Here is a 57,671-nt window from a genome sequence, read left to right on the forward strand (position 1 = left end):
CTCTACGTCGAGGAGTGGGTGACGGTGCTGGCCGAGCTGCATCCGGCCTGCCCGGCGGCGCGGCTGCGGGCGGCCACGCACGCGGTCTTCGGCCTGCTGAACTCGACCCCGCACAGCGCGGGCGAGCTGCCCGCCCAGGACATGCGGCCGATGCTGCACGCGATGGCCCGCGCGGCCATCGCCGCGTGCGCCCGTTAAGGACCGTTAACTTCCTGATGTCGCCTTGTCGGCTCAACTATCTAGATATATCGTCATCATATCTCGATAGTTGGAGGCGATCATGCGCGACCATCACGAGTTCTGGGAGCCCCCCCGGCCCGTACCACCGCCCTTCCCCACGCCGGGGCCGATGCCGATGCCCTTCCCGGGGGGCGCGCCGCTGCCGCCCCCGCACTTCGTCCACAGAGAGCAGCCCGCGCCCCGCATCCGCCGCGGCGACGTCAGGGCGGCCCTGCTGGCGCTGCTCCACGAGGGGCCGCAGAACGGCTACCAGATGATCCAGGGCATCGAGGAGCGCAGCCGCGGGGTGTGGCGGCCCAGCCCGGGGTCGGTCTATCCGGCGTTGCAGCAGCTGGAGGACGAGGGCCTGGTCACCGGGGACGAGTCGGGCGGGCGCCGTACGTACCGGCTGACCGAGCAGGGCCGCGCCCAGGCCGCCAGGCACGCCGAGGAGGCGCCGTGGGAGGAGGTGGCCCGTACGGTGCCCGACGACCACCACGAGCTGCGGCTGCTGTGGGCCCAGCTCAACGAGGCGTTCGGCCACCTGGTCCGCACGGGCGGCGACCACCAGCTCGCCGAGGCCAAGAAGCTGATCAAGCAGACCCGCAGATCCGTCTTCCAGATCCTCGCGGAGGACTAGATGGCGGCCGACGCGGCGGTGACCGTACGCGGGTTACGCAAGGCGTACGGGAAGATCGAGGCCGTCAAGGGCGTCGACTTCGAGGTGCGTCCCGGCGAGGTCTTCGGCTTCCTCGGCCCGAACGGCGCCGGCAAGACCACCACCATCAGCATGCTCTGCACCCTCGTGAACCCGACCGGCGGCAGCGCCACGGTGGCCGGGCACGACGTGGTCAAGGAGCGCGACGAGGTGCGCAGGAACATCGGCCTCGTCTTCCAGGACCCCACCCTCGACGGCTACCTCAGCGCCGAGCAGAACCTGCGCTTCCACGCCGAGCTGTACGGCGTGCCCAGGAGCGTGGTCGGCGACCGGATCCACCAGGTGATGGAGATGGTCGCGCTGTGGGACCGCAAGGACGCCAAGGTGATGACGTTCTCCGGCGGCATGAAGCGGCGGCTGGAGATCGCGCGCGGCCTGCTGCACTCGCCGCGCGTGCTCTTCCTCGACGAGCCCACCGTCGGCCTCGACCCGCAGACCCGCTCGGCCATCTGGGGGTACATCAACCAGCTGCGGCTGCGCGAGGACATCACCATCTTCATGACCACCCACTACATGGACGAGGCCGAGTACTGCGACCGGATCGCGATCATCGACCACGGCGAGATCGTCGTCATCGACTCGCCGGAGGCGCTCAAGGCCAGCGTCGGCAAGGACCGCGTGCAGATCCAGACCGCCGACGACACCGCGGCGATCAAGGCCCTGCGCGACCGGTTCGGGCTGGAGGCGGCCGTGCACGAGGGCGCGGTGACGTTCGCGGTGGCCTCCGGCGAGCAGTTCGTGCCCCGGCTGTTCGCCGAGCTCGGCATGCCGATCAAGTCGGTGAGCGTCTCCCGGCCGTCCCTCGACGACGTGTTCATGTCCTATACCGGCTCCACGATCCGCGACGCCGAGGAAGGCGACGGGAACATGGCGTGGATGAGAGCGATGGCGAGGCGATGACCATGGCGACAGAGGCCGTCAGCGTCCGGGTCCCGGCCCGCAGCGCCGGGCACGACCTCCGGGCCGTCAAGATCGTGCTGCACCGCGAGATGCTGCGCTTCGTCAACGACCGCACCCGCATGTTGTCGATGCTCGTCCAGCCCGTGCTCTGGCTGTTCGTCATGGGGACGGGGCTGGGCTCGCTGGTCCGGGGCTCCATCCCCGGGGTCGACTACCGGACCTTCATGTACCCCGGCATGATCTCCATGACCGTGATCATGACGGCCATGTTCTCGGCCGGCTCCATCGTGTGGGACCGCGAGTTCGGCTTCCTGCGCGAGATGCTCGTCGCACCCGTCTCGCGGGGCGCGATCGTGATCGGCAAGTGCCTCGGCGGGGCCGTCGTGGCCGTCGGGCAGGGCGTCATCATCGTGGCGATGGCGCCGCTGGTGGGGGTGCCGTACGCACCGGCGCTGATCGTCACGCTGCTGCTGGAGATGTTCCTGGCGGCGTTCACCATCACGGCCTTCGGGGTGACGCTGGCCGCCCGGATGAAGAACATGCAGACCTTCTTCGGGCTCATGCAGATGGCGATCATGCCGATGATGTTCCTGTCGGGGGCGATGTTCCCGCTGGCCAACCTGCCGTCGTGGCTGCACGTGCTGACCGTGGTCAACCCGATGACGTACGCGGTGGACCCGATGCGGCAGGCCGTGTTCGGGCATCTGGACGTGCCGGCGGCGGCTGAGGCGATGTTGAACCCGGGGGTGCGGTGGTTCGGATATCAGGTGCCGGTGGGGGTGGAGCTGGGGATCGTGGCGGGGTTGGGGGTGGTGTTGCTGGGGGTGGCGGTTCTTCAGTTCAGGAGGGCCGAGTAGGTCTACGTCTTATCCTTGTATCGCCTGCGGTCGATCTTGTACGGACGGTAGCTTTCCGGATGTGCCGCGCGGCTCGTCCTTTCCCTCCGTTCCCGAGGAGCATCATCCGATGTTGGATCTCGAAGAGAAGTACCTTGACCTGGAGGCCCGGGTCGAAGCTCTGGAAGGGGCCGCTGTGAAGGCAGGCGTCACCGCGGTCGACAACCGGCTCGACCAGATCGAGTCCCTGCTCGTCCGCATCGACGCCAAGCTGAGCGACGACCGCTCCACCTGACCCACACACAGAACGAGGCCCAGGGCAGGTGCCGCCCGGGCCTCGTTCCGGTGTTCAGGTGATCAGCGCTTCACGCGGACATAGTCCGTACGGCTGTGATCGCCGTAGGTGTCCCCGTCCCCGCTGAACACGAACTTCCAGTGCCCCGACTTCCAGGCCTTGACCTTCGTGTAGAGCCGCCCGCTGTCACCGGACGTGGTCGTCTTCACGAACTGCCACTTCTTCGAGCCCAGCGCCTTGTAGAACAGCGCCACCTTGCCCGAGTAACCCTCCCAGGAGCCTTCGTCGTCGACCTGCAGCAGCCCCCTGAACTTCAGGTACTTGCCGCGCTTGACCGGCTCAGGATAGGCGTTGAACTTGATCAGGCGGGTGTCCGCCTTCTCCTCCTCGGGCGGCGGGGCGGGCTGGTCGACCTTCACCCAGTCGGGCCGGCTGACCGTGCCGTTGATCCCGCGCGTGCCGCGGTACTCGGCGCGCCACCAGCCTGAGGTGACGGCCGTGGCGGTGGCGTGGAAGCGGCCGTGGCGGCCGGTCACGTCACCGGTGACGTACTCCCAGCGGCGGGAGCCGTCGGCCTTGAAGAAGATCGACACGCGCTGGCCGGGCAGGCCGCCCCGGTCCTCGACGCGCAGGGCGCCGGAGAAGGAGAGCGTGTCGCCCTTGTCCACCGGCTCGGGGCGGGCGTCGAAGCCGGCGATGTGGCTGCCGAGGTTGGCGCGCCGGACGTCCACCCGGTCGGCGTCGCTGACGGAGGCCCTGGCGGTGGCGGTGGCCGCGAACTCGGCACGCCAGTAACCGGTGGCCTTGGCCTCGACGCGGGCGCCGAACCAGCCGCCGCGGCCGGTCGTCACCTTGGTGATCGCGCCGAAGGCGTCGGAGCCGCGCTCACGGAAGGTGATCGCGACGCTCTGGCCGGCGTAGCCCCGGCCGTCGGCGAGCAGGCGTCCGGTGACGCGGATGCTGTCGCCCTTGTCGACCAGGTCCGGGCTGGCGTCGACGTCGTCGAACTTGGTGGTCAGGGCCCTGACGACGTCGAAGGAGCCTGACTGGGTGACCTCCCCGCCCTCGCCGGAGGCGGTGGCGGCGTAGTTCACCTTGCCGACGGCACCGGGGCCGAAGGCCTTGGTGCCGGTCCACTTCAGCCCGCCGGAGACCGCCGCCGAGGTGAGCGTGACGGCTGCTCCGTTGAGCTTGAGCTCGGCCTTCGTCGCGTTCGTGGTGGTGAACGTGAATGTGACGCTGACATCGCTGTCGAAGACCACGATGGGCGCGGCCGGGCTGAGCTCCACCTTGGTGATGGTGGGGGTGGGGGCCGCCGTCGCGGGCGTGGCCAGGGCCAATGCCCCGGAGACGCCCAGTACGAGGGCGAGGGCGGCGACACGGATGCGTTGTAACATGCGGGTTCCTTTCTGGAGACCCCAGTGGTTCAACGCGGCATTGAGGGTGCCACGTGTGCACTACAAGTAGACGTGCACACCGCCGGTGAAGTTGTGATTTCTGACAAACAGTTATCAGTCGGAGTCAAAGGGACCGGTCCACGACATGTCACCGGCGTCCGGCAGACGTCAGGGCCGATCAAAGACATAATCGATGCTGTGGCGCGCGACACAGTTGAGACTCACTTCACCGAGACGGTTTCGGCACTCGAGGCGGGGCCTGCGCGAGATCCGGCGCTGCCGGTGCGCGAGGGCACGTCGCTGACCGGGGAGCGGTGCAGGTCGCTCTTCTGGCGCCAGCTCGACAGCAGGCTGCTCGACATCGCGGCCCGCTGGCTGCGCGAGCGCGACGAGGGCCACTACACGATCGGCTCCGCCGGTCACGAGGGCAACGCGGCCGTGGCCGCCGCCCTGCGGCCCACCGACCCCGCCCTGCTCCACTACCGCTCGGGCGCCTTCTACCTGACCAGGTCCGAGCAGGCGGGCCGGGTGCCCGAGCAGGGCATCCGCGACGTGCTGAAGGGCCTGACCGCCGCCGCCGACGAGCCCATCGCGGGCGGCCGGCACAAGGTCTTCGGCCATCCCGACCTGGCCGTCATCCCGCAGACCTCCACGATCGCCAGCCACCTGCCGAGGGCCGTGGGCGTGGCGTTCGCCATCGAGCGGGCCGGCACGCTCGACGTGCCCGGCGCCTGGCCGCGCGACGCGGTGGCGGTGTGCAGCTTCGGCGACGCCTCCGTCAACCACGCCAGCGCTCTGTCCGGGCTCAACACCGCCGCCTACGCCACCTTCCAGGGGCAGCCGCTGCCGCTGCTGTTCGTGTGCGAGGACAACGGCATCGGCATCAGCGTGCGCACCCCCAGGGGCTGGGTGGAGGCGGCCGCGCGGCGGCCCGGCATCGAGTACATCGCCGCCGACGGCTGCGACCTGCCCGCCGCGTACGACGCCGCCGCCGAAGCCGTCCGGCACGTACGCGAGCGGCGCTCGCCGGTGTTCCTGCACCTGTCGACCGTGCGGCTCATGGGGCACGCGGGCTCCGACGTCGAGTCGGCCTACCGCACGCAGCGCGAGATCAGGGCCGACCTGGCCGACGACCCGCTGGTGCGGACCGCCGCGCTGCTGGTGGGGGCTGGGCTGATCACGCCGGACGAGCTGCTCAAGCGGTACGAGTCGGCGCGCGAGCACGTCCTGAAGATCGCCGAGGAGACGGCGCGCGGCCCGCGGCTGAGCTCCGCCAAGGAGATCATGGAGCCGATCGCCCCGCGCAACCCGGACCTGATCGCCAAGATCAGCCCGATGGCGGCCACGGCGGCGGCCAGGGAGAAGGCGTTCGCCGGGGCGCTGCCCGAGGACGACAAGCCGATGACGCTCTCCCAGGCGATCAACCGCACGCTCGCCGACGGGCTGGCCGCCTATCCGGAGATGACGGTGTTCGGCGAGGACGTCGCCAAGAAGGGCGGCGTGTACGGCGTGACCCGCGGGCTGCAGAAGCGCTTCGGCGGCGGGCGGGTGTTCGACACGCTGCTCGACGAGCAGGCCATCCTGGGGCTGGCGCTCGGCTCCGGCGTCTCGAAGCTGCTGCCGGTGCCCGAGATCCAGTATCTGGCCTACCTGCACAACGCGCTCGACCAGATCCGCGGGGAGGCGGCCACGCTGTCGTTCTTCTCGCGCGGCGCCTACACCAACCCGATGGTGGTGCGGGTGGCCGGCTACGCCTACCAGAAGGGGTTCGGCGGGCACTTCCACAACGACAACGCGGTGGCCGCGCTGCGTGACATCCCGGGGCTGGTGATCGCCTCCCCCGCCAGGCCCGACGACGCCTCGGCCATGCTGCGCACCTGCCTGGCGGCGGCGCGTACGTCGGGGTCGGTCTGCGTGTTCCTGGAGCCGATCGCGCTGTACCACACGCGTGACCTGTTCGACACGGGCGACGGCGGGTGGCTGGCGCCGTACGCGCCGCCCGCGCGCTGGGCGGAGACGCACGTGCCGATCGGACGGGCGCGCTCCTACGGCGACGGGCGCGACCTGACGATCGTGACGTTCGGCAACGGGGTGCGGATGAGCCTGCGCGCCGCGGTGCGGCTGACCCAGGAGGGCTACGGGTGCCGCGTGCTCGACCTGCGCTGGCTGGCCCCGCTGCCGATCGAGGACCTGCTGCGCTCGGCCGAGCTGACCGGCAACGTGCTCATCGCCGACGAGACCCGGCGCACCGGCGCGGTCTCGGAGGGGATCGTGGCCGAGCTGCTCGACGCCGGGTTCAGCGGGAAGATCGGGCGGGTCACCTCGTCCGACAGCTTCGTCCCGCTCGGCCGGGCGGCCGATCTCGTGCTGCTGTCGGAGGAGGAGATCGAGCAGGCGGCGCGCAAGCTACTGGGTTGACCTGGCCACGGCGCCCCTGATGCAGGCCGGCTTCGACCAGGCGACGGTGGAGCTCTCCGAGATGCGCAGCGGCACGCCCACCAGGAAGCAGTAGCCGGTGTCGGGGTCCAGGCCGGCGACCCGCGTGGAGGTGGCGCCCTGCTGCAGGGGGGTGATGGCCTGCTCGCCCTGCTTGACCGGGGAGCGCTGGACGACCACCGGGTAGTCGCGGGCGCCGGCGGGCAGCGACCAGCGCAGCTCCACCAGGGCTCCCTGGTCGGTCACCTTGACCTGGCGGGGGGCCAGGGCGGCCACCTGCTTCTCGCCGATCGGCTCCTGCGTGTCTGTGGTGCCTTGCTGCTGTGGGTCGGTGGTGGTGGTCGTGGTGGGCCGGGTGGTGGTGGCGGGGGGCTGCATCGAGAGGTGGACCGCCAGGGCCGTGCCGGCGACCACCACGGCGGCGGTCGTGCCGCCGATCAAAATCATCCTGCCGGTGCGGGAGGTGGTGGTGCCGGTGGGGTGGGTGGCCGCCGCGTGCGAGCCCTGGTGGGCGGGCGCGGGCGGGCCGTGATGAGCGGGTGCGGGCGGGCCGTGATGAGCGGGTGCGGGTGGCAGGTGGGCGGGCGCGGGCGGGCTCTGCTGGACGGGCGTGGGCGGCAGGTGGTGGCCGGTGCTCGGAAAGCCGGTGTTCGCGGGCGGAGGCGGGCCGGCGTCCAGGCGCTGGGGCGGGGCGGCGTCCAGACCGACGAGGTCGGTGACGGGCAGGCCCAGCTCGGCCTGCAACGCCTGGAGGTGCCGGGCGAGCTCGCGGGCGGACCCGTACCGCGCCCCCGGCTCCTTGGACATCGCCCGCAGGATCGCCGCGAACACCGCCCCCGGCACGTCCGGCCGGTTGATCGGCGGCGGTTCCAGGCTGAGCACCCGGTACATCAGCGGCGCGATCGACGGATCCGACGGGTTGTGGAAGGCGGGCTGCCCCGCCAGCAGGTGGTAGAGGGTCGAGCCGAGCGAGTAGATGTCGGTGGAGGCCGAGTGGGGCCGGCCGGTGAGCACCTCGGGGGCGGCGTGCAGCGGGGTGAAGGCCTGGGAGGTGGCCGAGATCTCCGCGGAGTCCACGACCCGGGCCACGCCGAAGTCGGCGATCGCGGGCTCGCCGTACCGGGAGATGAGGATGTTCTGCGGCTTGATGTCGCCGTGCAGGACGCCCGCGTCGTGCACGGCGGCCAGCGCGCCGGCCAGCTTGACGCCGGCCCGCAGCACGTCGGGCAGCGGAAGCGGGCCCTCCTTGCGGATCTTGTCGCGCAGGGAACCGTGCTCGAAGAAGTCCATCGCGATGTACGGCTTGCCGGAGCGCGTCACGCCGGTGTCGAAGACGGTCACGACGTTCGGGTGGCCGGTGAGGCGGCCGGTGAGCTGCAGCTCGCGCTGGAACCTGCGCATCGTGCGCTGGTCCACCCGGTCCACGGACAGCACCTTCAGCGCCACGACCCGGTCGAGGCGTTCCTGGTAGGCGCGGTACACGACGGCGAACCCGCCCTGGCCCGCCTGATCGAGTACCCGGTAGCCGGGTGCGTCCTCGACTGGCAGCACTCCACTCTCCCCCTGTTGCTGAGGAGTTTAGTGCGAAATATCGGGACTAGAGCGGGTTCATGAGGTACGCGCCGAACGCCACGGACATCAGCGACACCAGCAGGAAGAAGAACACGTAGAACCCGCCGGGCAGGAACGTCAGCCGGGCGAGCTGGTCGGCGTCGGAGTCCCTGGCCTGGCGGCGGCGCCGCTTGTGCTGCAGCTCGATGATCGGCCGGATCCCGCCGAACAGCAGGAACCACGCCGCGACCATGGCCACGACCTGCTGGATGTCGGCCGGCGCGTACATGATCAGGGCGAACACGGCGCCACCCGTGACCAGCAGGATCAGCGCCCCGTACAGGTTGCGGATCAGCAGCAGCATGCAGACCAGGAGCAGCAGCACGCCCCAGATCAGCAGCGAGATGCGGCCCTGCTCGGTCAGCCAGGCGGCGCCCAGCCCGAGCAGCGGGGGCGCCAGGTAGCCCGCGAGCGCGGTCAGGACCATGCCGGGCCCGGTGGGCCTGCCTCTGGTGAGCGTCACGCCCGAGGTGTCGGAGTGCAGGCGGATGCCTTCCAGCTTGCGCCGGGTGAGCAGCGCCATCAGCGCGTGGCCGCCCTCGTGGGCGATCGTGATCAGCCCCCTGGACACCTGCCAGGGCATGCGGAAGCCGACGATCACCAGCGCGACGAGAGCCGAGACCGCCACGACCCAGGGGTCGGGGTCAGGCTGAACCTTGATCAGGTGGGCCCAGAACTTGTCCATCGAGGAGAAACCCTAATCGGTCCGCTTACTGTCCGGGGCGGGGAAAGTGGGGATCCGTCCCGAGCCGGGTGCGGACACCGCGCGACCGTGCGGGGCATGGCCGGTGAGCCGGGCGTGGTCTCATAGGAGGGTGAACGATCGGCACGTGGCGCTCATCAGCGCCTTCTACGACGCTCTGGGCCGCGCGGACTTCGCGGCCATGGAGCGCTGCTACCACCCTGAGGTCAGCTACGGCGATCCCATCTTCCAGGAGGTCGAGGGGCGCGACAGGGTGATGCGCATGTGGCGGCTCCAGCTCGGCGTGCGCGACGGGTTGAAGTCGGAGTACCGCGACGTGACGGCCGACAGCTTCACGGCGACCGCCCACTGGACCGCTCGCTACACCTTCCACAGCACCGGCCGCGAGGTCGTCAACGAGATCGACTCGCTGTTCCGATTCGAGGACGACCTGATTGTTCGCCACCACGACGAGTTCGATTTCCGCAAATGGTCGAAAATGGCACTTGGTAGGCCACATGGGTTGTTGTTCGGATGGACCCCGATGTGGCGCAAGACCATCAGAGACCGCGCGACACAGCGACTCGACGAGATGAGCCCGTCGTAACGGGAAGAAGGAGGGGCGATGGCCAGGGTCAAGGGGTTCAGGCGCAGCGGGGACGTACGCGAGGAGGCGCCCGAGCACTCGATGGACCCGCGTGCGGCCGAGGAGCGCCCCTATCGCCCGACGGTCATCGACAACGCGATCTACCAGGACGGCGAGCGGGTCGACAACCCCGGCTCGCTCGCCGACGCCTTCGAACGCCTCAAGCAGATGCCGGACGCGATGGCCTGGATCGGGCTGTACCGGCCGAAGGAGTGGGAGCTGGTCAAGCTCGGCGAGGAGTTCGAGCTGCACGAGCTGGCGCTGGAGGACGCCATCGTCGGCTCGCAGCGCCCCAAGGCCGACCGCTACGGCGACACGCTGTTCGTGGTGCTGCGCGCCGCGCGTTACCTCGACGACGTGGAGGAGGTCGCCTTCGGCGAGGTGCACGTCTTCGTCGGCCCCAACTTCGTCATCACCGTCCGCCACGCCGAGGCCCCTGACCTCCAGGCCGTCCGCAAGCGCATGGAGTCCGACCCCGAGCTGCTGCGGCAGGGCCCGCAGGCCGTCCTGTACGCCATCCTCGACGCCGTGGTCGACGGGTACGCGCCGGTGGTGGCCGGGCTGCAGAAGGACATCGAGGAGATCGAGGTCCAGGTCTTCGGCGGCGACCCGTCGGTCTCGCGGCGCGTGTACGAGCTGTCGGGCGAGGTGATCGAGTTCCAGCGGGCGACGGCGCCGCTGGTCGGTATGATCCACGGGTTCATCGCGGGGGCGCGCAAGTACGGGGTGACGGACGAGCTGCAGAGCTACCTGCGCGACGTGGCCGACCACGCGATCACCGTGACGGAGCGGATCTCGTCCTTCCGCCAGATGTTGCAGAGCATCATGGTCGTCAACTCCACCCTGGTCACCCAGGCCCAGAACGCGGAGATGGCCCGGATGACCGAGGCCAGCATCCAGCAGGGCGAGGAGGTCAAGAAGATCTCCGCCTGGGCCGCCATCCTCTTCGCCCCCACCCTGGTCGGCACCGTGTACGGGATGAACTTCGACTTCATGCCCGAGACGCACTGGGCGTTCGGCTACCCGTTCGCCATCGTGCTCATGGCGGCGGTCTGCGTGGCGCTCTACACGGTCTTCAAACGCCGCAACTGGCTCTGAGCCGCCGCTGATCAGTCGGGGAAGCCGATCAGCCGCAGCTCCGCCTCGCTGACGGCGCGGCGCAGCTCCTCCGTGTACGTCGCCACCCGGTCGGCGTCGAACCTGGCCGAGGGGACCGAGATGGAGAAGGCGCCCACGGCGGTGCCGCGGCCGTTGCGCAGGGCCGCGCCGATGGCCGAGACGCCCTGCTCGGTGCCCTCGATGTTGAGCGCGTGGCCACGGGCGCGCACCTCGGCCAGCTCGTGCGTCAGGACCGCGCGGTCCCTGGCCGGCAGGTGCTCGTACAGGTCCCACAGCTCCTCGGGCGGCAGGTCCGCGAGCAGCGCCTTGCCGCCCGAGGCCAGGTGCGCGGGCAGGATGGTGCCGCGCCGGTCGCCCACGTGCAGGAGCTGCGCGGACTCCACGCTGTCCAGGAAGCGCACCTCCGCGCCGACCCTGACGACGAGGTTCACCGTCTCCTGGACGCGGGCGCACAGGGCCTCCATCGCGGGCCGGGTGCGGGCGCGCAGCTCGCGCAGGGCGGAGCCGCCCGGGACGGCCGGGGTCGAGGCGAGGAACGGCCCCGGCAGGTACGTGTGCTGCTCGTCCTGCACGGCGAAGTCGCGGTAGACCAGCATCGCCAGCAGCCGGTGCGCGGTGGAGCGGGCGATGCCCAGCTCGCCGGCCACGTCGGTGACCTGCACGCGGCCACGGTCGCGCAGCATGTGCAGGACGAGCAGCGCGTTGTCCACCGAGCCCAGGGCGTACGGGGGCCTGTTCTTCACAGCAGGATGCTAGTACCGCCCGGCACGATCACCGTCAGCACGCCCGGCGCCTCGGGGGACACGACGGTGACGGCCTCGGCCGTGCGGAGATAGCCGGTGGAGACCAGCATGGGCCGCACGGCCAGCCCCTCCCCCGGGAACTGCAGCACCGTGACCCTGAACCCCTCGGGATCGCTCAGCTCCACGGCCCCCTCACGCCGCGACACCACCTCGAACGCCGGGTCGAAGTGCCACAGGCTGCGCAGGGTCCCCGAGGCCACGGTGTCGTGCACGGCCAGCGTGTCGGGGTCGTGGTTGACCACGACGTGCCGGGTCCTGGTCGTCCCGTAGGCGTCGTCGGCCAGCTCGTAGCTCTGGCTGGACGGGCCGACGGCCGAGCGCAGCAGGCGGGTGGCGGTGCCGGGGCGAAAAGTCCCCGACGTCGGGACGGGGACGTTGTGGGCCTGCGGGGAGCGGGTCCACTCGACGTAGCCGGTGCGCTCGTAGGAGTGGAAGCCGGCCTCCACCAGGATGCGGCGGCCCCTGGCCGAGTAGGTGACGCCCAGGTGGTCCTCGTGGCCGTGCAGCCGCCGCCCCGGGCCGAACCTGATCGAGTAGTGGGCGGCGTCCGGGTCGTCCCACGCGGTCCTGCCGAACACGTAGCCCCCGTCGAAGATCCGCACCGGCGGCCCCTCGTGCGCGAACCCGTCCGCGCGGGCGTCGGCCGGGCTGTCGCCGATGGGCACGAGCCGGCCGTCCGGCTGGGTGGCGTGGGCCACGTACGACTCCAGCGCCCGCCGCCTGGCCAGCAGCCGCTCCGGCACCTCGGCCCCGCTCTCCCTGATCGCGCGCAGGGCGACGCCGAGGCGGCGGTGCACGTACAGGCCGTAGCGCGGCGCCTGCTCGTGCAGGACGCCCTGGGCGTCGACGGCCAGCTCGGCCGAGGCGGTCATCCTGCGTACGGCCAGGTCCCGCCAGCGTGCCCGGCCCAGGCGGCAGCCGACGACCAGCAGCGCGATGTCCTGGTCGAGGCCGTGGTTGTGGCCCTCGCGGTAGAGATCCGGGTCGGCCAGGACCTCGCCGTGCTCGGCCAGGCTGTCCCACAGGACCGCGGTGCGCACGTGCTCGCTCAGGCACACCAGCGCCGGGGCGCGCAGCGCGACCGCGTGCTCGGCCCACGCCCAGGGGCTGACGCCGGGGCCGTTCCTGGGGTTCGCGGCGATCCAGTCGTCGGTGACGGCCTGGGCGCGGTCGAGGCAGGCCCGCTCACCCGTGCGCTCGTAGGCGGACACCAGGCGGCCCATCCAGCGCAGCGCGTGCAGGTGCAGCGCCCAGGAGCGGTTGCCGTGCGGGTTCGCGGCCCAGTCGATCGGGGTGCCGAGCCGCACCGGCGGCAGCTTCACGAACCGCACCAGGCCGTCCATCACCTCCTCCACGTCGATCCCGGGGAACTGGTCGCTCAGGCAGATGGCCTGGCCTGAGGTCGTGCGGGCACGCCGGAACACGTCATGACTCCTGTTTTTGGGCGCGCGGGACCCACGCGCGGCACCATACGGTTCAGCGGGGGCCCTCGTCGGTCCAGCCGGCGACGAGGACGAGCTCCGAGCGCGTGCCGTCCTGGCTGGACAGCACCTGCGAGGTGCCCGGATCGATGATCAGGGTCCGGCGGACGCCGGTGGGCAGGCCGAAGGAGAACGCCTCACCGGCGCGCCCCCGTTCGTCGGTGGCCGTACCCAGGTAGCGGACCTCGGGCAGGTCGGCGAGCGCGCGGTAGGCGGCGGCGCGCACGCCGGGCGGGGACGGCTTGGTCCACAGCAGGCCGCCGAGCGCGTCGGCGAGCAGGCCCTGCGAGCCGGGCGGCAACATCGCCGACACCCGCTCGCGCAGCGCGGCGGCGTCGGCGGGCAGCGCCTGGATCTGCTCGAAGGTCAGGTCGCGCCCGGCCATGCTGAACGGCGCGCGGCCGGTGACCCGGGTGACGCGGCCCTGCTCGGCGGTCCACGCCCGGCCCTGCCTGGTGACCCACAGCTCGCTCTGCCTGGTGCCGTCGTGCAGCTTCCTGACGTGCCAGTACGTGCCCCGCGACGTGGCGGACGCGGCCGAGGTCGCGGCCGTCAGCAGGATCTGCCTGCCCGCCTCCACGGGTGGTTCGCGGGGGATCAGCAGGAACAGCGCGAGGGCAGCGGCGGTGGCCGGGAGCACCGCCAGCCAGGACAGGCGGCGGCGCCGGCGGCGCACCGTGATCCGCCGCCACACCCTGGTCTGGGCGTGCGGAGCCGGCTCCGGCGTGCCGTACAGCTCGCGGATCAGCTCATCCATCGCCCCGCACCTCCCCCAGCCGGCCGCGCAGCTTCTTCCTGGCGCGGCTCAGGCGGGAGCCGACGGTGCCGTACGGGATGCCGAGCGCGGTGGCGATCTCGTCGTGGCTCAGCCCGGCCAGCGCCACCAGCAGCAGCACGTCGCGGTCGCGCCGGTCCAGCTCGGCCAGGGCGGCGGCCAGCTCGGGGCGCAGGCTCTGGGCGCTGACGCGTACGGCCACCGACTCCTCGTGGCCCGGGGCGTCGGTGTCGGCGCCGCAGCGGCCCAGGGCGCGCAGCGTGCGGGCCTCCAGGCGGCGGTGCTTGCCGATGAGGTTCGTGGCGATGCCGTACAACCAGGCCCGCACCCCCGCGCGGGACGGGTCGTAGCGGTCGCGCTTGCGGAACGCCGTCAGGAACGTCTCGGCCACGATGTCCTCGGCGATGTCCGGGCCGAGCCGCTGGGCGGCGTAGGCGTGGATCTCGCCGAAGTACGCGTCGAACACCGCGGCGAACGCGTCGGCGCCGTCCAGCGTGTCGTGCACGGCGCCCGGCGCGCGGGCCGTCCAGGGCACCGTGGCCGCGATGGTCTCCCCCGTCATGTGCAACCTTCCGGATGTATCAGTGTTCATCTGGTATCACCCGATACACCGGATCGCTTTCACGCTCCTTCGAGGAAGCGGCGTACGTCGGCGACCTCGTCGTCCAGCGCGGGCAGCTCGTCGAACGCCTGCACGCTCACCTGGGCGCCCTTCCGCCCCCACACGCCCTTGATCTCGCCGTTCACCAGCACGGCGGGGCGCAGGATGCCGCCGCCGGGGAACACCTTCTTGGCGTGCTCGGGGGCCAGGACGGGGTCCCTGCTCCGCCAGCCCAGCACGTACTCGTCGAAGGCGGGCAGGAGGCGGAGCAGCGGGGCGTCCTCGGGCGGCGGCGCGGGCGCTTCGCTCAGGCCCCAGGCCGTGCGGGCCTGCCCGGCGGGCAGGCCCGACCAGGCGGCCAGGTCGTCGGGGGTGGCGGGGTGGTGGGCGCGGCGGTAGCGGGTGGCCAGCTCCTTCAGCGCGCGTTCGCGGTCGGGCTCCGGGGTGATCGGGGCGCCGAGCCAGTCGGCGGCGTGGACGTACGTGGGCTTGCCCGCGCGCTGCGGCCCCAGGACGGCCAGGCCGTGGTGGGCGGCCAGTGCCACCAGGTGCACGACGCCCTGGCCGCGGGCGCGGCCCTTGAGGCGTTCCTCCAGGTCGGCCTTGGTGAGGGGGCCCTGGCCCGCGAGAGCCGCGGTGATGAGCGGGAGGAGGTCGTCGCCCGTGACGCCCTCTTCGGCGAGGCGGCGCAGGGTGCCGGTGGCGCTGCCGGTGAGGGCGTGGAGCCAGGGGAGGTCGTCGGCGTGCACGAAGTGGAGGGTGCCGCGCGGGCCCCACGTCCTGACGATCTCGCGGGACTGCCAGGCCGCCTCCACGTCCGCCGGGGTGAGGGTGGCGGAGCGGGCGCGGAAGGCCAGCAGGGCGGAGGGGACGTCCTGGGCCTGCATGGCGGTGAGGCCGCTGACGATGTCGCCGGGGGTGAGGCCGGGCGGGCGGTGCAGGAGCTGGGCGCCGACGCTTCTCATGGCGCAGATCATCGCACCGCCGCCGCTCTCATGCCGTCACCGTCGCGTCCGTGATCAGCGGAGGAGGAGGCGGTGGCGGAGGCGGGTGAGGAAGGGGGTGCGGGCGCGTACGGCCCTGCGGATGGCGTCGCTGCGTTGCCAGGCCTCGGTGGCGGCGGTGTCGGTGACGCTCTCGGGGGCGTACCGCACGAAATTGGAAATTTCGGCCAAAGGCTGGAGATGTACGGAAATATCGCCCGGCTGGCGGGACACCACGTCGCCTGCCGTCAGGGCGTGCTCCTTGCCCAGCCCCAGGTCGTCGCACGCCTGCCGCCACGCCCCCAGCACCCGCTCCCCGGGCTCCTCGGCGCGGCGACGCCCCTGCCTGCGCCGCCACGGCACGGCGGCCACCACTCCCGCGTACACCACCAGCAGCCCGCCCGCCACCACCGCCGCGAGCAGCGACGGGTCAGGCCCGCCGGCCACCCGCTCGTCCTGGCCCGCCGCCTGCGGCTCGGACTGCTTGGGCCGGTCGCTGCCGCCCTTGGCGAACTCGCCCTCCAGCTGCTCGCTCTCCTCGATCGCCGAGGAGGCCACCTCGTGGTCGTCCTTGGCGCCGCTGCGGCCGGGCGTCGGATAGAACGGCCGCCACCCCAGCCCGTCGAACTTGATCTCCGCCCACGCCATGACATGCCCCGACTTGACGTGATAGACGCCGCCGGTTTCCTGCCCCGGCCTGAACCCCACGACCACCCTCGACGGCAGCCCGAGCGTCCTGGCCATCAGCGCGAACGTGGCCGCGAACTGCTCCGACGTCCCCCTGTGCGTGGTCTGCAGGAAGAACTCCAGGCCCTTGAGCGAGTGTCCGGGCGGTGCGGTGACGTCGTAGGCGGCGCTCGTGCGCAGGTAGCTCTGCAGCCGGTACGCCTGCTTGATCGGCTCGCCGGCGCCCTTGACGGCCTGCTGGGCGAGCCTGCGGAAGAGCTGTTCCTGGGGGGCGTCGGGGAAGGCCGTCAGGGCCGGATCGCGTACGGGGCCGGCGGCCAGCAGGTCGTCCCTGGTGGGGCGGGGCACGCGGGAGGTCACCTCGTAGCTGAAGCCCTTGGCCGGCTTGTCCGCGGCCAGCAGCGAACCGCTGGCCGGGTCCACGGCCAGGCCGCTGACTCCGTTGACCTCCTCGGGGCGCTCGGCGGCTGGCAGCCAGGTGCCCGGCAGGCCGCCGAACGTGACGCGCTGCCGCACCACGTCGGCCGCACCCGTCCACTCGCCGTCGGGGACCCGTCCGCCGGTGGGCTGGAAGCGGGCGCTCGACGTCCACCGGACGCCGTCGTACCGGTCGAGGACGGCCAGCCGCCAGTTCTGCGGCTTGTCTGCCCTGACCGTGAACAGCTCGCGGTCGGGGATCTGCAGCCAGGCCGAGACGCGGTCGAGGGGGCTGACGCTGTCCACGCGGGCGGGAGGAGGCAGGTCGACGTCCTGGCGGGGGTTGTACGGCTCGGCGGCGATGGGCAGCAGCGGGGCCGCCACCAGGGCGAGCGCGGCCAGCGCGGCGGCCGACGGGATCCCGGCCAGCAGCCACACCGGGGAGCGGTCGTCGCGGATCAGCGCCAGGGCGGCGATCAGCACGAACAGCGCCGCCGCCACCGGCACGTTCGAGCCCTCGCCGTCCACGCCCAGCAGCAGCGCCACACCGTAGACGGCCAGGGCGGGGAGTGCGGCAGTGATCCGGGTGGTGGTGCGGCTCAGGATCTCCGCGCCGATGGTGGCCGCCGCCCAGACGAGGGTGTGGACCAGCACCAGCAGCTCGGGGTCCGGCTGCGCGGGGAGGAGGGTGGTGAGCAGGGCGTGCCAGGCGTTGGCCACGTCGGTGGGGACGGTGGGGGACAGCGTTCCGTACAGGGGGATGGTGCCGGCCAGCCAGAGGACCAGGTCCAGGGCGAGGGCCAGCCAGAGGGGGCGGGTGCGGGTCAGGGCGGCCACGGCTGCGGGGGCGGTCGCGGCGGGGATGACGGCCAGGAGCAGCTCCGTTCCTGGGAACACCCGGTGGAAACCCCATCCGGCCACGCCCGCCAGGGCCGCGACCATCGCCAGCCCGGCCAGCCGCCGCCACAGCGGGCCTGCTGGCGCGGCGGTGTGCTGGATGGTGCCGGGTGCGCTGCGGCCTGCGGCGTGCCCGCCTCCGGCAGGGGCGCCCGTGTCGGCGCGATGCCCGCCGCCGTCAGGTGCGCGCAGCCCGACGCCGCCAGTGGCGGCCGAGCCGGCGCCATGCCTGCCCACGCCGGGAGCGCCCGGCAGGTTGCCGTAGGTCATCGGGCCCCCCAGGCCACCGGCAGCTCGTCCAGGGCGGCGATCGGCACGACCGTCACCCCCGCCGGCCCGGCCGGAGCGGGGCCGGAGCCGGTGTAGACGCAGAGGACGCGGTCGAAGCGGCGCCGTACCCCCGCGGCCCGTCCCACCTCCGACGGATCCCCGGTCACGAGCACCAGCGCCCCGCCACCCCGAGCCATCCGCAGCGCCTCGGTGACCCCGGCGGTGCCCGGCCGCACCAGGGCGAGGCGGTCCAGCACGGTCTCGGCGTCCGGCTTCGGGTCGGGCAGCGGCCCGTCGCCGGTGAGGACGCGTACCGGGAAGCCCGCCCGCGCGGCGGCGACGGCGGCCGAGGCGGCGGCGTCCACGGCCACCTCCGTCAGACCCCGCGTGTCGAGCAGGACCGTCGTGGTGGGCAGGCTGGCGTCGATGAGCTGGCGGACCATCAGGGTGCCGGTGCGGGCGCTGGAGCGCCAGTGCACGTGGCGCAGGTCGTCGCCCACGACGTACTCGCGCAGGGTGTGGAAGGTGACCGTGCCGGCGGGGGCGTTGTCGCTGGTGGGGCCCTCCAGATGGTGGGCCTTGCCGGACGGCGGGACGGGCAGGGCGACCGTGCGCGGGCGTACCAGGAGGGTGGCGGGACGGCCGTACTCGCGGACCCGGCGCGTCAGCCCGAACGGGTCGGCGCGCACGAGCACGAGCGGGCCCACCGGGATCTCCCCCCGCGCGTCGGTGGGCAGCGGGTACGACACCGTGCGCGCCGCGCCCTTGGGCAGCCGGGGCAGGTCCACGGTGTGCTCGGCGGAGCCGAGGCGGTCCTGGGCCCGCAGCCCGGACAGGCCGCGGCTGCCGAGGTTCGTCACGCTCAGGACGGCCACGGCGGCCTCGCCGCGCGGCACCTTGAGCGGGGTGACCTCCCTGTGCACCTCCAGCCGGGGCCGCGGAGCGGTCCACGCCACGGCGGCGGCCAGCGCGAGCAGCGCGCCCGTGGCGAGCACGACGGGCTCCGGGTAACCGAGCGCGAAGCCGGCGACGTACAGCACCACGGCCCCCGCCAGCGTGCCCCACCCCAGCGGGGTCAGCACCGCGGTGAGCCGCACCCGCGGACCCGGCGGCGAAGCGTGCGGCGCGCGCGGACCCGGCGGCGAGGCGTGCGGCGCGCGAGGGCCCGGCGGCGCGGCGGGCCGCGCGGGCGGGTCCGGTGGCGAGGCGAGCGGCGCCCGGGGGTCCGGTGGCGGGGTCGGCCGCTGACGCGGGTCCGGTGGGGTGGGGTGCACCTACGCCGCCTGTGGCACCGGCATCCCGGCGAGGAGCTCGCCGAGCGCGGCGGCCGCGGTGACCTCGCGCAATTCGGCCTCGGGTGTGAGGATCAGGCGGTGGGCCAGCACGGGCACGGCCAGCGCCTTGACGTCCTCGGGCACCACGTAGTGCCGCCCCGCCGCGGCGGCCTTGACGCGCGCGGCGCGCAGCAGCGCGAGGCTGCCCCGGGGGCTGGCGCCGAGCCGCAGGTGCGGGCTGGTACGGGTGGCGCCGCACAGCGCCACGATGTAGTCGTAGACCGGGTCGGCCACGTGGATGCGCGAGGCGAAGTCGATCATGCCGGCCACGTCCGAGGAGCGTGCCACCACGGGCAGCCGCTCGACCTGCGGCCCCGTCGGCATGCCCTTGAGCACCTCCACCTCGGACGCGTGATCCGGGTACCCCACGGAGATCTTCATCAGGAACCGGTCGAGCTGGGCCTCGGGCAGCGGGTACGTGCCGTCCATGTCCACCGGGTTCTGCGTGGCCACGACCAGGAACGGCCGGGGCACCGGATGCGGCTCGGCGTCCACCGTGACCCGGCGCTCCTCCATCACCTCCAGCAGCGCGGCCTGCGTCTTCGGGGAGGCGCGGTTGATCTCGTCGGCGAGCACGATGTTGGCGAAGACCGGCCCCTGGTGGAACTCGAACTTCTGGTGCGCCTGGTTGAAGATCGACACGCCGGTGATGTCGCTGGGCAGCAGGTCGGGCGTGAACTGGATGCGCCGCCACTCCGCGTCCACGCTGGCCGCGAGCGAACGCGCGAGCGTGGTCTTGCCGGTGCCGGGCACGTCCTCGACCAGCAGGTGCCCCTCGGCGAACAGGCAGATCAGGGCCAGCTCGATGGCCTCGTGCTTGCCTCGGATGATGCGCTCGATGTTGCCGGCCAGTAGCTGGAAGCGCTGCGCGAACTGGCCCGCGAGCTGCTGCTGCGGTTGTTGTTGCTGCTGATGTTGCTGGTCGTAGGCGGCCGGCTGCTGGTACTGCTGGTCGTAGGCGGCGGGCGGCTGTTGCTGGTACTGCTGCTGATCGAACTGGTCCTGGTAGTTGTACTGGGTCAACTGAGTCCCCTTCTCAGTCGGTGCACTCGAAGAGCGGCCCCTCGGGGAAACCGCCGTCCGGAGTCGCCACCAGAGTGTCGTTCAGGTAGCCGTTGCCGTACTGGCTCTCAATCCTGTTCCAGATGTCACTGGACCTACCGGTCGAGGAGTCGGTGTAGGACGCGCCCTTGACCTGGCAGATCACGGTCAGCGTGATGTACTGGCCCTGCGGGATCTTGCCGGCCTCGCCGCTGGGCGACGGCCCGGGGCGGATCAGCGTGTTGGTGTCGTCGTTGCTGGCGTTCTTGTACTGCTGGCGCGGGTAGGCCAGGTCCACCTCGGTGGTGGCCACGTCGGGGCTCTCGCCGGCGGCGTTCCTGGCCTTGAGCTTGAAGGCGTGCTTCTGGTTGTTCTTGAGCCCGTCCACGGTGAACGACGTGCCCTTGATGCCGCTGTCGGTGGCGGCGCCGGTCAGCTCGTACGTGGTGGCGTCGTCGGCGCCCTGGGGGGCGGTCCAGGTCAGCTCGGCGCCCCGGTTCCTGGCCTTGGCGGCGAAGCCCGTGGGCGAGCCCGGCGCCACGCACGGCCGTACCCCGGCGCTGGGCTCCGACTCGACCTCGCCGCCCGACCAGTGCGCGACCACGGTGAAGGTGTACTCCTTCGCGCAGTCGCCGCCGGTGAACTCGAACTGGAACGGCCCCTCCGCGTCCACCGACTGCGGGGTGGACCTGCCGTCGCCGGAGGTCTGCAGCGTGTACCGCTCGACCTGGCCCCCGTCCGACGGGCTGAAGGTCACCGTGACCTTGCCGGGGCCGGACCTGGCGGTCACGGCGCCGGGCGCGGAGGGCGCGGTGGCCGACGGCGTCGGGGTGGGGCTCTTGGTGGGTGCCTCACGGGTGGGGGTGGCGCTGGGCCGCTCGGAGGTCTTGACCGGGTCCGGGACGGGCTCCTGCTCGGGCTCGGGGTCGGGCGGGGTGTCGGTACGGGTGGGCTCGGTGCGCGGGGTCGGCCTGGGCTTGGGGGTGTTGGACGGGCCCGGAACGTCGGAGTCGTCCTTGTCCACGTCGTGCTTGCGGCCCTCGGGGTCGATGACGACGGCCTTGTCGCCGTTCTCGTCGTTCGCCCAGAGCAGGCCGTCCTTGACGAACACGTCCACCGGGCCAGGGCCCTGCGCCACCTGGAGCTTGGTGGGCCGCCCGCCCGCCGCGCTGTCCCAGACGATCAGGGAGCCGCTGCCCTGGTCCGGCACGTACACCTTGGTGCCGAGCACCTGCGGCACGCCCAGCGCGGCCGGGTCGCCGGTGGCGAGCTTGGTGCTGAGCACGGAGTTGGAGCCCGTGTCGATCACCACGAGCAGGCCCGAGTCGCCGGGGGCCAGGATCGGCACCAGGGCGCCCTCCGTGCCGGCCGGGGTGAGCGCGCCGCCCTTGGCGGCCTGGGCCACGCCCTTGGGCAGGGTGATCTCGCCGACGCCGCCGTCCGAGCCGATGATCGTGGCGGTGGCGGCCCGGGTGTTGACGACGACGGGCAGGCCGCCGGCGATGGTGACCGACAGCTCCTCACCCGGCTCGCCGACCTTGATCGGGCTCGCCACCGTGCCGTTCGTGACCGGGACGACCTGGCCCTGCGCCGTCACGGGCACCCAGAGGCGGCCTCCGCCGTCGATGCGGGCCGCGCCCAGCGGCCCCGGCAGGGTGATCGCGGCGCCGAGGGTGTCGAGGGTGCCGGGGTTGATCTGCTGGACCCTGCCCGCGGCGGGGTCCACGGCGTAGGCGGTGTCGCCGGACATGGCCAGCTGCATCCCGGCCGCGCCGAAGTCGCGGCTCTCGGTCACGGTGAGCTGGCTGGGCTCGACACGGCTGACGTAGCCGGTCCGGTCGTCCACGAGCAGGACGTGGCCGCCGTCCTGGACGACGCGGAGCTGTCGCCCCGCCTTGTCGTCGAGGTAGCCGTCCACCTCGCCGGACAGGCCGTTGACGTGCACGATCTTGCCGCGGGCCTTGGTCCACAACCAGGCGCCGACGTCGGCCAGCTTGGGGTTGGCGCTGGAGACGCCCACGCCGAACCACGCCGCCGCGGCGACCAGGACCACGGCCGCCGCCCCGGCGATCACCGCCGTGGTGCGGTCGCCTCGGAGCACGCCCACCTTGCTTACCCACCCCGGTTTGTATGGCTAGGGAGCGTTTCGCCCCGGAATAACGGGGATCACCCTAGCGCCCGGATGTCCCTCGCGGGTATGTACTGGCTGGTAGCCATGGGAGCGCTGGTGCGTGGGTGCCAAGAGTGTCGGTGTGAAGCCGTACCTTAGAGCCCGTGCCAGAACAGCCCCTGACCCTCGACTCCGTCCTCACCGACGAGGCGGTCCTGTCCACCTACCGCCGCATGTTCGCCGCGCTGGCCCGCGACAGCGGGGCGGTGGTCGACGACCCGGCCCTGGTCGACATCGCCGAGACGCTGTTCGCGGCGTTCGCGGAGGCGGGCGAGGAGTGGCTGACCCACGAGCAGATGCGCTTCGCCTGCCGGGCCTACCCCACCGACCAGTTCGACAACCGGCTGCGCGTGCTCAAGGGGCTCGGCGCCATCCGCGAGGTGTTCCCCAAGCCCAACCAGCTGCGTTACCGCGCCTCGTTCACCAGCGTGGTGGGGCTGATGTTCATCAGGCGGATGATGGACGACGGCGGCCAGTCCGAGATGCACCGGCTGCTCGCGCTCGAAGACCTCAACGTCGCCGACCCGCGCACCACCATGGAGGAGGCCAGGCAGAGCGCGCTCAACCTGGCGCGCGCGTTCCGCCTGTGGGCGCTGGAGCTGATCACGCTCACCACGGGCACCATCGAGGAGCTGCGCGAGCAGGCGCCCAAGCTGTGGGGCACCGAGGAGATCGCGCGGCGCGCGCAGGGCCTGCACGGCACGATCCTGACCCGCTGGCCGGAGCTCGACCGGGTCTGCACCGACCTGCGGGCCGCCATCTACGCCTACAGCGACGCCTCGCGCCGCGCCGCCGGCCGCCTGGCCGACTCGGCCGGCACCACCCGCAACCTGACGCTGCTGCCCACCGAGACGTGGCGGACGTTCGCGCAGACGGCGTCCAAGGAGCGGCTGGCCGCCGTGCTCGACGGGTTCGTCTTCGACGCGCCCGCGCCCTGGCACGATCCCGCGGCCATCGCGCGCGCCGTGGACGAGGCGCCGCGGCCCGTCCCCGCGCAGCCCACTCCTCCGCGCTCCACGCTGCCCGACCCTGGCCCCGAGTCCTCCCTCGACTCCACGCCGGGCGCCGCGATCGAGCGGCTCACGCAGATGGCCGAATCACTGCTGGGCGACGCCTCGCGCGTGGCGCTGGGCGACGTGCTGGGCTCCGCCGACTGGGTCGCGGCGCGGCGCGTCCTCGCCGACCTGACCACCGTGGACCTGCGTCCCGAGCTGCCCTACCGGCTCACGTGGTCCGACGGGCTGACCGTCGATCCCGGCCGCGAGCCCGCCTGGCTCTCCCACGGCTACCTGGAGCGCACCTGATGGACCAGCGGCAAGCGGCCGTCTCCCATGCGCTGGTGCGCGCCTACGGGCCCGCCCGGCTCGGCCCCGGGGTGCCCGCCGCTCCCGGCATGATCCGCCTGACCAGGCCCGACTCCACCGGCGACGCCCTGCCCGCCTGGCCCGACGGGGTGACGCCGTCCCTGCTGGAGGAGCACCAGGTGGCGCCCGTGGCCGTGGAGCGGTCCGGCGAGACGCGGCGGGTGCTGGCGGCGGTGCTCAAGTGTTGCTGGACCGATCTGTCGGTGGACCCGTGGCCGGGGGATCCGGCGCCGGTGGAGCTGGTGCTCGATACGTATCGGGAGCTGATCGGCCGTACCGACGATCTGATGCGCAACTGGGCCAGGGGCGCCCTGCGGCGGCTGCACGACTCGGCCTGGATCGTGCTGGATGACGGGGTGGTGCTGCTTGGGCCCAGGTGCGCGTTGTGGCCGGTGGAGGCGCATGCGCAGTTGCAGGAGCTGGTGCGGAGGCTGCCCGAGCCTGAGCGGGCGGCGTTGACCGTGGTGGGTGATGCTGACATCGTCGCTGCGGCGCGGGCGGGGGGTGGGAGGGCGGCCTCGGGGCCGGATCCCGAGGCGGTGGGCTCCCCCGTACCGGAGGCTGTGGAGCTGGCCGGGGTCGGCGGGCGGGTCGAGGGTGGGGCGGCCGAGTTCGACGACCTGCTGGGCGGCTACGACGAGCGGCGGCGGGCCGAGCTGGTGGCGGCGTTCATGGCGGTGGAGCACGCGGCCGAGCCGGTGCAGGAGGTGCGCTTCGCCGCTCTGCGCGACCCGGCGCTGCGTCACACGCTGGGCGAGATGCTGGCCAGACGCGGCCGTACGCTGATCCAGCACCGCGACCGCTGGACCTCCGGCTACGACGACGGTGTCGCCGCCACGATCGGCGCCCTCGACGCCGCCGGCACCGCCGACCCGGTGCGCGGGCCGCTGGGGGTCGGTGAGCGGGCGGTGCTGACGCTGGTGCTGGTGCATTCGGTGGCCATCCCGCGGGCCGAGGGGCTGCTGCCGGAGGACTCGTGGCTGTCGCCGCACCCCACCCCGGTGGAGGAGCTGCGCCGCCACACCCAGCTCCCGATCGGCGAGCTGGAGTCGGCGTTGCGGACGCTGCGGCACGCGGGGCTGCTCGCCCAGGTGAAGGCCGGTGAGGAGGCGGGCGGTTACGTGCCGGGGCCGCAGTTCCACCGGCTCACCCCGGCGACGCGGCGGCGGTTGCAGGAGGAGCTGATCCTGGCGGCGGGGCCCAACACCCCGCTCGCGGCGGCCGTGGTGGCCAGGAGATCGGCCAGATGAGGCACATGCCAGATGAGGCACAGGTACGTATGGACAGAAGGGTAACGGGGGTCCGAGTTGTCGCAGGTGGAGAACGTCGTCGGGGACCGGGTGCTGATCGCCGTGCAGGCGGTCAACATCTCACGGCTCTCGACCCATCCCGTGCCCACCGTCCCCGGCACGCTCATCGTCGTGGCCGGCGCGGGCCCCAAGGACTCCAACGGGGCGGGCAAGTCCTCGTTCATCGCCTCCATCACCGCGCTGCTGGGTGACGAGCAGTGGCGCTTCGCCTCGGGCGCCAAGGCGGTGTCGGAGCTGCTGTTCAACGCCGAGCTGGCCAGCGGGGCCGGGGCTCGGCAGTGGGCCAGTGCCGATCACGGGTACATCGTGGGGGTCTTCGGGCCGCCCGGCATGAACGGCTTCGAACCGGCTCCGCACGCGGACGGCCATGTTCTCGGCGAGGGACAGGTCAGCGGTGCGGCGGTGGACGGCTCCGGTGGCGGCCAGAGGGGCAGCGCGGTGGCGAGCGACGCCGGGCTTGCACCGGCCGGAGGCGGTGACGGTGGGGAGCTCGTGCTCGGGGAGGCCGACGGCGGGGAGCTGTTCGAGGTGCCCGACACCTCGGGCGGGGCGCTCACCGTGTGGCTGAAGGTCAACCAGGAGGCGCCGCACCTGGAGATCCGGTGGCGGGAGGGCGTGCACCTGGCGGCGTCCCTGTCCGAGGCCGAGCGGGTGGCGCGGGCCGATGAGATCTGGGCGTCGCTGCCCAAGTCGGCCGGGCGCCGCGACGTCGTGGCGCGCGACCTGACCAAGGTGCTCTACGGCGACAAGGTCAGGTGCGTGTCGTTCCTGTCCACGTCCGTACGCAGCAAGGTCGCCACCAACCTGCTCTCCCAGCCGCTCAACGAGATCTCCCCCGAGCGCGTCTTCGAGGCCATCGCCGCGCTCACCGGCCTGGACGCCGAGCTGGAGCAGGAGCGCGAGGCTCGGCGGGATGAGCACGCCAAGCGTGTACGGGCGGCGCAGGCGGGCGAGCGGCTGGCCGAGTTCGAGGCGGAGTCGAAGGCGCTGCTGACCACGTTCGACCGGCGGGACCAGGCACGGATCCGGCTGGCCGACGCGCTGCGGTGCTGGCGCGGGCGGCAGGCGCGCAAGCTCGCCGACGCCGCGGCCAAGGACGAGGCGCTGGCCGCCGACCTGGAGCGGCACCGGGCGGCGGGCGAGGCGGCGGCCGAGGCGATCGCCATGGTCAAGGCGGAGATCGCCACCCTGCGCGAGGACACCCTCGACCGGCAGGTCTCGCAGGCCCGCAAGGAGTTGTCGGCGCTGCAGGCGCGGGCGGCCAAGCTCGACGCCGACCGCGCCGTGGCGGAGAACTCCGCCGACGAGCTGCGCGGGTTGATCCCGGCGCTGGAGGAGTCCAGGCGGTTCGCCGACGGACGGGACGTGCCCACGGCCGAGCGCGAGCTGGGCGAGGTGCGGCTGCGGCTCAACGAGGAGCTCAAGGCTCTGGGCGTGGCCGACCAGGAGGTGGCCTCGGCGCAGGCGGCGCTGGACGACGCCGAGGGTGGTCCGGCGGCGGCCCAGCTCAACGCGCTGGCGGCGGCGGGGATCGGGGCGACCGGGCTGCTGGATGCGTTGGACGTGGCCGAGCAGGCCCGCGACGCGGCACACACACCCCCGACCGCCCTGCCCGGTTCCCGCTCAGCACGAGACGCTGGTGGTGCCGGCGCGGGTGGTGGTGCTGGGGCTGACGGCGGGCAGGCGCTGGGTGAGGCGCTCAAGGCGCGCTACGGGAAGACGGCTGGCGCGGGGGCCACGACGGGGCATGAGCGCGGGCTGGCGCTCGGGGAGCTGCGCGGGTGGCCGAACGAGCATGCCGTGATCGTGGACGCCGCGCAGCTCGACGAGGCCGCCGCCGCGTTGGCGGAGCTGCCCGGGTCCGTGCTGGTGAGCGCGGCCGGGGTGAGCGTCGTGGGGGTGTTCGACGGGGTGGCGACCGGGCGTGAGGCCCGGATCAAGGCCGCCGAGCAGCGGCTCAACCGGGCCAAGGACGTGCAGGAGAGCGCGGCGCAGGCCGTACACGATGGGGAGGAAGCCGTCGCGCAGGCGCAGCGGAGGCTGGAAGGCGCCAGGGCGGGGGTGCGGCTGGCGGAGGTGGAGGCCAAGCTCGGTGAGCGGCGGGCCAGGCTGGGTGAGCTGAACACGGCCATCGAGGAGCTGACGCCCAAGGTCGCCGAGGCGGAGCGGCAGGCTGGCTCGCTGGACTTCCGGGCGCGCACCAGGGACATGGAGATCGAGCGGCTGGAGGGGCGCCGGCACCGGCACGAGTCCGAGCGGGCGCAGGCCCGCGAGCAGGAGGCGAAGGTCGGCGTCGAGCGCGAGTCGCTCAAGCTCGGCGCGCTGGCCGCCGACTGGGGCGGCACGGTCGAGACGGCCCGCGAGTGGCTGGCGGCGCTGGCCGAGGAGGAGCGGCCCCGGGCCGCCGAGGAGTGGTGGCGCGTCGCCGAGCGCCACCTCGACCAGGCGTTGCGCGACACGTTCCCCTCGGATGACGAGACGGAGATCCCGGAGGAGCTGCGGTTCCTGCTGAGCGAGCGGGAGGGCAGCACGGCGCGCGAGCAGGCGACGTTCTCGGCGGTGTGCGGGGCGCTGGCGTCGTATTTGCGGGGGCAGGAGGAGTACGAGCGGCACCAGCGGCGGCAGATCGAGGCGCAGATCGTCTCGCGCCAGCGGGACCTGGCGGCGGCGGCCAGGGGCGCGGAGGAGGCGGCGCAGTCCACCGCCGTGCACCGGGCGGCGCTGACGGCGGCGATCAAGGCGCGGCTGACGCGGGTGGCGGAGGAGTTCGACAAGCTCGACACCTCCTACGGCGGTTACGGGGCGACTCTGGAGTTCCCCGTGCCGCCCGCGCCCGCCGACCCGGAGCAGCGCTGGCAGTGGCGGGTGACGCCGAAGTGGCGGCGCGGCGAGGGGCAGGGGTTCGTGCCGTACAACCGGCGGGCCAACACGGCGCTGATGGACGAGAAGGCCGTCAAGCTGGTGTGTGCGGCGGCCATCGCGTCGTCCGGCGGTGGGCATCTGTGCCTGGTGCTCGACGAGCTGGGGCGCAACCTGGGCAAGGAGCATCGGCGGGAGGCGGTGGCGCTGTTCAGGAGGATCGGGGAGACGTACGGGATCACGGTGATCGGGGCGTTGCAGGACGACATGGAGCCGTACGCGATCGATGCCTGCGGGCAGTACATCAAGCTGCGGCGGTCGTCGGACGCGATGCCGTACAACGAGCCGCCGGTGATCGTGGGGCATGACCAGCATGCCGAACGGGTGCGGGCGCTGGCGGCGTACGTGGATCGGGGAGCGCCCGCGCTCGCGTGATCCGAAGGGCCGTGGCCGGGCGTCACTTGATCGGTGGGCCGGTGTAGGAGGCGCGGAGGCGGAGGAGGGAGCCGCGTTCGTACTCCTCCATGGCGTGGGCCAGCCAGCCCACCACCCTGGCCACCGCGAAGATCGCCTCGCCGGCGCCCGGCACCATGCCGCTGACGGCGGAGAGGGTGGCCAGCGCGAAGTCGATGTTGCGGTCGGGCAGGCGGCGGCGCCGCATCTCCGCCAGCACGGCCTCCCCCGCCGCGATCCGCCCGTGCTCCGGTGCGGCCTGCTTGACCAGGCCGAGCAGGGCGGCGCCGCGGCCGTCGCCGTTCTTGTAGACGCTGTGGCCGAAGCCGGGGATGCGTTCGCCGCGCCGCACCCGCTCGGCGATGACGCGGGGGGCGTGGCGGGGCTCGGCGATCTCGGCCAGCAGGCGTTCCGCGCCGTACGACGCCCCGCCGTGCAGGGGGCCGCCCAGGACGCCGAGGCCGGTCAGGACCACCGCGTACGGGTCCGCCTTGGCCGAGGCGGCGACCCGGGCGGCCAGCGTGGAGGCGGCCAGCTCGTGGTCGGCCAGCAGGACCAGTGCGGCTTCCATGGCTGTGAGCAGGGGTGGGGTGGCGGGGTGTGGGCACAGGCGGCACCACAGGCGTTCGGCGATCGAGTCGCCTCGGGGGTCTGTGAGTGGGGGTAGGGCGTCCACCAGGCCGGCGATCAGGCGGCGGCCGGTGGCGGCTACCGAGGCGGGGTCGAGGTGGTGGCGGAGGGTGTCCGAGGCGCCGAGGACTGTGGTGATCACCTGGAGGCGGTCCAGGGGGAGGAGGTCGTCCGGTAGGGCGTGCTGGGCGGTGATGGCGGCTTGCAGTGCTTCGTCGGGCTCGCACCGCCAGGGCTCACCGGCCCGGCCGGCACGCCTCGCCGCACCGCTGCGGTCGGCGTGCGCCGCCGCATCCGCCTCGCCGCTGCGGTCGGCGTGCGCCGCCGGGCCAGGCTTGCGGCTGCGATCGGCGTGCGGGCGCCAGACGGCTGGGTCGCCGGTCCAGAGCCACTCGGCGACCGTCTCGAAGGGGGCCGTCCCCGCCAGGGTCAGGACGTCGATCCCCCGGTAGTACGGCCGATCGACCCCCAAGGCGGTCACCCCCGACTCGATCACCAGCTCCGGCGGCTGGCTGCGGGGCCGGCCGCGGCGGGCGAGGCGTTCGATCTCCTCGGCCGAGAAGAGGCTGCGCCGCCCGTCCTCACCGTGCCGCCGCCGCAGCACCCCCCGGCTCACGTACGCGTACAGCGTGGCGGGCTTGACGCCCAGCCGTTCCGCCGCCGTGGCCGCGTCGATCCACTCCACCGCTGGCCCAGCCTCTCCATGGTTGATGAAAATCAATATTGATCCACGTTGAACGAGCATGTCAACGTGAGGACATGCCAAAGGTTCACTTCCTCGACGTCACCAACCGGGACGGCGTGCAGACCGCGCGCACCGGCCTGTCGAAGTTCGGCAAGACCATGGTCAACTTCTATCTGGCCAAGCTGGGCGTGGCGCAGTCCGAGATCGGGTTCCCGTTCCTGTTCCACGAGGTCCCCTACGTCCGGGCGCAGGTGGCGCTGGGGGAGGCGGGGGCGTTCGGGGAGCTGCGGCTGTCGGGGTGGTGCCGGGGGGTGCCGCAGGATGTGGAGAAGGCCGCGCCGCTCGGGCTGAAGCACTACAACCTGTCCATCTCGACGTCCGACTACATGATCCAGAACAAGTTCCGCGGGCGGCTGGACAGGGACGCGATCATCAGGGAGATGACGGCGGCGGTGCGCGTGGCCAAGGACGCGGGCGCGCTGACCGTCGGGGTGAACGCCGAGGACGGCTCGCGGACGGACGACGGGTTCCTGCTGGAGTTCGCGCTGGCGGCCAAGCAGGCGGGCGCCGACCGCGTACGCTACTGCGACACCATCGGCGGCGACACCCCCGACCGGATCAGGGAGCGCTTCGCCAAGCTGGCCGCCGCCACCGCCATGCCGGTCGAGACGCACTGCCACAACGACCTCGGCATGGCCGTGGCCAACTCGGTGTCGGGCGCGCTCGGGGACCTCGACGCCGGGCAGGACGCGTGGATCAACACCTGCGTGAACGGCATCGGCGAGCGCTCCGGCAACGCCGACCTGCTCTCGACGATCCTGGCCTTCCGGCACGGGTTCGGGCTGGAGTCGGCGCCGATCGGGGACACGCTGAACCTGGAGTGGGCCCGCCGGTTCGCGTTGTGGGCGAGTTACGCGCTGGGGCAGCCGCTGCCGTACAACCAGGTCGGGGTGGGGCGCAACGCGTTCGCGCACGAGTCGGGCATCCATGCCGACGGCGCGCTCAAGGACCACGGCAACTACGAGTTGTACGACGAGGCGACGCTGGGGCCGTTCCCCGAGGACTGGCACGCGCGGCCGGGGCGGGTGGTGCTGACCGGCGAGTACGGCGGCAAGGCCGGGTTCCGTCACGTGATGGACGGGCTCGGGGTGGAGGTGGCCGATGAGGAGGCGTCGTTCCGGCTGGTGCAGCTCTGCAACGCGATGACGGGCAGGCCGCTCACGGACGACGAGTTGCGGCTGATCGCGGCCTACCCGCGGGAGTTGTCACTGATGTTCCCCGGTTACGCCTGACCGTCGTCCGGTCAGGCCCGGCGCTCACGCGGCCGGGGTCTGACGGACGTCCGCGCCGGCCTGCTCGGCGACTCGCACGACGGGAGCACCGGGCCGGGCTCCGGTGGCCGGCGCCTCCTGGACGGCCCGGCGGGCGGCCTCGTCCGCCTTGCTCGCGGCCACCGCCTGCCGGAAGTCCTCATCCGCGTGCTCGATCGCCTCCAGCCGCACGGTCTCCCTCCGGAACAGCCCCGCCAGCACCCAGTCGGCCAGCACCGCGGCCTTGTTCCGCGCCGTCGGCACCCAGCCCAGGTGGTAGGCCCGGTGCGCCAGCCACCCGAGCCACCCGGTGAGCTTGATCCGATACACCTGCGCGACCCCCTGGTGGTGGCCGAGCCCGGCGACCGAGCCGAGGTAGGCGTGCCGGTACGGCTTGAGCCGCCGCCCCCGCACGTACGCGACCAGGTTCCGCCCCAGCAGCTTGGCCTGCCGCACCGCGTGCTGGGCGTTGGGCGCGGTGAACGCCCCCGGCCGGGTCAGGTCGGGCACGGCGGCGCCGTCACCGGCCGCGAACGCGTCGTCGATGCCCGCCACCCGCAGGTACTCGGTCGCGACGATCCGCCCGGTGCGGTCCACCGGCAGCCCGCTGTCCGCCGCGAGGGGGCTCGGCCGCCCGCCCGCCGCCCACACCAGGGTGCCGGCGTCGATCTCGGTCCCGTCCGAGAGCACCGCGACGCCACCGGCCGCCGAGGTGAGCAGGGTGCCGAGCCGCACGTCCACGGCGCGCTTGCGCAGCGCGGCGACGGTCCATCGGCCGAGGTCCTCGTGCAGCTCGGGCAGGATGCGGTCGTTGGCCTCGACCAGGGTCCAGCTCAGGTCGGCGGGCTCGATCCCGTCGTGGTAGCGCACGGCCTCGTCGGCCAGCCCCTGCATCTCGGCCAGCGCCTCGACGCCCGAGAACCCGCCACCGACCACCACGAACGTCAGCGCCCTGCGCCGCACCGCCTCGTCGTCGGTCGAGGCGGCCACGGCGAGCTGGGCCAGCACGCGGTTGCGCAGGTGCACGGCCTCCCCGATGCTCTTGAAGCCCACCGCGTGCTCGGCCAGGCCGGGGATGGGCAGCGCGCGGGTGATCGAGCCGGCCGCCATGACCAGGATGTCGTACCCGATCGTCCTGGCCGGGCCCTGGACGGGCTGGAACTCGGCGCTGCGCGCGTCGTGGTCCACCCGCGTGATCCGTCCGGTCAGCACCCGCATGCCCTTGAGCACCTGCCCGAGCGGGGCGGCCACGTGCCGCGGCTCGATCGAGCCGCCGACCGCCTCGGCGAGGAACGGCTGGTAGGTCATGTAGCCGCGCGGGTCCACCACCGTGACGGCCACCTCGCCTGAACGGACGAGCCTACGCAGCCCCATCGCGGTGTACATGCCCACGTATCCGCCACCGACGATCAGGATGTGCTTCCTCATTGCCCCGTCTCCTTTCGGGTTCTTCACCTGATGGACGGGACAGCGGCGCCATTCGTGACATGTTCCGGCGAAGTCCTACAAAGATCGGTCGCCGGTCTCCGGGAGGGCGAGCAGGCACAGCAGGCTCAGCAGCGCCATCGCGGAGACGTACGCGCCGATCGCCATCACACCCAGCCCACCGGCCTGCATGCTGGTGGCCACGAGCGGCGGCACGGCGCCGCCGAGCACGCCGCCGAGGCTGTAGGCGACGGACGCGCCGCTGTAGCGGTACTCGGTCCTGAACAGCTCAGGCAGGTACGCCCCCATCGGCCCGAAGATGAGACCCATCAGCGCGAGCGCGCCGGCCAGCGCCAGCCCGACCAGGAAGACCGAGCGGGTCTCCATCAGCGGGAACATCACCAGCCCCCACGCGATCGCGGCGACCGTGCCCCAGATCAGCGTGCGGCGGCGGCCCAGCCGGTCGGACACCAGGGCCGAGACGACCGTCCCCGCCGCCATGAACACCACGCCGATCATGGTCAGCGCGAGCATCGTGGTCCGCGGGATCTCCAGGGTGTCGGTGCCGTAGGCCAGGCAGTAGGTGGTGGCGGTGTAGAAGAGCGTGTAGGCGATGGTCATCGCGCCGGCGCCGAGCAGCACGCGCCGCCACTGGTGCCGCATGAGCCCGGCGAACGGCACCTTGGCGATGCGCCGCTGGTCCATGGCCGCCTGGAAGACCGGGGTCTCGGAGATCTTCAGCCGCACGTACAGGCCGACGATCACCAGCAGCAGGCTCGCCACGAACGGCAGCCGCCAGCCCCAGCTCTCGAACTGCCCGTCGCTCAGCACCGCGCCCAGGATGAGGAAGAGCCCGTTGGCGACGATGAACCCGGCCGACGGGCCGAGCTGCGGGAACATCGCGTACAGGCCGCGCTTGCCCGGCGGGGCGTGCTCGGTGGCCAGCAGCGCCGCGCCGCCCCACTCGCCGCCGAGGCCGATGCCCTGCGTGAAGCGCAGCAGCACCAGCAGCACGGGCGCGAGCACGCCGATGGCGGCGTAGCCGGGCAGCAGGCCGATCAGGACGGTCGAGAGCCCCATCACCAGCAGCGAGACGACCAGCATGGACTTGCGGCCGACCCGGTCGCCCCAGTGCCCGAACACGGCCGAGCCGAGCGGCCGCGAGATGAACGCCACGGCGAACGTGGAGAACGACGCCAGCGTGCCCGCCACCGAGTCCATCTTGGGGAAGAACGCGGTGTTGAGCACCAGGGCCGCGGCGGTGCCGTAAATGTAGAAATCGTAGAATTCGATCGCGGTGCCGATGAGGCTGGCCGCCGCCACCCGGGTCCGGCTGGGGGCCGCGGTCTGGGGGGATGTCGTCATGATGATTTGTCTCACTATGCGGACTAGCGTCTTGTGAAGCGGTACGAAGACGCTACCACCTGCGCAATTTCACGTTTCACCCTGTAGGAGGGGCCTGGTTTGGCTGTCGATCTGGTGATCTTCGACTGTGACGGGGTGCTCGTGGACAGCGAGCCGATCTCCGTGCGTGTGGGCACCGCCGCGCTGCGGCGCCTCGGCTGGGACATCGACGAGGCCCAGTACGCCGAGCGCTTCGTGGGCTGCACGAACGAGTACTGGGCCGAGCAGGTCGGCCAGACCCCGCCGGGCTGGCGCGAGCAGGTCAACGCCGACTACGCGGCGGCGATCGCGGCGGAGCTGTGCACGGTCGAGGGCATCGAGGCGGCGCTCGACCGCCTGTCCATCCCCTTCTGCGTCGCCTCCAACGGCCGGCACCGCACCATCCGCCGCAGCCTGGAGCTGACGGGGCTGGCCCACCACTTCGACGGGCGCGTGTTCAGCGCCGAGGACGTCGCCAGGGGCAAGCCGGAGCCCGACCTGTTCCTGCACGCCGCCGCCACGATGGGGGCCGACCCCCAGCGTTGCGTGGTGGTGGAGGACAGCCCGTTCGGGGTGACGGCGGCGATCCGCGCCGGCATGCGCTGCCTCGCCTTCGCCGGCGGCCTCACCCCCGCCTCCCGCCTGACCGGCCTGGGCGCGACGCTCTTCCACGACCCGGCCACGCTGCCCGACGTGATCGCCGCCCTCGACTGACGCGCCCCCGCGCCGCTCGGCACAGGGCCGCCGTAGCCCGTGCCGCTCGGCACAGGCCGCCGCGCCACGTACCGTGAGGCCATGCCTTCAGGTACGCAACGTCCCTACGTGGTGGCGCACGTCGCTGTGTCCGTTGACGGGGCTACCACGGGATTCCAGCCGGACGTCACCCGGTTCTACCAGCTCGCCCAGACCTGGAAGGAAGACCTCACCCTGACGGGGGCCGACACCGTCCTCGCCCAGGAGCAGGCGCTGGCCGGCGCCGAGCATCCCGGCCCCGCCCCTGACGGGCCGCTGCTGGCCGTCGTGGACGGGCGCGGCCGGGTCAGCCAGTGGGAGGCGCTGCGCACGTCCGGACACTGGTGCGACGTCGTGGCCCTGCACTGCCGCGACACTCCCCCGCGCCCGCCCGCCCGTCCGGTGCGCGAGGTCGTCACCGGCGCCGGCCGGGTCGACCTCGCCGACGCGCTGCACCTGCTCGTGCGTGACGACGGGGTCGGCGTCGTGCGGGTGGACAGCGGCGGCCGGCTCATCGGCGCGCTGCTGGCGGCCGGGCTGGTGGACGAGGTCAGCCTGCTCGTCCACCCGGTCATGGCGGGCGAGCAGGCCACCCGGTTCTGGTACGGCGACCGCCCCGCCGCCGCGCCCCTGACCCTGATCACGGCGCAGAGCCTGCCCGACGGCCTGGTCTGGCTGCGCTATCACCCCTGAGCGGGGCGGGTGCGGCCGTTCTCGTCGAGGTAGTCGCGCCATGACCGCTTCGGCGTCCAGCCCAGCAGGCGGTGCGCCTTGGCGCAGGAGATGCCCGAGGCGTCGGGACGGGCCAGCGGCCGCAGCTCGATCCGGTCGCCGAAGTGCCTGCGCAGCTCGGCGGCGAAGTCGTGCCCGCCCGCGTTGTCCGGCGAGGCGATGTAGAACACCTCGTGCCCGGGCAGGTCCGACTCGGTGGCCAGCACGATCGCGTCCGCGAGGTCGTACACGTCGATGTAGCTCCACAGCCCCGCGCCCGCCTCGGAGCTGTGGCGCACCTGCGGGCCGAGGTTGCGCTCGTAGTTGCCCTCGTGCTGCACCCAGCTCGGGCGCAGCGAGACGCACCGGATGTCCGAGCGGCGCACCGCCGCGTCCATGAGCTGCTCGCCGAAGTGCTTGGCCAGCGCGTACGGGTCCTGCGGCCGGATCGGGTGCTCCTCGTCCACCGGCACGTAGTCGGGCAGGAACGGCCGCTCGGGGAAGAAGAACCCGGGGACGGTCTCGCTGGAGATGTTCACGAACCGCGAGACGCCGAACCGCACCGCCGCCTCGATCATGTTGAACGTCGCCATCAGGTTGTTCTGGAACACCACCTGCGGCGCGTTGGCCGTGGGGTCGGGGATGGCCGCCGCGTGCACCACCGCCTCCGCCTCCCGCACCACGGCGAACGCCTGCCCGGCGTCCGTCAGGTCCGCCTGCACGTAACGCGGCTCGCCCGGCTCGCGCCGCTCCCAGACCGGCCTCGTCAGGTCGGTGGCGGTCACCTCGTGACCCGCCGCGACCAGGGCGTTGACGGCCGCCCTGCCGACCTTGCCGTGAGCTCCGGTGACGACGACACGCATCGATGGCTCCTTAGGGGTTGATCCGGGGGTGATGCTGTCAGACTCCCACGGCCTTGAGCGTGGAGCCCGTCCGCGTCTTGGTCACCTTGAGCTGCGCCGTGATCCGCGAGCGCAGCTCGGCCACGTGGCTGACGATGCCCACCGCCCGGCCGCCGTCGCGCAGCCCGTCGAGGATGTCCAGCACGCCGTCGAGCGTGTCCTCGTCGAGCGTGCCGAACCCCTCGTCCACGAACAGCGTGCCCAGCTCGGCGCCGCCCGCCTCCGCCGTGACGACGTCGGCCAGCCCCAGCGCCAGGGCCAGTGAGGTGATGAAGCTCTCGCCGCCGGACAGCGTGGCCGGATCCCGGTCCACGCCCGTCCAGCCGTCGGCCACCCGCAGCCCGAGCCCGCCGCCCGCCCTGGCCCGCGAGCCCGCCGTCTTGCGCAGGTCGTGCCGCAGCAGGTACCGGCCGCCCGACATGTGGTCGAGCCGCTCGTTGGCCGCCGCCACCACCTGCCGCAGCCGCTCGCCCAGCACGAACGACGACAGGCTCATGCTCCACTGGTTGTCGCCCGAGGTGCCGCTGGCCAGCGCCGCCATGCGTTCGGCCAGCCGGTGCCTGCCGGCCGCCGGCCGCCAGCGTTCGATGCGGGCGGCCAGCTCGCCGTGCAGCTCCGCCAGCCGCCGCGCCCGCGCCTCGGCCCTGTCGCGGGCGCTGGCCAGCCGCGTGTACGCCTGCTCCAGCCCGTCCCGCTCGGCCTCGATCCCCGCCAGGTCCGGCGCCGGCTCGGCGGCGGCGGCCATCAGCTCGGGGTCGGCCAGCACGCCGCTCACCGCCGCGTGCTCGTCGTCCAGCCTGCGCAGCAGCTCGGCCTTGCTCTCCCGCTCCGCCACGCTCCGGAACGCCGCCTCCGCCTCCCGCACGTCCGCGAACCCGGCCTGCGCCGCCGCCTCCTCGGCCGCCCGCCTCGCCCGCTCCAGCTCCTCGCCCGCCGACACCGCCGCCTGCGTCGCCTCCAGGGCCTCGCGCAGCAGCTCCGCCTCGTCGTTCAGCCTGGACAGGCGGGCGGTCAGCGTCACGTCGTCGCCGCGCGCCGCATCCAGCCGCGCGCTCAGCCGCCCGGCATCGCCGCTCAGCTCCTCATGCCTGGTACGCCCGGCCGCCAGCCTCGCCGTCACCCGCCGGGCGCGCTCCTCCAGCTCCTGCCACTCCTGCCGCAGCCCCGCCGTCTCCCCTGCCAGGGTGCGCTCCCTGCTCGCGGACGCCTCCAGCCTGCGCAGCTCCCGCTCGGCGGCGGCCAGCACCCGCTCACCGTCCACCTCGGACGCGGCCAACACGCGGTCGCCGTCCACGCCGAGCGCGCCCCGGCGCTCCTCGTCGGTCTGAGTCAGCCGGCGGCGGACGCGGACGCGTTCCGACTCCAGGTGCCGTTGGTGCGCGCGGTGGGCGGCGAGCATCTCGGCGACCTCCCTGGACTGGTCACGCACCCGCTCACGCTCGGTCTCGACCCGTTCGAGCGCCGCCACCAGGGCAGGCTCCCGATCGGCCACCGCCTGCAGGCGGGACACCTCCTGCTCGGCCGCCGACACCAGCTCCTCGGCCGCCACCACGTCCAGCCCACCGGTGGCCTCGACCGCGTCGGCGTGCCGCGACTCCAGCGACGCGAGCGCCCGCTCGGCGGCCTCGCGCTCGGCCAGGGCCGCCTCATGGGCGCTCTCGGCCGCGTGCTCGTCATCGGCCGAGGGCGCGCTCTCGGCGGCGGCAGCGGGCTGCGGGTGGTGCTCGGAGCCGCAGACCACGCACGGCTGCCCGTCGGACAGGTCGCGCGCCAGCTCGGCCGCCATGCCGTCGATGCGGGCCTGCCGCAGGTCGAGCCAGCGCTCCCGCAACGCCTGCGCCTGGTCCACGAGCACCTGGTGCGCGGCCACGGCCGACTCCAGCTCCGCCGCGAGTGCCTCCCGCCGGTGGGTGGCCTCCAAGGCGGCCCTGGCGGCGTCGAGGCTCGCCGTCGCGGCGGGGACGGCCGCCGCCTGCGCGCGTACCTCGGCCAGGGCGGCGCCGGCGTCCGCCAGCCGTCCGGGCAGCTCCGCCTCGGCGGCGGCCACCTCGGCCTCACGCTGCGCCAGCGCCTCCAGCTCCACCGCGAGCCCGGCCAGCTCGCCGTCGATCTCGATCAGGTGCGCGGCGGCGTCGCGTACGGCCCGCGCGGCCGGGATCCTGGCGGCGTCCACCCGCGCCTCGGCCAGCCTGGACTCTGCCTGCTCGATGAGCCCGGGCAGCACGGCCAGCCGGGCGGCTACGGCCTCGTCGGCGCGTACCAGGTCGGCCAGCTCCTGCTCGACCCGCAGCAGGTCCCGCCGCACCACCGACAGCCTGGCCTCCTCGGTGAGCAGCTCGGACAGGCGGGCGATCTCGTCCTGCCGCCGCCGCTCCAGCGCGGCCAGCTCCGCCACGGACGGGTCCGGGCTCCGGTACGCCGGATGGGGGCCGGCGCCAGGGCTCTGCCGCCCATCCGAAGCGGCGTCACCGGCCGAGGCCGGGCGGGTGGCCGGGGAGCGCCCGAGGTCGGGGGCCACGTGCGTGGCCGGGGAGCGCCCGAGGTCGGAAGCCGCATGGGTGGCCGAGGAGTGCCCGAGGTCGTGGTCGGGGGCCGAGCGGGTGGTGGGCAGGAGGGGGCGGGCGCGGGCGAGGGCGTCGGCGGCCAGCGTGCGGGCCTTGGTGGCGGCCTCCGCGCGCTGCCGGGCGGCCGTGATGAGCGGGACCACGCGGTCGGCTCTGGCGGCGTCGTCCAGGATCGCCTGGAGGTCGGCGCGCTCGTCGGCGCGCTCGTCCAGGGTGCGGCGCAACGTGAGTGCCTCGGCGTAGCGGCGCTGGCGGTCGGCGAGCGCTGCCGCCCGCTCGAAGCTCGTCCGTGCCTCGCGCAACTCCTGACCGGCGGCCACGTGCTCCTCGTCGGCGCGGCGCACGACGGCCCGCGCGGCGTCCAGGAGGGCGCCCGCCCAGCGCAGGGGGTCGGTGTCCGGCGTCGGCACCTCCTCGCCACCGTCCTCCGGCACTCCACTTCCCGCCGCACCGGACGCGGACGCGCTCGGCCGCGCGGGGGCGGGAAGCTCGAAGAGGGCCGGCGCCTGCGCAGGATCAGCCCCCGCAGGCACCCCGGCCCCAGCCGCAGCCGGCTCAGGCGCCGCAGACGCGGGCGCGGCGAAGGCGGCGGTCAGGATGGCGGGCAGGTCGTCGCCCGCCACCTCCTCCACCCGCTTGACCGCGAAATCCACCTCCTGCCGCAGCTCCTGAGCCTCCCGCCAGGCCAGCTTGCGGTGCTCAGCCAACCACCCCTCAGCAGCAGTGAACACCTTCACGGTGAACAACCGCTCCAGCAGCTTCGACCGCTCATCCCCATCAGCCCGCAGAAACCGCGCGAAATCCCCCTGAGGCAACATCGCCACCTGGCAGAACTGATCGGCGTTCATCCCGAGCAGCCCGCCCACCAGGTCGCCGGCCTCATCCAGCCGGGTGGTCAGCCCCTGCCAGTCGCTGCCCTGCCACTCCGACAGCACCACCTTGGACTTCTCCTCGGTGACCCCCGACCCGCGCAGCTTGGGCCGCAGCCACGCCGGGGAGCGCTGGATGCGCAGTAAGCGACCCCGGATGGTCGCCTCCAGCGTCACCGACGGGCCCGCCGTCGGCGGGGCGTGGTCGCAGCGCAGGCTGCGGGCACTGTTGCGCTGCCCGGGCACCTGGCCGTAGAGGGCGAAGCACAGGGCGTCGAGGATGGTGGTCTTGCCCGCCCCCGTCGGCCCGTGGACGAGGAAGAGCCCGGCCGCCGACAGGGCGTCGAAGTCGACCGTCTCGGTGCCCGGGAAGGACCCGAACGCCGTGAGCGTGAGCCGGTGCGGCCGCATCTACGCCATCGTCTCCTTCACCCTGGACGCCTCGATGGCCTGTCTTAGCAGGTCTTCCTCCTCGGGTGCGGCAGGCTCGCCGCGTACCTCACGAACGAAGTCGAGCGCGACCTCCGCCTCCGGGCGCCCGCTCAGCCGAACGGGCTGGGCTGCGGGAGCGGCGCCGACCGGGTCGAAGGAGAGGGCCAGGGTGTGCGGGAAACGGGCGCGGAGCCGGTCCATCGCGGATTTGGGACGGACGGCGTCGGTGAGCACGACCTGCAGCCAGTGGTTCTCGTAGGCCGCGTAGTCGGGCAGCGTCAGCAGGGACTCCAGCTCGCCGCGCAGGCGGCCGACCGGGCGGGGCACGGGAGCGGGGACGAACTCCGCCCCCTCCCCCAGCGTGACCAGCCACGACCCCTTGAGGTGCCCCACCTCCGAGAAGGAGTACGCCAGCGGCGAGCCCGAGTAACGCACGGTCTCCGACATGCGCTGCCGCCCGTGCAGGTGGCCCAGCGCCACGTAGTCGACCCCGTCGAACGCCTGCAGGGGCACGTGCGCCACCCCGCCCACGCTGATGTCGCGCTCGCTGTCGCTGGCCTGCCCACCCGTCACGAAGCAGTGCGACAGCACCACCGAGGCCCGGTGGCGCGCGGCGTCGGCCCTGATGCGCGTCATGGCGTAGGAGATCGCCGCCGTGTGGCTGCGATCGGGCAGCTCCCACGCGGCCCGCACCAGCTCGGGCTCCAGGTAGGGGATGCCGTAGAAGGCCACGTCGTCGACGAGCACCGGCTCCCACGACTGGTCGGGCGCGGTGCGCACGTGCACCCCCGCCGACTCGAACAGCGCCGAGCCGAACCGCAGCCGCAGCGCCGAGTCGTGGTTGCCGCTGATCAGCACCACCCGCGCGCCGGCCCCGCGCAGCCGCCCGAGCGCCTCGTCGAGCAGGGCGACCGCGTCGACCGGCGGCAGCGCCCTGTCGTAGACGTCGCCGGCCACCGCCACCACGTCGACCCGCTCGGCCCGCACCGTCTCCACCAGGTGGTCGACGAACGCCGCCTGCGCCCCCAGGAGGCTCTCCCGGTGGAAGGAGCGACCGAGGTGCCAGTCGGAGGTGTGCAGGATCCGCATGTCGCAGGAAACTAACAGGTCTCACCGACAAATGAGGTACCTCCAGTCCCACACGCCGGGAGTAGGCTGGAAGATCAGCGGGCAAACCAACGCACATGGGGAGGCCAATGCGCACTGGCCGTGGCACCTTGAGCGTCGCCGCCGGTCTGGTGCTGGTGGCTCTCGCTTCGGTCGGATACGTACTGCCACCCGCGTTCGACCCACCGCCGCTCAAGGCCGATCCAGCCTTCCAGGCGATCCCGGCGCAGCCGGCCGGTGAGCTGCGGCCCGTGGTGGCCGCCGGTCCCGTCCGCAGCGAGGAGATCTCCGTCCCGGCCGAGGCCCAGCGGCTGGAGGGCACGCTACGGGTGCCGCTCACGCCTGGGCGGCATCCGGCGATGGTGTTCGTGTCGGGCTCGGGCAACGGCTCGCGCACCGAGTTCACGCCGCAGGCGGAGTTCCTGGCCAAGGCGGGCGTGGTGACGATCGCCTTCGACAAGCGCACCAACGGCTACAACTTCCGCGACCGCGACTTCGGGCTGCTCGCCGACGACGCGCTGCGCATGGTGGAGTACCTGCGCACCCGCCCCGAGGTCGATCCCGACCGGGTCGGCATCTGGGGCGTGTCCGAAGGCGGCTGGGTGGTGCCGATCGCGGCGGCCAAGAGCTCGTCCGTCGGCTACATCGTGCTCGTCTCCTCGCCGAACGTCTCCCCGCTGCGCCAGGTCGCCTGGGCGCTCAACGAGCAGCTCCTGCGACTGCGCGCCCCCATCGGCGCCCGCGACCTGCTGACCAGGGCGATGGGCGGGGTCGGCTTCGACTTCCTGCGCTACGACGCGATGCCCGCCTTAAGCCAGGTCAAGCAGCCGGTCCTGGCCTTCTACGGCACCACCGACCCCTCGATCCCCTTCGTCGAGTCCACCAAGGCGCTCATCACCGCGATGAACAAGGCGGGCAACGACGACTACACGATCCGCTTCATGGCCAACGGCGACCACGCCATGCGCGTCAAGGGCGGCCCCTTCACCAAGGGATACCTGGAGACCCTGGCCAACTGGATCAAGGGCCTGCCCGGCACGTCCAGACCCGCCGTGCACATGGCCGGCGCCACCCCCGTCCAGCGGTTCGAGGCCAGCGACGTGCCCGCCGCCCCCTGGTACGCCGGCGGCACCATGCTGGGCCTGACGATCTGTCTGGCCGCCGTCGGCTACGTGGCCGGCCCTGTCGCCGCCGTCGTCGTACGCCTGCGCCACCGCCGCCAGACCCCCGTCGAGACGAACGCCAGGCTGTGGCCCCCGATCAGGCGCCGGCTCAGCCGGATGGCCTGGACCGCGCTCGGCCTGCTGGCCTCGGTGGTGGCGTTCATCACGCTGCTGGTGATGTTCTCGGTCAACCAGGCGGGCGCCTGGCCCGCCGTGCTGGCGGGCTGGCTGGTCGTGCGGCTACTGGCCGTGCTGATGCTGATCCAGGAGGTCACGGCCGTGGCGGCGTACGTGTCGGCGCTGCGCGAGGGCCTGCAGCCGAGCCGGTGGCAGGCCGTCACGGTCGGCGGCGTGCTCGGCGGCACCGGGCTGCTGCTGGTGGCGGCGGCCTACTACGGGTTGTTCTCGTTCCCCTGGTAGACGAAGGCGTTCATCCAGCGGTCCACCTCGGCGAAGACCTGCTTGCGTACGGGCTCGGCCGACAGCACCAGGTCGTGGAGGCCGTCGGTGATCCGCACGCACGTCACGTGCGGCCCGAGCGAGGTGGACCAGCGGGCGATGTGCGCCGGGTCGAGCACGATGTCGGCCGAGCGCGCCTCCGGCACGAAGTCGCGTACCCGCAGCCCGGTCGAGGAGGCCAGCACCAGCACCGGCACGTCCACCGCCAGGCCCTGGTGCAGCCGCCGCTGCGCCCGCCGGATCGCGGCCAGCCACATGGCGTGCACCGAGAAGCCGCCCAGCGGCTTGAGCTCCAGGTCGTAGTCCCACTCGCCCTGCTCGCTGCGGTGCAGCGTCTGCCCGTAGACGTTGCTGGAGCCCAGCGGCAGCACCCGCCGCGTGTACGACAGCGGCGTCCTCAGCAGGTCGGCCGCCAGCCGCAGCGGGGCGGGCACGTTGAGGTCGAAGAACGGGCTGTTGAGCACGAGCCCCTGCACCAGCCCACGGCCGCGCACGCGGTCGGCCCACAGCGGCGCGATCAGGCCGCCGGTGGAGTGGGCGTTGATCGTCAGCTCGTCGTGGTCGCGGCGGATGAGCCGCACGGCCTCGTCGATCTCGGGGAAGTAGTCGGTGACGCTCCTGACCAGGCCCCTGGTCTGGTGCGGCAGCAGCGAGCGGCCGTACTTGCGCAGGTCGAGCGCGTAGAAGTCGATGCCGCGCTGCACGTAGTGGTCGGCCAGGTGGTCCTGGAAGAAGTAGTCGGTGAACCCGTGCAGGTAGAGCACCGCGCGGCGCGACGGCGCCGCGGCCCTCCTGCTCACCAGCGTCGCCACCACCTGGCCCTCGAAGTCGTCGGGCATCGGCAGCACGGTGATCTCGTACATGCTAGACACGATAGGGATCGTCCGGCCACGACGGCACCCCGGGCGGCAGATCCTGGCTGACCTTCATCGGGAAGTCGGCCTGCCGCTTGTCCAGGAACGCCGTCACCCCCTCCACCGCGTCGGCCGCGCCGCCCAGCTCCGCCATGAGGCGGGAGTCGGCCGCGTGCGCCTGCCACGGCGAGGACGCCGACAGGCCCGACCACATCAGCCGGCGGATGGCGGCCACGGAGACGCCCGAGGTGTTGTCGGCGATCTCCCCGGCCAGCGCGTACGCCGCCGGCAGCAGCTCGTCCGGCGGGTAGACCCGCGAGACCAGCCGACCCGCCAGCGCCTCGGAGGCGGGGAAGATCCGGCCGGTCGCCGCCCACTCCATGGCCTGGGCGATGCCCACGATCCTGGGCAGGAACCAGCTCGACGCCGCCTCGGTGACGATCCCCCGCCGCGCGAACACGAACCCGAACCTGGCCGTCTCGGAGGCCAGCCGCACGTCCATGGGCAGCGTCATCGTGACGCCGACCCCCACGGCCGGCCCGTTGACGGCGCCGATGACGGGCTTGAGCGAGCGGGCGATCCGCAGCGCGACCGTGCCGCCGCCGTCGCGCGGGGCGCCGTCCACGGTCTCCCCCTTGCCCTCACCCGCGCTTTCACCCACGCGGCCGAACGTGCCGCCCCCGCCGCTGAGATCGGCCCCGGCGCAGAACGCCCGGCCCGCCCCGGTCACCACCACCGCGCGCACGTCGTCATCGGCGTCGGCGAGATCGAAAGCCTCGATCAACTCCCCGCGCATCGTAAAGGTGAAAGCGTTGAGGCGCTCAGGACGCTTCAATGTGACGGTGGCGATGCGATCGGTCACCCCGTACTCGATCTCCGTGAAGGCCATGCCCCGAATCTTATTCGGTTACTGATGTTCACCCTCCGATAAAGACATATTTCGTATCCGATGCATAGGCTGCCGCCTCTATGGGAGCCTGAGGCGACCGCACCCATGCGGTTCACCGCAGGTTCCCGGGTTTGCGCCTATGGTGGAGTTCGCGGGGAAACGGGGAAGGCGTGCGGCAGGCTAAGGAACCAGTGAGCGCCGGTGCGGTCCTCGGGTGGCTGGTGCTGGCGGCACTCGCGCCCGGGGCCGCTCATCTGCGCGCCGGCTGGCGCAGGACCGGGCTCACGCTGATCTCCCTGTACGCCGCCCTGCTGCTGGCCCTGCTCGCCGTCGTCCTCACCAACGACCTCGGCACCCTGGCCGGCTCCGTCACCCAGGACTCCTCGCTCCTGGCCATCCTGACCGGCTCGATCGTCCTGGGAGTGGCCTGGTTCGCGCTGATCGTGCACTCCTTCGTGGTGCTGCGCCCCGGCCGGCTGCCCCAGTCCGGGCAGATCCTCACCGGCACCGCGGCGGGCCTGCTCGCCGTCGTCGTCGTGGTGCCCTTCGGCTACACCGCCCAGCTCGTCCAGACCTCGCGCGAGGCGATCGGCAACATCTTCCAGACCCCCGAGAACGACGGCGAGACCCCCGCACCCGACCCCAAACCCGAGGACCCCTGGTCCGGCCGCGACCGCGTCAACATCCTGCTGCTCGGCGGCGACGCCGACGACAACCGCATCGGCGTCCGCACCGACAGCATGAACCTCGCCAGCATCGACGTGAAGACCGGCAACACCGTCCTGTTCAGCCTGCCCCGCAACCTCGAGGACGTGCGCTTCCGCCCCGGCACCCCGATGGCCCGCCGCTTCCCCAACGGCTTCGACCTGCCCAAGGACGCCAACGGCGGCGCCAGCGACCTGCTCAACAGCGTCTGGGAGTACGCCGACGCCCACCCCGAGATCTTCGGCGGCAAGAAGAACCAGGGCCCCAAGGTCCTCATGGACACGATCGGCTACACCCTCGGCCTGGACGTCGAATGGTACGCCCTGGTCAACATGTGGGGCTTCGCCCGCCTCATCGACGCCATCGGCGGCGTCACCCTCACCGTCGAGCAGGACGTCGTCTTCGGCAAGTACAACGAGGGCCTGGTCAAGGCCGGCACCCGCAAGCTCAAGGGCGCCGACGCCATGTGGTACGCCCGCTCCCGCACCTTCAGCGACGACTACACCCGCATGCGCCGCCAGCGCTGCGTCCTCGGCGCCATCCTCGACCAGGCCGACCCGGCGACCGTGCTGTCCCGCTTCCACCAGATCGCCCTGGCCACCAAAGAGCTGATCAGGACCGACATCCCGCAGACGTGGCTGCAGCACCTGGTGCCGCTGGCGCTGAAGGTCAAGAACGCCGAGGTCACCAGCGTGCAGTTCGTGCCGCCGCTGATCAACACCGGCTATCCCGACTGGGAGAGGATCCGCGAGATCGCGGCGAAGGCGGTCCGCGACTCCTCCCGCGTCCAGGCGCCCGTCGCCGCCTCCGCCACCCCTTCCACCTCGGTCTCCCCTTCGCCGAAGAAGACCAAGAAGCCCGCCAAGGAGACCGGTGACGACCCCACCAAGGGGCTCACCGAAGGGTGTGGCGGCTCGTCCGCCAAGGGTTAGCCCTTTACGTTGTAGATCAGGAACCTCGGCGGATAACCGGTGGATCGCCGCGCCGAGAGGCGTACAGACTGGCCGCATGCGCGAGAACGATCTGCTGACAGCGGCGATGCTCGGCGACAGCGAGGAGGTCAGGCGGCTGCTGGCAGCCGGCGCCACACCGGACACGCCCGGCCCGCTCTACCAGGCGGCCGTGCAGGGGCACGCCGGCATCGTCCGGATGCTGCTGGCGGCCGGCGCCGGCCCCGACCGGGAGAGCGAGGACGACGCTGAAGGGCTGCCCCTGTGCGCCGCCGCCTGCTGGGGCCACCTCGACGTGGTGAACGCCCTCCTCGACGCCGGCGCCGACCCCGACCTGCGGGAGGCGCCCGGCGCCATGACTGCCCTGCACTGGGCGGCGGCGGGCGACCGGCTGGCCGTCACGCGCGCCCTGCTCAGCCGGGGCGCCGACCCCGACCTGCGCGACAGCGCCGGCAACACCGCGCTGTCCCGCGCCGCCGAACGCGGCTCCGCGGCCGTGGTCAGGGCGCTGCTCGACCACGGGGCCACTCCTGAGGCGCGCGCTCTCGACCTCGCCCGGCGGCACGCCGGTCTCGACATCGAGGCGGAGGTTCGGGCGCGGGCCGGGGAGCGCGCTGCGGAGGGGGCGCGGGTCAGCGTGCGGCGGGAGGAGGCGGAAGGGGGCGGCGTGCGGGTCGTGGCCGAGGTGCGCGACGACGCGGGGCGGCTGCGCTCGCAGACGCAGCTGGGCACCGGGCACGCCGAGATCGTCCGCCTGCTGGAGAGCAGGCGGTGAGTGCGCGTGGATCAGCACGTCTCGCGGTAGGCCACGTCCGGGAGGTGATCGGCCCATTCCTGCCGGTCCAGGCCGGTGCCGATGGACGCGCACGCCGTCTCGCGGGGATGGGCGACGACGTCCATGAGCCGGGTCAGGTCCCAGATCGTCGCGCCGTTCCCGCCCGACCTCGTGACGCCGGTGAGCCCGTCCGGGCTGAGTAAGGCCCCACCCCCCTCCGCCATGATCCCGAGCTCCGCCACCACCTTGCGTGGGTGCCGCCGGTCCGAGACCTCCCAGATCGTGAGTCCGGCAGGACCGAGATCGCGCAGGAAGCGGCCGTCCTCACTGAAGGAGAACGTCGGGCCCCACGACGCGTCGTCCAGCCGCGTGCTCCTGATCGGGTGAGCCGGATCCTTCAGGTCGAGCAGCACGTTCTCCACGCCTGCCGCGATCACAGCGGCGTCACCGCCGTCCGGCAGGAAGTGCACCGCCGCGTCCCGTATGACGAGTTTCCGGACGGGGTGGCGGAGGTCGGCGACGTCCCAGAGCTCGGTGCTGACGGACTCACCAAGCGCGTCGCTCCAGCCCAGCAAGAAGCGTCCGCCGTGGACGAGCCCCGCGGGGTGCACCTTGATGACGGAGACAGAACTGGGCGAGCTGGGGTCGGAGATGTCCTGGATCGAGGAGAGCCCCTCCTCCCAGGTCCGCACGACCATGAACCGGTCGTCCGGACTGATGAGGTCGGGCATCTCCGGCAGCTCCGTGATCCGGCGGGGGAAGGCCGGGTCGGTGACATCCCACAAGGCCCCCTGCCCCGATTCGCTGAGCTCACCAGCCATCAGCCGCCCCGACGGGCTGACCGTGGCCGTCCTCACGCCCTCGATCACGGAGATCCTGCGTGGCGGGCCGGTCCCGCCGATGTCCCAGAGGAACACGTCGTGGCGCAGGCCGGCGTCCGGCCCGTGCACGGCGTAAAGGACCCGTGCGTTCCCCGCGACGCGCAGGCCGATGAGATTCTGCACGGCCGGACCGGAAAGAGGGCGCGGCCGGCCGACGCGTCCGACGTCCCAGAGCTCGACCTCATCAGCGGTCACGATGGCCAGCCGGTCCCCGCCCGCCTCGAAGGCGGCGTAGCGCAGACCCACGCCCCTCCTGAGCGTGACGACTTGCTGGGGCGAAGCAGGAACCGACAGATTCCACAGGATGACGTTGCCGCGCGCATCCGCGGTGACGGCGAGTCGGCCGTCCTCCTGGACGGCAACCTCATGGATACCCGGATCAGGGCTTTCAAGCTCCGCCACCCGGCGCGGCGCGGCCCGGCCCGACAGGTCCCACACTCCCGCGAGGAAGTCGGAAAGGACCATGGTCCCGGTCCGGCTGATCGCGAACGTGACGTCGTCGCACGCCACTTCACCCGAGGTGCCCACCTCCCGCAGCGTGGACCTCCGTGTCATCGTGAGGAGCCCCAGCCACCCGCCCTGCTCACAGGCGACCACGAAGCGCCCGTCGGCGCTTGCCCCGACGCGGGCCCAGCCGTCGCCGTCGCCCAATCGGTGAACGTGCCGGGGGCGGGACAGGTCGGCCACGTCCCAGACGGTGACGACCTGCTCGGCGCCTTCTCCCGCGCGCCTCGTGCCTCCCGTGACGAGTCTTCCGGCGGCGAAGGCCAGCGAGTGCACGCTCTCGAAGCCGCTGGACGGGGGCTCGACCACGTTGAGCAGCCGCGGCCTCGACGGATCCCTCGTGTCGAAGAGCGCGGGTGTCCTCCCCTGTCCGCCCACCGCCAAGAGAGTCCCGTCCGGGCTGAGCGCCAGGGCGTTCGGCTCCCCCACCCCCGCACTCACCTCTGCGATCTTGACCGGCGAGCCTCCCCGCGACAGGTCCCAGAGCGATACGACCCCGCCCATGTCCGCCACCACGACGACTGCCGTACCGGGGATGATCGCCGGCCGGCCCCTGATCTCCCTGCCCGGGGCGAACGAACCGGCGTAGAGGTTCGCGGTGATGACGGCGGTCGCCTCTCCCGCCGTACCGGGATCATCCGTAACGCTCATCGCCGCCACGCTCAGCCGCAGCGCGGTCCTAGGATCCGTCTTGGCCACCTCCCTTGCCTGCGCCACCAGATCCCGTCCCGCCGTGGTGGCTCGATGCTCCGCCGCCACCCGCCACTGCTGCACCGCTCCCACCGCGGCCACCAGCGCCACCATCAGGAGCCCGGCGAGCAGCCCCACCATGGCCCGCCGCCGGCGGACGGCCTGCCGGTCTCGCTGGGCGCTGGCCGCCAGGAACTCGCGGGCTTCATCCGGCAGGGAGTCACCCGCCGCGCCCGTGGTGCTCTGGGCCGCCACCAAGCGGGTGTCCCGATACAGGAACGCCGGGTCCCTGTCGTGCCGGAGCCACTCGGCCGCGTCCTCGACGAGCTGCTGCAGCACCAGCAGGCCCGCCCGGTCGGCCTCGATCCAGGCGCGTAGCCGCGGCCACGCCCTGATCAGCGCCTCGTGGGTGATCTGGACGGCCTCCTCGTCCACGCTCACCAGCCGCGCCGCGACGAACCGGTCCAGCACCCGCCTGGCCACCTCGTGCCGCTCGGTGCCGGGCGCCGGCAGGAGCTGGGGGATCGGGACGCGGCGCCGGGTGTCCTCCGTGCCATCGCCGAGGCGGACCAGGCGCGGCAGGAGGCGGCGGGCGGCCTGGCGGCCCCGCAGGTCGAGGTGCTCGAGAGTGGAGTCGGCGGTCTTCGCGAGCGAGCGGCTGATGCCGCCCGTGGCGCGGTAGCCGACCAGGGTGAGCCGATCGCCCTCGCGGTGCTGCCAGGTGGCGAGCAGGGCGTGGGACAGCAGCGGCAAGACCGAGCCGCCCGCCGTGCCGAGTTCCTCCAGGAGCAGCTCCACCAAGCCGTCCTCGATCTGCAGGCCGGTCAGTCTGGCCGGGCCTTCGATCACCTCCCGCAGGTGGACCGGTGCCATGGGACCGACCACGAGCGGGTGTTCCAGGGCGGTGAGCAGCTCGGGATGGGCGGAGCAGTGGCCGAAGAAGTCGGCGCGCACGCCGAGGACGACCACGACGGGTGCCGTTCCGGCGGGCTCACCGCAGGCGGCGGCGAGCGCCCTGATGAACGTCTCACGCTCCCGCTCGTCCCGGCAGGCCGTGAACACCTCCTCGAACTGGTCCACGATGAGCACCGCCCGGCCCGGCCCCCCGGCGAGCACCTGACGCAGGTGGGTGGGGTCCGCCTCGATGGCGGCCCGCAGCCCCGCCGCGTCCGTCTCCGGGACGGTGCTCGAAAGCGGGGCGAAGCGGGACGCCAGCGCGGACACCGGGTCGGAGCCCGGCACGAGGACGACGAAGCGGGTGCCGCTCATGGCCGGGATGAGGCCGGCACGCAGGAGCGAGGACTTCCCCACACCGGAAGGCCCGGTCACGATCAGCGGCCCCGGCCGGTCGAGCTGCTCGGTCACGCGGTCGGCCAGTGTTCCGGTCAGGCCGGCCCGGCCGAAGAAGTAGGCCGAGTCCTCCACCCCGAACGCGGCCAGCCCCCGGTACGGGCTGAACTCCCCCGCCCGCCCGCGCCCCCGCTGCCGCCAGGCGGCGTTGACGGCGAGCGGGGCATGACCGCCCCGGTCGGCGGCCTGGCGGCGGGGCTCCGGCAGGCCGCGTTCCGTCAGGGTCCTGGCCAGCGAGCGGTGCACGTCGTCGAGCGTCAGCAGGCGCGGGGCCAGCGGATCCCCGGCGGTGAGCAGCTCGATGAGCGCGCCGGTGAACGCGGTGTGCCGCTCCTGCGGCGGCGCCCAGGCGGCCTCGTCCCTGCCGGAGGCGGCCAGCACGTACGTGCCGTGACGTACGGACTCGAACACCTCTCCCACGGCGGCCCTGGAGGCGAGCCCGGCCCGGCCGGAGAAGCAGCAGTCCAGCACCAGCAGCACGAGCGCGGCCCGGCTGCCGGCCAGAATGTCGCGCACCTCCCCGTACGGCAGCGCCTGGTGCCCCGCGATCCCCTTGCCCAGATCGACCGTGGCCCTGGTGGCCAGGTGCAGCTCGCCCTTGACGCTGAGCAGGCCGTGACCCGCGTAGTGGACGACGAGCACCTCGCTCGCCTCCTCGGCCGCCGCTACCAGGGCCGCCCCGAGCTCGCGCGGGTCGGCGGGGTCCTGGAGCACGGTCAGGTGGGCCGGGTCGAGGCCCGCGCACTCGGTCAGGCAGCGGCCCAGATCGGTGAGCGTGCCGGCGATCGACGGCACCTCCGGCAGGCGCGAGCCCGGGGCATGGCTGCCGGAGCCGGCGAGCAGCACGCGTACGCCTGGCCCTTCGAGCAGGAGCGAGTCCACCTCCGGCACTCCTTCACGGCCGCCCGCCGTCCTGATCGGGAGTCCTATCGTGGCACCGGCCAAGCATGTCGCGGTATGCCCGATCCGGCATGGTCTGGCCACCCGGCTGGAGCGTAAAGAACGCGCCTCGCCACTGTGGCGTACCCGGCTCGCGCCCGGCGGCTCATGGTCTCCTGGGCGGAGTCCCGTCACTCAGGAGGTCCGAACATGCGCCACCGCGCCCACCTACTGCTGGCCACCGCCGCCCTGGCCGCCGCCCTCGCACCGGTCGTGGTCACCGACCGCCCCACGCCTCCCGGCCTGATCCGCGGCACGCAGAGCGTCCGGCACGCGCTGATGGAGGCGGGCCAGCACTTCTACCGCCTGTCCGACATCATCGGCGGCATCAACTGGCACCACCAGCTCACGCTCTAGAAGCTACGAACGAAACGACTCCTTGGACAGGCGCCGCACCCGCGCCTCGTCGATGTCGTGCCCGAGCCCCGACTGGGTCAGCGGCACCGCGATGACCCCGGCGTTGGCCCCCACGATCGGGGTGACGATCTGGTTCTGGCGGGGCGGCTGCGTGACGTCGCACGGCAGCGTGCAGCCCGGCAGGCTGGCCACCGCGACCGTGGCGGCCCTGGCCAGGCCCGCTCCCTGGCCGCCGGTGCACTGGATGTCCCAGCCCGCCGCGGCGGCCTTGTCGTGGGCGCGCCTGACCTCCGACAGCGACGGGAACGCGGCCGGGCGCAGCAGCAGCACCCGCGCCGCCCGTACGGTCAGGTAGTCGTCGAGCTCGGCGGCGGAGCCGGCCTCGACCGCGACCGAGGCGGTCACCTGGTCCTGGAGCGAGGCGTGGGCGTAGACGTCGGTGATGGCGAAGGGCCGCTCGATGACCTCCAGGCCGTAGGAGTCGAGCGCGACGAGCTGGCCGAGGTCGGTGTAGGCGTTGCCGCAGTCGACGGCCAGGGTCAGCGCGGGGTAGGCCTGCCGCACCGCGCGTACGGGCTCGACGTCCCAGCCCGGCCTGACGTCCAGCGTGACGTGCCCGTAGCCGGCGCAGACCTGCTGGTTGACGCGGGACACGAGGCTCTCGACGGACGGGTCCGGCGCCAGCCGTACGGTGGCCATGAGCGAGGTGCGGGTGCCGCCGATCGCCTCGGCGAGCGGCACCCCGCGCATCCTGGTCCACAGGTCCCAGCAGGCCATGTCCACGGCGGAGTCGCCGCCGGTCACCGTGTCGGGATGCTCCCAGTCCACTCCGACGAGCTGGGCCGCCAGCGACTCCTCCAGCCTCGACCAGGTCTTCGCCGCGGGGGCGGTCGCCTCGCCCCACCCGGTCATGCCCCCATGGTCGGTGAGCTTCACGAGCAAGGTCTCCGACCTCCTGCCGTACGGCAGGACCAGCCGGAAGACCTCGAGCTCCCGCACTCGCGGCATGTACCCCCCTTATGACGCGGTCCCCTCCATAGTGCCCGCTGCCCGGGAGTGAACGAAACGCGGGGCCAGCACGGCGCCCAGAAGGGCGAGGCCGACGGTGAAGACGAGCCCGACCGCGTAGTTCTGCGCGGCGGCGGTGAACAGGGCGCCGCTGACCGCCACGGCCACCACGGTGAACACCGACTCGCCCACGCCCACGGCCGCGCTGTTGTTGCCCTCCTCGCCCTCCTTCGACATCTCCAGCACCAGCACCGACACGGTCGGGTGCAGCACGCCGATGCCGAGCCCGACGGCGGCCATGCCCAGGTGCGCGAGCACGAGCGGCACTGAGTCGATCAGGACGAGCGTCACCAGCGAGATGCCGGCCGCGATCAGCAGCGCGCCGCCGCGCAGGGCCGCCATGTTGCCGATCATGCCGCGGCCCTTGATCCAGGAGCCGGTGGACCAGCCGAGGGCGCCGATGGTGAGCACGATGCCGGCCGCGGTGACGCTCAGGCCGCGCTCGTACTTGAGCATGAGGGGGATGAGCACCTCGGCCGCCGTGTACGAGCCGAAGGCCAGCCCGCGCAGCAGCGGGCCGGTCGGCAGGCCGCGGGCGGCCCGCATGGAGCCCGGCAGCAGCAGCTTGGGCAGCGCCACGGCCAGCAGCACGATGCCGGCGGCGAGCAGGGGCAGGCCGGCCAGCTTGAGGGCGCTGCCGTACTGGATGAGGGCGGCGGCGACGGCGGTCAGCGCGGCGTAGATCAGCTTGCGGCCGAGGCCGGGGGCGGGCCCGGCGACGCCGTCCTGGACGGCCCGGCCGGCGGTCCCGCGCCAGAGCAGCAGCGCCGACGGGACGACGATCACCGTGACGCCGAGGAAGATCCAGCGCCAGTCGAAACTCTCCGCGATGAAGCCGGCGATGGCCGGGCCGATCATCGAGGGCACCACCCAGGCGGCCGAGAACGCGGCGAACACCCGGGGATGCATCGCCGGCGGGTAGGCCCTGGCGACCAGCACGTACAGCGCCACCTGGGTCGCCCCGGTCCCCAGCCCCTGCACGAACCGGCCCGCCACGAACACCTCCATGGTCGGCGCCAGCCCGGCCAGCAGCAGCCCCGCCACGAACGTCACCACGCCGGCCCCGATCGGCTGGAGCGGCCCCCGCACGTCGCTCCACCGGCCGCCCAGCACGGTCGCGATCACGCTGGCCGCCAGGGTGGCGCTGAAGGCCAGGTTGTACAGGTGCATGCCGTCGAGCTCGCGGGCGATCAGCGGCATGGCCGTGGCCACCGCCATCGCCTCGAACGCCTGCAACGTGACCAGCGCCACCAGCCCGATGCTGAGCGCGCGGTACTGCGGCGAGATCACGCTCGCCGGGGTCTCCACGGGTCCTTCAACAGTCGTCGTCATACCGGCAAACTATGCCGGAGCCCCTGGTCAGCACATCGGGCGCGGGTCCTAGGCAATTGGGCCTAAGGCGGACCGGTCAGAGCTTGGGCATGCGTGCCTCGATGCCGTCCAGCAGCAGCTCGAGCCCGTACGCGAAGCGGTCCTCGCCGTCGTCGGCGGTCAGGTCGTCCACGTGCTCGCGCAGGTGCGGGAACCGCTCGCCCGGCAGCGCCCGGTAGTAGGCGGTGATCTGCGCGACGAACGACTGGAAATACTCCTCCGGGCCGCTCATGCCGGACGCCCGCATCCTGGCCCAGTGCACCGAGCCCTCGTAGGCGTCGCCGACGAGGTAGAGCGTGAGCCGGTCCATCACCAGGGACGCCTGCCTCGGCGACATGCCGGCGTCGATCAGCAGCCCGTACGTGAACTCGCCCATGCGCAGCGAGTGCTCGCCCGTCGGGATGGTGGCCAGCGCCGCCCTGGCCACGTCGGGGTGCTCGCGGAAGACGCGGTGGATCTCCAGGGCGTACGCCCGCAGTTGCTGCTTCCAGCGGGACGGATCGGGCTCCGGCAGCCGCACCTCGCTGAGCACCCGGTCGTAGATCAGCTCCAGCAGCTCCTCCTTGCCGGACACGTGCGCGTACAGCGAGGCGGGGCCGGTGTCGAGCTCCTGGGCCACCCGTCTCATGCTCAGCGCGTCGAACCCCTCGGCGTCGAGCACGCGCAGCCCGGTCTCGACGATGAGCTCCTGGCTGAGCTGCCGCTTGACCTGGGCGGGGCGGCGCGGCTTGCGCCACGGGGGCGCCGGCACGGCACTGGGTTCGTTGGCCATACGAACACTGTACTTGACACGAACGCCGTTCGTTAATAAAACGGTGTTCGTTGACGAACGCCGTTCGTTGACTAGAACACCGTTTGAAGGAGTTGTCATGACAGTCACCGCCACCTCGGCGACGACCGAGGCGGGGCCGTTCCGGTGGCGCTGGGTCGCGTTGTTCGTGATCCTCGCCGCCGAGGTCATGGACCTGCTGGACGCCCTCGTCACCGCGATCGCCGCCCCCACCATCCAGGCGGAGCTGGGCGGCTCGGAGAGCCTCGTGCAGTGGCTCGGCGCGAGCTACACCCTGGCCATGGCCGTCGGCCTGATCACCGGCGGGCGGCTCGGCGACCTGTTCGGCAAGAAGCGCATGTTCGTGATCGGCGCCGCCGGCTTCACCGTCGCCTCACTGCTGTGCGGCATCGCCGTCAGCCCCGAGATGCTGGTCGCGGGCCGGGCCGTGCAGGGCCTGTTCGGGGCCGTGATGCTGCCGCAGGGGCTGGGGCTGATCAGGGAGATGTTCCCGCCGGAGGAGATGGGCAAGGCGTTCGGCATGTTCGGGCCGGTCATGACCATCTCCTCCGTCGGCGGCCCCGTGCTGGCGGGCTGGCTGGTGGACGCCGACTTCTTCGGCACCGGCTGGCGCATGATCTTCCTGATCAACCTGCCGATCGGGCTGGCCGCCGTGCTCGCCGCGCTGCGCTTCCTGCCCGAGTTCCGCCTGTCCGGCGCCACCCGGCTCGACCTGCCCGGCGTCGGGCTGGTCTCGGTCGCCGCCTTCCTGCTGATCTTCCCGCTCATCCAGGGCCGCGAGGCGGGCTGGCCGGCCTGGACGTTCGTGTCGATGGCCGCCTCGGTCGTGCTGTTCGCCCTCTTCGGCCGGTACGAGTCGCGCCGCGCCAGGTCGGGCCGGGACCCCCTGGTCACGCCCAGCCTGTTCCGCAAGCGCGGCTTCGTCGGCGGGCTCGTCGCCGGCCTGGCCTTCTTCGCCGGCCTGACCGGCTTCGGCGTCGTCTTCAGCTTCTACACCCAGGCCGGGCTCGGCTTCACGCCGCTCCAGGCCGGCCTGACCGCGCTGCCGCAGGCCCTCGGCGGCGTCGTCGGCTTCGGCCTGGCGATGGCCGGCCTCCAGGAGAGGCTCGGCCGCGGCCTCATGCAGATCGGCATCCTCGTGATGGCCGCCGGGGCCGGGGTGCTGGCCGTGACCATCCACGTGTCCGGCGTGGACGTCAGCGCCTGGCAGCTCTCCCCCGGCCTGGCCCTCGTGGGCGTCGGGATGGGGCTGACCATGGCGCCGTTCTTCGACATCGTGCTGGCCGGGGTCGAGCCGCACGAGACCGGCTCCGCCTCCGGCACCCTCACCGGCGTCCAGCAGCTCGGCGGCGCCTTCGGCACCGCCGTCCTCGGCACGCTCTTCTTCGGCCTGCTCGCCGATCAGGGGGAGTTCGGGGCGTCGATGGAGGTCACGGTGTGGGTGGAGGTCGGGTTGCTGGTGCTCACGTTCGGCCTGTCGTACCTGCTGCCGCGCCGCGCCCGCCCCGGGCAGCAGCCGCACGGCGCGTGACCCGCGGGTCAGGTCGCCAGGTGCCGCTCCGCCCACTGGGCGACGTCACGGCGCTCGATCGCGGCCGCCATCAGGTCGGGGAAGGCGTCGGGCGTGCACGCGAACGCGGGCACGCCCATCGCGGCCAGCGCGGCGGCGTTCTCGTGGTCGTAGAACGGGGCGCCCTCGTCGGACAGCGCGAGCAGCACGATCACCTGCACCCCTGCCTGCGTCATCGAGGCCACCCTGCGCAGCATCTCCTGCCTGATCCCGCCCTCGTACAGGTCGCTGATCAGCACGAAGATCGAGTCGGTGGGGCGGGTGATGAGCCCTTGGCAGTAGGCGACGGCCCGGTTGATGTCGGTGCCGCCGCCGAGCTGGGTGCCGAACAGCACCTCCACCGGGTCGTGCAGCTGGTCGGTGAGGTCCACCACCGCCGTGTCGAACACGACGAGCGACGTCCTGAGCGACCGCATCGACGCCAGCACCGCCGCGAACACGCTCGAATACACCACCGAGGCGGCCATCGACCCGCTCTGGTCGACGCACAGCAGCACCTCCCGCTGCACCGACCGCTGCCTGCGCGCGTAGCCGACCAGGCGGGACGGGACCACGGTGTTCCTGTCGGGCAGGTAGTTCTTCAGGTTCACCCGGATCGTGCGGTCCCAGTCGATGTCGGCCACCCGCTTGGGCCGGTGCGTCCTGGCCGAGCGGTCCAGCGCGCCGGACACCGCCGCCCTGGTCTTCTGCGCCAGCCTGCGCTCCAGCTCCCGCACCACGTGCCGCACCAGCGCCCTGGCCGACTCGCGGGCCTGGTCGGGCATCACCTTGTTGAGCGCGAGCAGGGTGCCGGCCAGGTGCACGTCGGGCTCGACCGCCTCGAGCATCTCGGGCTCCAGGAGGAGCCTGGTGAGGTTCAGCTTCTCGATCGCGTCCTTCTGCATGACCTGGACGACCGTGGACGGGAAGTACGTGCGGATGTCGCCCAGCCATCTGGCCACCCGGGGCGCCGACGCTCCGAGGCCGCCCTGCCTGCGGTCGCCGTCGCCGCCCTCGTCGTAGACGGCGGCCAGGGCGGCGTCCATGCGGGCGTCCACGCCCTCCAGGCCGCAGCCGGTGCCGTCGGCGGAACCGCCGCCGAGCACCAGCCGCCATCGCCGCAACCGCTCATCCGCCGCACTCATCGCGGCCCCTTCCTCTCCTCCGCTGGTCGCCGGCCCGCCGCTCACCCGTCCGCCCTTCCGATGATCGTCAGCACGGTCGCGACGGCCGCCGCGGCGCGGCGCTCGTCCACGTCCGGCTCCCCCGCCCCCTCCTCACCACGGCCCGACGAGCGGAGCCGCTCGCCGATGGCCCTGCGCT

General features: G+C 72.8%; 45 protein-coding genes (2 of these 45 cut by a window edge). 19 read left to right on the forward strand and 26 right to left on the reverse strand.

The features are described 5' to 3' along the window. From LCN96_RS40020 to LCN96_RS40040, 5 genes are all read left to right on the forward strand, one after another. A protein-coding gene (locus LCN96_RS40020; RefSeq protein WP_225267614.1) for an SACE_7040 family transcriptional regulator crosses the window boundary here: on the forward strand, positions 1-198 show its 3' end. Its footprint begins 396 nt before the window's first position; 198 of the gene's 594 nt are visible here — the last part of the coding sequence; the start codon falls outside the window, past its left edge; it ends in the stop codon at positions 196-198. An 82-nt stretch (positions 199-280) separates the two neighbouring features. Beyond that, entirely contained in the window at positions 281-859 is a 579-nt protein-coding gene (locus tag LCN96_RS40025; RefSeq protein ID WP_225267615.1) for a PadR family transcriptional regulator, read from the forward strand. Continuing rightward, on the forward strand, positions 860-1,837 hold the full coding sequence (locus LCN96_RS40030; protein WP_225267616.1) for an ATP-binding cassette domain-containing protein: 978 nt from the start codon (positions 860-862) through the stop codon (positions 1,835-1,837). Continuing rightward, positions 1,810-2,694 carry an ABC transporter permease gene (locus tag LCN96_RS40035; protein ID WP_311132043.1) on the forward strand — a complete coding sequence of 295 codons (885 nt, stop codon included), beginning with the start codon at positions 1,810-1,812 and terminating at the stop codon, positions 2,692-2,694. The genes LCN96_RS40030 and LCN96_RS40035 overlap by 28 nt, the downstream gene beginning before the upstream one ends. Positions 2,695-2,803: 109 nt before the next feature. Then, the gene (locus LCN96_RS40040; RefSeq protein WP_225267617.1) at positions 2,804-2,968 is read left to right on the forward strand and encodes a hypothetical protein; all 165 of its coding nucleotides are present in this window, start codon (positions 2,804-2,806) and stop codon (positions 2,966-2,968) included. A 62-nt stretch (positions 2,969-3,030) separates the two neighbouring features. On the opposite strand, the gene LCN96_RS40045 is transcribed toward LCN96_RS40040, so the two are convergent. Beyond that, on the reverse strand, positions 3,031-4,365 hold the full coding sequence (locus LCN96_RS40045; RefSeq protein ID WP_225267618.1) for a hypothetical protein: 1,335 nt from the start codon (positions 4,363-4,365) through the stop codon (positions 3,031-3,033). 198 nt (positions 4,366-4,563) lie between these two features. Between LCN96_RS40045 and LCN96_RS40050 the strand changes: the two genes are divergently transcribed. After that, positions 4,564-6,783, forward strand: coding sequence for a thiamine pyrophosphate-dependent enzyme (locus tag LCN96_RS40050; protein WP_225267619.1), 2,220 nt, complete (start codon positions 4,564-4,566; stop codon positions 6,781-6,783). Here LCN96_RS40050 and LCN96_RS40055 read toward each other — a convergent pair. Then, positions 6,772-8,352, reverse strand: a complete 1,581-nt coding sequence (locus LCN96_RS40055; RefSeq protein ID WP_225267620.1) for a serine/threonine-protein kinase — start codon at positions 8,350-8,352, stop codon at positions 6,772-6,774. The two genes, LCN96_RS40050 and LCN96_RS40055, sit on opposite strands and share 12 nt — an antisense overlap. A gap of 46 nt (positions 8,353-8,398) precedes the next feature. Then, positions 8,399-9,097, reverse strand: coding sequence for a M50 family metallopeptidase (locus LCN96_RS40060; protein WP_225267621.1), 699 nt, complete (start codon positions 9,095-9,097; stop codon positions 8,399-8,401). Positions 9,098-9,227: 130 nt separating this feature from the next. Between LCN96_RS40060 and LCN96_RS40065 the strand changes: the two genes are divergently transcribed. After that, the gene (locus tag LCN96_RS40065; RefSeq protein WP_225267622.1) at positions 9,228-9,701 is read left to right on the forward strand and encodes a nuclear transport factor 2 family protein; all 474 of its coding nucleotides are present in this window, start codon (positions 9,228-9,230) and stop codon (positions 9,699-9,701) included. Positions 9,702-9,719: 18 nt separating this feature from the next. Continuing rightward, a complete protein-coding gene (corA, locus tag LCN96_RS40070) occupies positions 9,720-10,838 on the forward strand; it encodes a magnesium/cobalt transporter CorA (RefSeq protein WP_225267623.1) in 1,119 nt (372 codons plus the stop codon). Positions 10,839-10,849: 11 nt separating this feature from the next. Here the strand turns inward: corA and LCN96_RS40075 are convergent, their stop codons facing one another. The 9 genes from LCN96_RS40075 to LCN96_RS40120 form a co-directional block, all read right to left on the reverse strand. Then, complete coding sequence (locus LCN96_RS40075; RefSeq protein WP_225267624.1) at positions 10,850-11,602, reverse strand: IclR family transcriptional regulator; 753 nt, start codon at positions 11,600-11,602, stop codon at positions 10,850-10,852. After that, on the reverse strand, positions 11,599-13,086 hold the full coding sequence (locus LCN96_RS40080) for a heparinase II/III domain-containing protein (RefSeq protein ID WP_225267625.1): 1,488 nt from the start codon (positions 13,084-13,086) through the stop codon (positions 11,599-11,601). The genes LCN96_RS40075 and LCN96_RS40080 overlap by 4 nt, the downstream gene beginning before the upstream one ends. Before the next feature lie 52 nt (positions 13,087-13,138). After that, the gene (locus tag LCN96_RS40085; protein WP_225267626.1) at positions 13,139-13,900 is read right to left on the reverse strand and encodes a hypothetical protein; all 762 of its coding nucleotides are present in this window, start codon (positions 13,898-13,900) and stop codon (positions 13,139-13,141) included. Next, complete coding sequence (locus LCN96_RS40090) at positions 13,893-14,480, reverse strand: RNA polymerase sigma factor (protein ID WP_225267627.1); 588 nt, start codon at positions 14,478-14,480, stop codon at positions 13,893-13,895. The genes LCN96_RS40085 and LCN96_RS40090 overlap by 8 nt, the downstream gene beginning before the upstream one ends. Before the next feature lie 59 nt (positions 14,481-14,539). Then, a complete protein-coding gene (locus tag LCN96_RS40095; protein WP_263657378.1) occupies positions 14,540-15,484 on the reverse strand; it encodes a winged helix DNA-binding domain-containing protein in 945 nt (314 codons plus the stop codon). Between the two features lie 54 nt (positions 15,485-15,538). Beyond that, positions 15,539-17,773: a DUF3488 and transglutaminase-like domain-containing protein gene (locus LCN96_RS40105; protein ID WP_263657379.1), complete on the reverse strand. Its 2,235-nt coding sequence runs from the start codon at positions 17,771-17,773 to the stop codon at positions 15,539-15,541. Beyond that, positions 17,770-18,870 carry a DUF58 domain-containing protein gene (locus LCN96_RS40110; protein ID WP_225267628.1) on the reverse strand — a complete coding sequence of 367 codons (1,101 nt, stop codon included), beginning with the start codon at positions 18,868-18,870 and terminating at the stop codon, positions 17,770-17,772. The genes LCN96_RS40105 and LCN96_RS40110 overlap by 4 nt, the downstream gene beginning before the upstream one ends. A 177-nt stretch (positions 18,871-19,047) precedes the next feature. After that, positions 19,048-20,130: an AAA family ATPase gene (locus LCN96_RS40115; protein WP_225267629.1), complete on the reverse strand. Its 1,083-nt coding sequence runs from the start codon at positions 20,128-20,130 to the stop codon at positions 19,048-19,050. A gap of 13 nt (positions 20,131-20,143) precedes the next feature. After that, positions 20,144-22,249 carry a fibronectin type III domain-containing protein gene (locus LCN96_RS40120; RefSeq protein ID WP_225267630.1) on the reverse strand — a complete coding sequence of 702 codons (2,106 nt, stop codon included), beginning with the start codon at positions 22,247-22,249 and terminating at the stop codon, positions 20,144-20,146. Positions 22,250-22,422: 173 nt separating this feature from the next. Here LCN96_RS40120 and LCN96_RS40125 point away from each other — a divergent pair, with 173 nt between their 5' ends. The 3 genes from LCN96_RS40125 (at position 22,423) to LCN96_RS40135 (ending at position 28,286) form a co-directional block, all read left to right on the forward strand. Further along, positions 22,423-23,622: a hypothetical protein gene (locus LCN96_RS40125; protein ID WP_225267631.1), complete on the forward strand. Its 1,200-nt coding sequence runs from the start codon at positions 22,423-22,425 to the stop codon at positions 23,620-23,622. Further along, positions 23,622-24,932: a hypothetical protein gene (locus LCN96_RS40130; protein WP_225267632.1), complete on the forward strand. Its 1,311-nt coding sequence runs from the start codon at positions 23,622-23,624 to the stop codon at positions 24,930-24,932. The genes LCN96_RS40125 and LCN96_RS40130 overlap by 1 nt, the downstream gene beginning before the upstream one ends. Positions 24,933-24,998: 66 nt before the next feature. Continuing rightward, entirely contained in the window at positions 24,999-28,286 is a 3,288-nt protein-coding gene (locus tag LCN96_RS40135; RefSeq protein WP_225267633.1) for a coiled-coil domain-containing protein, read from the forward strand. Between the two features lie 22 nt (positions 28,287-28,308). Here LCN96_RS40135 and LCN96_RS40140 read toward each other — a convergent pair whose 3' ends face one another. After that, complete coding sequence (locus LCN96_RS40140; protein ID WP_225267634.1) at positions 28,309-29,619, reverse strand: citrate synthase; 1,311 nt, start codon at positions 29,617-29,619, stop codon at positions 28,309-28,311. 74 nt (positions 29,620-29,693) lie between these two features. On the opposite strand from LCN96_RS40140, the gene LCN96_RS40145 reads away from it, so the two are divergent. Next, positions 29,694-30,911, forward strand: a complete 1,218-nt coding sequence (locus LCN96_RS40145; protein WP_225267635.1) for a LeuA family protein — start codon at positions 29,694-29,696, stop codon at positions 30,909-30,911. A 24-nt stretch (positions 30,912-30,935) separates the two neighbouring features. On the opposite strand, the gene LCN96_RS40150 is transcribed toward LCN96_RS40145, so the two are convergent. Continuing rightward, positions 30,936-32,357, reverse strand: coding sequence for an NAD(P)/FAD-dependent oxidoreductase (locus tag LCN96_RS40150; RefSeq protein ID WP_225267636.1), 1,422 nt, complete (start codon positions 32,355-32,357; stop codon positions 30,936-30,938). Between the two features lie 75 nt (positions 32,358-32,432). Next, positions 32,433-33,719 carry an MFS transporter gene (locus tag LCN96_RS40155; protein ID WP_225267637.1) on the reverse strand — a complete coding sequence of 429 codons (1,287 nt, stop codon included), beginning with the start codon at positions 33,717-33,719 and terminating at the stop codon, positions 32,433-32,435. A gap of 99 nt (positions 33,720-33,818) precedes the next feature. On the opposite strand from LCN96_RS40155, the gene LCN96_RS40160 reads away from it, so the two are divergent. Continuing rightward, complete coding sequence (locus LCN96_RS40160; protein WP_225267638.1) at positions 33,819-34,451, forward strand: HAD family hydrolase; 633 nt, start codon at positions 33,819-33,821, stop codon at positions 34,449-34,451. A gap of 81 nt (positions 34,452-34,532) precedes the next feature. Further along, positions 34,533-35,162 (forward strand): RibD family protein, encoded by a 630-nt coding sequence (locus tag LCN96_RS40165; protein ID WP_225267639.1) that lies wholly within the window; start codon positions 34,533-34,535, stop codon positions 35,160-35,162. Here the strand turns inward: LCN96_RS40165 and LCN96_RS40170 are convergent. The 3 genes from LCN96_RS40170 to LCN96_RS40180 are packed head-to-tail and all read right to left on the reverse strand — an operon-like array spanning position 35,153 to position 41,036. After that, positions 35,153-36,043, reverse strand: coding sequence for an NAD-dependent epimerase/dehydratase family protein (locus LCN96_RS40170; protein ID WP_225267640.1), 891 nt, complete (start codon positions 36,041-36,043; stop codon positions 35,153-35,155). The genes LCN96_RS40165 and LCN96_RS40170 overlap by 10 nt on opposite strands. Positions 36,044-36,080: 37 nt before the next feature. After that, positions 36,081-39,926, reverse strand: coding sequence for an AAA family ATPase (locus tag LCN96_RS40175; RefSeq protein ID WP_225267641.1), 3,846 nt, complete (start codon positions 39,924-39,926; stop codon positions 36,081-36,083). Then, the gene (locus LCN96_RS40180; protein ID WP_225267642.1) at positions 39,927-41,036 is read right to left on the reverse strand and encodes an exonuclease SbcCD subunit D; all 1,110 of its coding nucleotides are present in this window, start codon (positions 41,034-41,036) and stop codon (positions 39,927-39,929) included. Positions 41,037-41,164: 128 nt separating this feature from the next. On the opposite strand from LCN96_RS40180, the gene LCN96_RS56910 reads away from it, so the two are divergent. Further along, positions 41,165-42,637: an alpha/beta hydrolase family protein gene (locus tag LCN96_RS56910; RefSeq protein ID WP_263657380.1), complete on the forward strand. Its 1,473-nt coding sequence runs from the start codon at positions 41,165-41,167 to the stop codon at positions 42,635-42,637. On the opposite strand, the gene LCN96_RS40195 is transcribed toward LCN96_RS56910, so the two are convergent. Together LCN96_RS40195 and LCN96_RS40200 are read right to left on the reverse strand one after the other, a co-directional pair. After that, positions 42,610-43,539, reverse strand: coding sequence for an alpha/beta hydrolase (locus tag LCN96_RS40195; protein WP_225267643.1), 930 nt, complete (start codon positions 43,537-43,539; stop codon positions 42,610-42,612). The two genes, LCN96_RS56910 and LCN96_RS40195, sit on opposite strands and share 28 nt — an antisense overlap. A 1-nt stretch (position 43,540) precedes the next feature. After that, entirely contained in the window at positions 43,541-44,419 is an 879-nt protein-coding gene (locus LCN96_RS40200; protein ID WP_225267644.1) for an enoyl-CoA hydratase-related protein, read from the reverse strand. Between the two features lie 191 nt (positions 44,420-44,610). Here LCN96_RS40200 and LCN96_RS40205 point away from each other — a divergent pair, with 191 nt between their 5' ends. Continuing rightward, positions 44,611-46,056 (forward strand): LCP family protein, encoded by a 1,446-nt coding sequence (locus LCN96_RS40205; RefSeq protein WP_225267645.1) that lies wholly within the window; start codon positions 44,611-44,613, stop codon positions 46,054-46,056. 76 nt (positions 46,057-46,132) lie between these two features. Then, positions 46,133-46,849: an ankyrin repeat domain-containing protein gene (locus LCN96_RS40210; RefSeq protein ID WP_225267646.1), complete on the forward strand. Its 717-nt coding sequence runs from the start codon at positions 46,133-46,135 to the stop codon at positions 46,847-46,849. An 11-nt stretch (positions 46,850-46,860) separates the two neighbouring features. On the opposite strand, the gene LCN96_RS40215 is transcribed toward LCN96_RS40210, so the two are convergent. Next, a complete protein-coding gene (locus tag LCN96_RS40215) occupies positions 46,861-51,156 on the reverse strand; it encodes a caspase, EACC1-associated type (protein ID WP_225267647.1) in 4,296 nt (1,431 codons plus the stop codon). A gap of 207 nt (positions 51,157-51,363) precedes the next feature. On the opposite strand from LCN96_RS40215, the gene LCN96_RS40220 reads away from it, so the two are divergent. Further along, on the forward strand, positions 51,364-51,570 hold the full coding sequence (locus LCN96_RS40220) for a hypothetical protein (RefSeq protein WP_225267648.1): 207 nt from the start codon (positions 51,364-51,366) through the stop codon (positions 51,568-51,570). A 3-nt stretch (positions 51,571-51,573) separates the two neighbouring features. Here LCN96_RS40220 and LCN96_RS40225 read toward each other — a convergent pair whose 3' ends face one another. From LCN96_RS40225 to LCN96_RS40235, 3 genes are all read right to left on the reverse strand, one after another. Then, the gene (locus LCN96_RS40225; RefSeq protein WP_225267649.1) at positions 51,574-52,578 is read right to left on the reverse strand and encodes an enolase C-terminal domain-like protein; all 1,005 of its coding nucleotides are present in this window, start codon (positions 52,576-52,578) and stop codon (positions 51,574-51,576) included. A gap of 9 nt (positions 52,579-52,587) precedes the next feature. Continuing rightward, positions 52,588-53,970 carry an MFS transporter gene (locus tag LCN96_RS40230; protein WP_225267650.1) on the reverse strand — a complete coding sequence of 461 codons (1,383 nt, stop codon included), beginning with the start codon at positions 53,968-53,970 and terminating at the stop codon, positions 52,588-52,590. A gap of 76 nt (positions 53,971-54,046) precedes the next feature. Next, complete coding sequence (locus LCN96_RS40235; protein ID WP_225267651.1) at positions 54,047-54,781, reverse strand: TetR/AcrR family transcriptional regulator; 735 nt, start codon at positions 54,779-54,781, stop codon at positions 54,047-54,049. Between the two features lie 97 nt (positions 54,782-54,878). On the opposite strand from LCN96_RS40235, the gene LCN96_RS40240 reads away from it, so the two are divergent. Beyond that, positions 54,879-56,330, forward strand: coding sequence for a DHA2 family efflux MFS transporter permease subunit (locus LCN96_RS40240; RefSeq protein ID WP_225267652.1), 1,452 nt, complete (start codon positions 54,879-54,881; stop codon positions 56,328-56,330). A gap of 8 nt (positions 56,331-56,338) precedes the next feature. On the opposite strand, the gene LCN96_RS40245 is transcribed toward LCN96_RS40240, so the two are convergent. Both LCN96_RS40245 and LCN96_RS40250 read right to left on the reverse strand, forming a co-directional pair. Beyond that, positions 56,339-57,493, reverse strand: coding sequence for a VWA domain-containing protein (locus tag LCN96_RS40245; protein WP_225267653.1), 1,155 nt, complete (start codon positions 57,491-57,493; stop codon positions 56,339-56,341). Positions 57,494-57,534: 41 nt separating this feature from the next. After that, positions 57,535-57,671, reverse strand: partial view of a DUF5682 family protein gene (locus LCN96_RS40250; RefSeq protein WP_225267654.1) — the end only. It continues 2,092 nt past the right edge of the window; 137 of the gene's 2,229 nt are visible here — the last part of the coding sequence; the start codon falls outside the window, past its right edge; it ends in the stop codon at positions 57,535-57,537.

Source organism: Nonomuraea gerenzanensis (assembly GCF_020215645.1).
Classification (GTDB): Bacteria; Actinomycetota; Actinomycetes; order Streptosporangiales; family Streptosporangiaceae; genus Nonomuraea; species Nonomuraea gerenzanensis.

Coding starts and splice junctions, on each gene's coding strand:
- LCN96_RS40025 (WP_225267615.1), top strand. CDS start 281: ATGCGCGACCATCACGAGTTCTGGGAGCCCCCCCGGCCCGTACCACCG.
- LCN96_RS40030 (WP_225267616.1), top strand. CDS start 860: ATGGCGGCCGACGCGGCGGTGACCGTACGCGGGTTACGCAAGGCGTAC.
- LCN96_RS40040 (WP_225267617.1), top strand. CDS start 2,804: ATGTTGGATCTCGAAGAGAAGTACCTTGACCTGGAGGCCCGGGTCGAA.
- LCN96_RS40045 (WP_225267618.1), bottom strand. CDS start 4,365: ATGTTACAACGCATCCGTGTCGCCGCCCTCGCCCTCGTACTGGGCGTC.
- LCN96_RS40060 (WP_225267621.1), bottom strand. CDS start 9,097: ATGGACAAGTTCTGGGCCCACCTGATCAAGGTTCAGCCTGACCCCGAC.
- corA (WP_225267623.1), top strand. CDS start 9,720: ATGGCCAGGGTCAAGGGGTTCAGGCGCAGCGGGGACGTACGCGAGGAG.
- LCN96_RS40085 (WP_225267626.1), bottom strand. CDS start 13,900: ATGGATGAGCTGATCCGCGAGCTGTACGGCACGCCGGAGCCGGCTCCG.
- LCN96_RS40090 (WP_225267627.1), bottom strand. CDS start 14,480: ATGACGGGGGAGACCATCGCGGCCACGGTGCCCTGGACGGCCCGCGCG.
- LCN96_RS40095 (WP_263657378.1), bottom strand. CDS start 15,484: ATGAGAAGCGTCGGCGCCCAGCTCCTGCACCGCCCGCCCGGCCTCACC.
- LCN96_RS40105 (WP_263657379.1), bottom strand. CDS start 17,773: ATGACCTACGGCAACCTGCCGGGCGCTCCCGGCGTGGGCAGGCATGGC.
- LCN96_RS40130 (WP_225267632.1), top strand. CDS start 23,622: ATGGACCAGCGGCAAGCGGCCGTCTCCCATGCGCTGGTGCGCGCCTAC.
- LCN96_RS40145 (WP_225267635.1), top strand. CDS start 29,694: ATGCCAAAGGTTCACTTCCTCGACGTCACCAACCGGGACGGCGTGCAG.
- LCN96_RS40150 (WP_225267636.1), bottom strand. CDS start 32,357: ATGAGGAAGCACATCCTGATCGTCGGTGGCGGATACGTGGGCATGTAC.
- LCN96_RS40155 (WP_225267637.1), bottom strand. CDS start 33,719: ATGACGACATCCCCCCAGACCGCGGCCCCCAGCCGGACCCGGGTGGCG.
- LCN96_RS40165 (WP_225267639.1), top strand. CDS start 34,533: ATGCCTTCAGGTACGCAACGTCCCTACGTGGTGGCGCACGTCGCTGTG.
- LCN96_RS40170 (WP_225267640.1), bottom strand. CDS start 36,043: ATGCGTGTCGTCGTCACCGGAGCTCACGGCAAGGTCGGCAGGGCGGCC.
- LCN96_RS40175 (WP_225267641.1), bottom strand. CDS start 39,926: ATGCGGCCGCACCGGCTCACGCTCACGGCGTTCGGGTCCTTCCCGGGC.
- LCN96_RS40180 (WP_225267642.1), bottom strand. CDS start 41,036: ATGCGGATCCTGCACACCTCCGACTGGCACCTCGGTCGCTCCTTCCAC.
- LCN96_RS40195 (WP_225267643.1), bottom strand. CDS start 43,539: ATGTACGAGATCACCGTGCTGCCGATGCCCGACGACTTCGAGGGCCAG.
- LCN96_RS40200 (WP_225267644.1), bottom strand. CDS start 44,419: ATGGCCTTCACGGAGATCGAGTACGGGGTGACCGATCGCATCGCCACC.
- LCN96_RS40210 (WP_225267646.1), top strand. CDS start 46,133: ATGCGCGAGAACGATCTGCTGACAGCGGCGATGCTCGGCGACAGCGAG.
- LCN96_RS40220 (WP_225267648.1), top strand. CDS start 51,364: ATGCGCCACCGCGCCCACCTACTGCTGGCCACCGCCGCCCTGGCCGCC.
- LCN96_RS40225 (WP_225267649.1), bottom strand. CDS start 52,578: ATGCCGCGAGTGCGGGAGCTCGAGGTCTTCCGGCTGGTCCTGCCGTAC.
- LCN96_RS40230 (WP_225267650.1), bottom strand. CDS start 53,970: ATGACGACGACTGTTGAAGGACCCGTGGAGACCCCGGCGAGCGTGATC.
- LCN96_RS40235 (WP_225267651.1), bottom strand. CDS start 54,781: ATGGCCAACGAACCCAGTGCCGTGCCGGCGCCCCCGTGGCGCAAGCCG.
- LCN96_RS40240 (WP_225267652.1), top strand. CDS start 54,879: ATGACAGTCACCGCCACCTCGGCGACGACCGAGGCGGGGCCGTTCCGG.
- LCN96_RS40245 (WP_225267653.1), bottom strand. CDS start 57,493: ATGAGTGCGGCGGATGAGCGGTTGCGGCGATGGCGGCTGGTGCTCGGC.